Below are 44,063 nucleotides of genomic sequence, written 5' to 3' on the forward strand. Positions count from 1 at the left end.
CCTGGATCCGGCTCGGCAGTCGCTCGTCGCCTTCCTCGAGGCGGCTTATCTCTCCCCCGGCTTGCTCCGCGGCCTCGACGACGCGGCCGCCCTCGAGCATGTCCGCTCCGCGAGCCCCGAGTACTGGCAGGAGCTCCTGCAGACCGCCTGGGACGGCGGCGAGCGCCATGTCTACTGCTTCGCCCTCGCAGACGGCTTCCGCAGCGTCGGCCGACCGGCGCTGTCCATGGACTGGTTCCGTGCTGATCAGCAGGGCGCGCCGGCGCTCCTGCTGGGCGGCACCATCGCCTGGTCGGTGCTGGACACCGCCACCCACGCCGTGGGCGTAGTCGCCTACCGGGTGGGCATCGTCGCGACCCTCCACACCGGCACCACCACAGACTCAGACGCAGACGCAGACACAGGCACAGGCACAGGCACAGGCACAGACGCAGCTGTCGGCTCGGTCGCCACCGCCGCTCTCCGCGCCACCATCCATGGCCTGGACGCGTGCGCCGTCGGCGACGCCGGCGGGCTGGTCGTCCCCGCACTCGCGGACACCGTGGAGCAGCGCGCCGCGCAGCGGGCCACGATGGACACCGTGATCGCCGCCCCACGGCTCCTCGAGGAGGATCTGCTGGATCCGTCCTCGGCGCCGCTGACCGGGGACGGCGCGACGAACGTGGCCTGCGCCTGAGCGACGAACGTGGCCTGCGCCTGAGCGTCGGGCCGGGGTGATCGCTCAGACGGACCGACGCAGCCAGCCGCGCACCAGGTCACGGCCCCGCCGCAGCACGCCGGGCGGAGGGCTCGCGAGCCGATCCCGCAGGTCGTCCAGGGCGGGCGATTCGTGCGTGATGTGGTGGGCTCCGTCGCGGAGCGCGGGGTGAGTGGCCACATCCTGCGGGGAGACCTCCAGCCCGCTGTCGACGTTCACCCGATGGTGCCCGTCCCCGTCGATGAGCACGACGAGGCTGTCGATCGGCCGTGCCGGATCGGCGGCGATGTCCTCGCGCAGCCGACGGATCGCCGTCTCCAGCCGGGCCGCGTCCTCGAGGTCGCCGTGCACGGAGGCCCGCAGCGAGAAGGTCACGAGGTTGCCGCCCACGTCGGTGACCGCATCGATCACCTCGTGCACCCCGACCTCGCGCCCGTCCTCGCGGAGGGTCAGCTGCTGGAGCACGATCCGCAGGGTCCCCGCAGAGGTGTGGGCGACCAGCAGGTCACGGATCTCGGGGATGGCCGGCGAGCTGCCGCCCCGGACCGCCCGGCCATCAAGGGACTGGCCATCAAGGGACTGGCCATCAAGGGGCTGGCCATCGAGGGGCTGGCCGTCGAGGGGCTGGCCGTCGAGGGGCTGGTCGCCGCGGGTCATGGGATCAGATTAGCGGGCGTTCACGGGCTTCTTCGCCGCTGCGGTGTCCGTCCCCTCTGGATCCGTCCCGTCTGGATCCGCCCCCTCTGCTTCCGTCCCCTCTGCTTCCGTCCCGGCATCCTCTTCCTCTGCTGTCCCGGGCACAGCTGTCCTCGGCACAGCTGTCCTCGACCCTGATGTCTCCGCCCACTGCGACCAGCCGGCGTAGCTGCCCTCGAGCTCGACGATGTCGTAGCCTGCACGGCGCAGCGCGGAGGAGACCACCCCGGCACGCAGGCCGGACTGGCAGTACACGACGATCCGGCCGTCCGCGGGGAGCTCATCGAGCTTCCACAGGGCCCGGCCGCCGTGGAGCTGCTGTGAGCCGGGAACGGCCCCGCCGGCGTGCTCGTCGCGGCCGCGCACGTCGAGGAGCAGATCGTGCCGGTGACCGTCGAGGTCCGCCGGCGAGACGGTCTCGGGGACGAAGCCGGGCAGGTCGCCGAGCGCGGTGATGTACCCGTCCACGGCGTCGATCCCGACGCGCAGCAGGTTGTCGCGCAGCTCCTGCGCCTGGCCGTGGTCCCGGGCCAGCAGGATCACCGAGGTGTCCTCCCGCTCGGGGTCGAAGGTCCAGGCCGCGTAGGTGGAGCGACTGGCCGTCGCGGGCACCGCGAGGGCGCCGACCACGGCGCCGCTGCGGACCTCCTCGAGGCTGCGGGTGTCCAGCAGCACCGCCGTCCCGGCGGCGAGAGCGGAGGCGGCGTCGGCCGGATCGAGCTCGGGCAGCGGCTCGACGGCCCCGCGCACGGCGGGCCCGTCACGATTCTGCCGCTTCATCCGCGCGAAGTAGGCGTGCGCCTCGGGCTGGCCGTCCAGCAGCCGGCCGACGAACCCGGCCTCATCGCCCGCCGTGACGAACGGCGCCCACCAGGCGAAGCGCTTCTCGTAGCCGACGCTCGTGGACGGCACCGCACCGAGCGACTTCCCGCAGGCGGAGCCGGCGCCGTGGCCGGGGAACACCTGGAGGTGGTCCGGCAGCGTGACGAAGCGGTCCCGCAGCGAGGCGAACATGGCCCGGGCGGAATCCTCGCGGGTGTCCTCGCCCCCGGCGACCTCGTCGAGCAGGTCGGGCCGGCCCAGGTCCCCGGCGAAGATGAAGTCGCCCGAGAGGAGATACCCGGGTTCGTCGGCGACGTTCCCGTCGGTGACCAGGAAGCTCAGGTGCTCCGGGGTGTGTCCGGGGGTGTGCAGCGCCCGCAGCCGCACCTCGCCGACGGCGATCTCGTCGCCGTCGTGGAGCAGCTGGGCGTGGTAGTCGTAGGACCAGTCCGCGCCGCCGTGCCCGGAGACATGGATCGTGGCGCCCGTGGCCGCGGCGAGCTCCCGGGTGCCCGAGAGGTAGTCCGCGTGGATGTGGGTCTCGGTGACGTCGGTGATGCTCAGACCGTGCTTGGCCGCGAGGTCCAGATATCCCTGCACGTCGCGGCGGGGGTCGACGACGATCGCGCGGCCGGCGTCGGTCGAGGCGATCAGATAGCTCGCCTGGGCGAGGTCGGTCTCGAAGAATCGTTCGAGAAGCATGATGTGCCTTCCGCTCGACGATGCCGACAGCGCGGGCCGACGGCCTTCCTCCGATTATCGTCCCAGGTGGTGATGAACGCGAGTGGTCAGGACGGCGAATGGTCAGGACGGCGAGTGGTCAGGACGCCAGGTGCTCAGGGAGGCGGGGCGACTGCGGGGCGTCCAGTCCGTCGGCGGCCGACGCATCTCCCGCCGCACGCCGGGCATCCCGTCGCACCCCCTGTCGTGCCCGTCGTCGGGCCTGCTCCGCCACGACCAGCACGATCAGCGCTCCCGCCGTCAGGGCGGCCCCGACCCACAGCGGGGAGGTGTAGCCGCCGCCGGCGGTGATCGCGAGACCGCCGAGCCAGGCGCCGAGGGCGTTGCCCACGTTGAACGCGGCGATGTTGGCACCGGAGGCCAGGGTGGGGGCCTCACCCGCGTCCCCCATGATCCGCATCTGCAGCGCCGGGACGGTGGCGAACCCGAAGGCCCCCATCGCCATCAGCAGCAGCACGGTGGCGATCTGCGAGCCCGCGAGCAGGGCGAACGCGATCATGACCACCAGCAGCGCCGACAGCACCACGACGAGGGTGCGGGGCACGGAGCGGTCCGCCGCCCGCCCGCCGAGGAGGTTGCCGGCGAACATCCCCAGCCCGAAGAGGATCAGCAGGCCCGGCACCCAGCTCGAGGCGAAGCCGGAGACCCCGGTCAGGGTGAAGGCGATGTACGTGAAGGCGCCGAACATGCCGCCGAAGCCGAGCACGGTGACGGCGAGCGAGAACCAGACCTGCCGGTTGCGGAAGGCCGTGACCTCGTGGCGGAGCCCGGGGGCGTCCTGGTCGACGGGGCGGTCCGGCAGCAGCACGAGCATGCCGATCAGCGCGAGGACACCGATCGCGGTGATGGCCCAGAAGGTGGAGCGCCAGCCGAGCTGCTGGCCGAGCAGGGTGCCCAGCGGCACGCCGAGCACGTTGGCGGTGGTGAGCCCTCCGAACATGAGGGCGATCGCCCCGGCCTGCTTGGACCTCTCGACGAGGGACGCGGCGACGACCGCCCCGATCCCGAAGAAGGCGCCGTGGGTGAGTGCGGAGAGGATCCGGCCCAGCAGGAGCAGTTCGTAGCTGGGCGCGAGGGCGGAGACCAGGTTGCCGGCGATGAACAGGATCATGAGACCGGACAGGACGTGCTTGCGGTTCAGGCGGTTCACGAGTGCCGTGAGGCCCAGCGCGCCGACCGCCACGGAGAGCGCGTAGCCGGAGATGAGCATGCCGGCGGCGGCTTCGCTGACCTGGAGGTCCTGGGCGACCTCGGGCAGCAGGCCGGCGATGACGAATTCGGTGAGGCCGATCCCGAAGCCTCCGAGGGCGAGGGCGAGCAGTGCGAGGGGCATCGCGTTCCTTTCGTGGCGGTCGGACGGCAGGGTCGCGGGGCGCCGAACATCCGGAGGAGAAGTGGGGGGACGTGAGAGGACATGTCGTCGCGCACGCCGTCATGCCGCGTGTGCAACTATGTGGTGACGAGAGGACAGTAGTTGCATGCGCGGGCTATTGCAAGAGCGTCTATCCTGAGGAGGTCGTTCCATCGCTCACGCGCCGCAGAACTCACCCACCAGGAGGCCCCATGGGCATCGCCGATGACTCCCTCGAGATCCGCGCCCGGGGCTGGCGCACGCTCGCCTCGCTGCACGGCCTGATCGAGACCCGCCTGGAGAAGGCGCTCGGCGAGGGGCACACCCTGTCGGTCGTCGAGTTCACCGTGCTGGATGCCCTCAGCCGCCAGCACGGCTGGCACATGCGGATGAGCCAGCTCGCGAGGGCCGCCGCGCTCTCGGCCAGTGCGGCGACGCGCCTGGTCAACCGCCTGGAGGAGCGCGGCCTGCTCACCCGGGTGCTGTGCGCGGACGACCGCCGTGGCATCTACACCGAGCTCACTCCCGCAGGCGTCGAGCTGCTCGAGCAGGCGCGCCCCACCTACGACCGCATCCTCGAGGAGACGCTCCAGGAGGCTCGCGGGATCCCGGAGCTCTCACCCCTGGTCGAGGCGCTCGATCGGCTGCCGATGGGCGTGACCGCCGACGCGTGACCGCGAGCGGGATCCGCCGCGTTGCTCAGACGCTCGCGCGCAGACCCAGACCGGCGCGGACGGCCTCGATCTGCGAGCGGCGCGCCACCTGTCCCGCCGGACCCGAGGAGAGCACTGCGGGGTCATGGCCCACGCCGGCCACCTCGAGGTACTCGACCTCGCCTCCGGCCGCGGCGATCCCCTCGTGCAGACGACGGGAGTCCGTCACGAGCGGGTCGTGGCTGCCGGTGACCAGGTGCACCGGCGGCAGTCCGCCGAGGTCCCCCAGCAGCGGGCTGATGCGCGGGTCGTCCGCCGGGACCGTGCCGGCGTAGAGGCGCGCCGCGGTGCCGTGGTCGCTGGCCTCCTCGACGTGGGCGGCGAGGTCCGCCCACGGGGATTCGAGCATCAGCAGGGCGGGGATGTCACCCCCGGTCTGGGCGAGGGTCCGGGCGACGGCGAGCGCGAGGCCGCCGCCGGCGCTGTCCCCGGAGAGCACCCAGCGTCCGGGACGCAGCCGGCTCTCCTCCGCCATCGCGTCGAGGGCGTGCAGGACGTCCTCGACCGCGGCCGGGAAGGGGTGCCGCGGGGGCATCCGGTAATGGACCATCGCGGTGGCCGCGCCGCTGCGCCGACCGACCTCCTCGAGCCAGCCCCAGTGGTTCGGGCTCTCTCCGCGCACATAGCCGCCACCGTGCAGGTGGACGATCGTGGCGGTTGCTGCGAGGGGCGCATCGATCCAGGTCACCGGGACCTGCCCCGGCCGCCGACGCTCCACGCGAGCAGAGGTCGCGAGGGCACGGGACGGGAGGGACGGTCGCTGGGACGCCAGGATGCGCAGCGTGCTGACGATGCTCATGACGGCATCTTCCCACGGATCGTCGTGCAGATCGGTCCGTCGTGCGCAGCAGGGGCGGGACCTGCGGAGCAGGGGCAGTCAGCCGACGATCTCGTCGTCGACCATCCGCGGCAGCGCCGCCCGGTAGCCCGCGATGGCCAGGACGATGCCGGTCAGGGCGAGGAAGAGCAGCACAGCGGGCACCGAACCGGTCGTGTCCAGCAGGGCGCCGGCGGCGATCGGGCCGATGGCCGCGAACACGTACCCCAGGGGCTGGGCCATCCCGGCCAGGCGAGCGGTCACCCGGGCGGAGCGGGTGCGGGCGGGCAGCAGCGCGATCGCGGTGGGGAAGGCGAAGCCGCCGATCCCCAGGATGCAGGCCCACAGCAGCGGGCTCGCAGCCGGCGCCAGCCAGAAGCCGAGGTAGCCGATCGTGGTGAGCACCCCGAAGCCCGCGACCAACCAGGGCAGCCGACGGAAGCGGGCGATGACCGTGGGCATCACGAGCCCGCCCACGATGCCCCAGCCGGAGATCACCGCGATGATGAGCCCCGCCCGCGTGGGCGTGAGACCGGACGAGGTGAGGATCTGGGGCAGCATCCCGAACTGGGTGTAGGCGTTCATGGACTGCACGCCGAACATGACGGTCAGCGCGATCGCCGTCGGCGAGCGCAGCAGGGACCCCGGGAGATCTCCGCTCGCCGGGGCGGGCGGGAAGTCGTGGCCGGTGCGCGTGAGCACGAACGCCCAGATCACCACGGGGACGACGGCGATCATCCCCCAGAACTGGAGCGAGTCGCGCCACCCGTCGGCCGCCTGACCCGCCAGCGGGACCGCGAACGCGGCCCCCGCGGAGCCGCCGACCGCGAGGGTCACGCTGTACAGCGTCATGAGGCCCACGGTGCGCAGCCCGCCGTGCTGCTTGATCCAGGCGGGCACCACCACGTTGCCGAGCGCGGGCCCGACCAGCACGAGCAGCGACAGGGCGAGGAACATGCCGAAGCTGCTGGCGGCGGGCCGCAGCAGCAGCCCGACGGCCACCAGCACGAACGACGCGACGATGGTGCCGGTCAATCCCAGCCGACGGGAGATCGGGACGGCCAGGAAGCCGAAGATGCCGAAGGCGATGCAGGGCAGCGCAGTGAGCAGGCCCGAGGCGATCGCGCCCTGGCCGAACGCGCCGACGATGTTCTCCATGAGCGGCCCGATGCTGGTCGCCCCGGGGCGCAGGTTCACCGCGATGGCGCCGACGGCGAGCACCGCGAGCACACCTCCCACGGCGGCGGCGCGGGAGGGAGCGGCGGGGGCGGAGGTCGACGGCGGGGTCGACGGCGGGGTCGACGGCGGGGAGGTGCTCACGCTCCCCTTCTACACCGCAGCGCGCCGAAGGGCCATCTGTTGCCCCCGATGTCACGCATCACCTCCTCCCGGCCCCCGATCCCGGGCCCTGCGTGGGGTGCCTCTCGTTCCGGGGCGTCCAGCGACCGAGGGGCGATCCTGGGCGGCCTCGGGAACCCTCCGGGCTCTACCCTGAGACCCGGGACTTCCCCTGCATGCCCTGCTTCCAGAGTGTGCCCGGCCCCTCGATCTTCCCCGCCCCTCTCTTCGCCCGCTGGATCCTCAAGGACGGCCCATGACCACCGCCTCACCCGCGCTCGAGACGCCCCGCACGCATCCCGTGGACCAGGTGCCTCCTCCCGCCCGGCTCGGCGTGCTGTCGATCCAGCACGTGCTCGCCTTCTACGCCGGCGCGGTCATCGTGCCGCTGCTGATCGCCTCGGGACTGGGCCTCACCGCCGAGCAGACCATCCACCTGATCAACGCGGACCTGTTCACCTGCGGCATCGCGACGCTGATCCAGTCGGTCGGCTTCTGGAAGGTGGGCGTGCGCCTGCCGATCATCCAGGGCGTGACCACCACCGCGGTGAGCCCGATCATCGCGATCGGCCTGGCCGCGACCGGTGGCGAGGGCGGCGTCGAGGGTCTGCCGATGATCTACGGCTCGATCATCGTGGCGGGCCTGTTCACCTTTCTGGTCGCCCCGTACTTCGCGAAGATCCTGCGGTTCTTCCCCCCGGTGGTGATCGGCACCGTGCTGACCACGATGGGCATCACGCTGCTGGGGGTCTCCGCCGGGGACATCACCAACTACGCCGAGGGCGTCCCGGCCGGCCGCGACATCGCCTACGCCCTGGGCACGCTGGCGATCATCGTGCTGGTGCAGCGGTTCTTCCGCGGCTTCCTGGGCACGATCGCGGTGCTGCTGGGCCTCGTGATCGGCACCGCCGTCGCCCTGATCCTGGGCGACACCTCCTTCGGCGGCGTCACCGAGGCCTCCGCCTTCGGCGTCACCACGCCGTTCTACTTCGGCATCCCCACCTTCTCGCTCACCGCGATCGTCTCGATGATCATCGTCATGCTGATCACGATGGTGGAGACCACCGGCGACGTCTTCGCCGCGGGAGAGATCGTCGGGAAGCGGATCCGGCCCAAGAACATCTCCGAGGCGATCCGGGCCGACGGTCTCTCGACGCTGCTGGGCGGCGTGCTCAACTCCTTCCCGTACACCTGCTTCGCGCAGAACATCGGCCTGGTGCGCCTGACCCGCGTGAAGTCCCGCTGGGTGGTCGCCGGGGCCGGCGTGATCATGATCGTGCTCGGCGTGCTGCCCAAGGCCGGCGCCGTCGTCGAGGCGATCCCCTCCCCCGTGCTCGGCGGCGCCTCCCTCGCCCTGTTCGCCTCGGTGGCCCTCGTCGGCGTCCAGACCCTGTCCAAGGTGGACCTCACCGACAACCGCAACTCGGTCATCGTGGGCACCTCGCTGGGTCTGGCGATGCGGGTCAGCTTCAAGCCCGACATCGCCGGCGTGTTCCCCGCCTGGGCCCAGGTGTTCGTCTCCTCGGGCGTGACCGTCGGCGCGATCACCGCGATCGTCCTCAACGTGCTGTTCTTCCACCTCGGCGGCCAGCACGGCTCCAAGGTCACCACCACCGCCGACGGCGAGCGCATCGGCATCTCGGAGGTGGGCGAGATGGATCGCGAGACCTTCGTGTCCACCTTCGGATCGCTGTTCAACGGGGCGACCTGGCCGCTCGAGCAGGCCTGGGAGTCGCGTCCCTTCGCCGACGCCCCCGCCCTGCGCGCCGCGATCGAGGACGCGGTGCTCGGAGCGGACCGCGCCGAGCAGGACGCGCTCGTGGCGAACTACCCCGACATGGCCACCCTGGTGACCGCCGACGAGGAGCAGGCCGGCGCGATCAGCCAGGACGTGGGCTCCTTCGCACTGGAGAACCTGTCGGACGAGGACATCCTCGCGGTGCGCGACCTCTCCGCCCGCTACGCGGAGAAGTTCGACATGCCCTTCGTGGCCTTCCTGGGCCGCACCGACACCTTCGCGAAGGTCATCGCCGACGGGGTGCGCCGCCTGGACCACTCCCTCGAGCACGAACGTCGCGTGGCGCTGACCGAGGTCGCCGAGATCGCCGGGGACCGCTTCGTGATCATGATGGCCGACGCCAACCCCATCGGCTCGGCCTGGATCCGCAAGTTCGAGTCCCTGGAGTAGGTCCGCGCTCCCTCACCCCCAGCGGCACTCGACCCTCCACCCGCACCCATCTCTCACCGTGAGCGGGGCAAAGTTGGGGGAATCGCCGGGCTATTCCCCCAACTTTGCCCCGCTGACCCCCGAACGTGCTGGCCGGACGGTGGCGGGACCATGGCCCCTCCCCTCTGCCGGAGGTCGGGGCTACGGTGGACAGCGAGCGCCCTTCGCGACAGCGCTGGGCGACCGCCGATCGAAGGAGTCACCATGCCCCGCACCGTCACCTCCACCGCCTCCACCGCCTGGAAGGGCGATCTGATCTCGGGCTCCGGGACCACCACCCTGGAGACCTCGAAGCTGGGCACCCTCGATCTCAGCTGGAAGGCCCGCGCCGAGGAGTCCGCGCAGGGCACCACCTCCCCCGAGGAGCTGCTCGGCGCCGCGCACGCCGCGTGCTACTCGATGCAGTTCTCGAACATGCTCGCCGAGAACGACACCCCGCCCACCTCGGTCGACACCACCGCCGACGTCAGCTTCAACATCGGCGAGGGCGGCATCACCGGCATCGCGCTCAGCGTCACGGCGAGCATCGACGGGATCGACGACGCCGACTTCCAGCGCCTCGCCGAGGAGGCCAAGAGCAGCTGCCCGGTCTCCAAGGCCCTGGCGGGCGTGGACATCACCCTGACCGCCACGCTGAGCTGATCTCGCTCTGCTGATCCAGCCCGGCTGATCCCTTCCGGACGGGTTACCGTCGGAGGATGAAGCCGATCCCTCGCCATTGGGCGTCCGTCCGCGAGACCCGGACCCTCGCGGACGGACGCGAGCTCGACCTCACCGTCCACGGCTCCTCGGACGAGTCACCGCAGGACGCCGAGCGGGACGCCCGCGACCGTCTGGAGACGCTCGTGGCCTCCGGCGGCCCGGGACGCTGGAACGATCCCGACCGCGAGTACTACCCCGACCGTCGGCTCCCCGAGGAGCTGCTGGACGAGCTCCACGGCCCGGACGGCGAGCTGATCGCCGCGATCACCCGCAACCGGTACGGCGCCGCCGTGCTCAACACCGATGCGGTGCTGATCACCGACATCGACCTCATCGAGCCCTCCTCGCTGGACCGCGCCCAGGATCCGAAGGGCAGCTTCCTGTCCCGTCTGTTCGGCAACGCCCCCGAGCCGCTGCCCGCGGAGCAGATCGATCCGGATGCCTTCGGACTGCAGGGCCTCCACCGGCGCGGCGACCATCATGCCCGCACGCTGGCCCTGATCGAGACCTTCCGCGCGCAGCATCCGCAGCTCGGCGTGCGCACCTACCGCACCCGCAACGGTTTCCGACTCCTGGTCACGGGCAGCGGCCTCGCCCCACGCAGCGACGGCGCCCGGGAGTTCATGAAGCAGGTGGGCAGCGACGAGCTCTACATGATCCTGTGCCGCGTCCACGACACCTACCGCGCCCGCCTCACCCCGAAGCCCTGGCGGATCGACGTGGACCGCTTCGAGTCCCTCGGCACCCGTCTGACGGATGACCAGGAGCATCAGGCGTGGGTGGAGCGCTATCGCGCGGCGTCCCAGGACGTCGCCGTGTGCCGCCTGCTGGACGTGTCCGGCCCGGCGCCGTCGACCGTGGAGCAGCAGATCATCGACATGCATGACCGCGCGGTGCGCCCCGAGTCGGGACTGCGCCTGGCGTAAGGGCACCTGGCGTAAGGGCACCCGCCGGACGGTGGTCCCCACCTTCACTCTCACCCTCACCCTCGCCCTGGCCCTGGCCCTGGCGTTCAGCCTCGCACTCGCACTCGCCCAGCCGGAGTGACGAAGTGGGGGGATAGAACGCTCCATTCCCCCCACTTCGTCACACTGGCGGCGCAGCGGCGTCGCGTTGGCGGCGCAGCGGCGTCGCGTTGGCGGCGCAGCGGCGTCGCGTTGGCGGCGCAGCGGCGTCGCGTTGGCGGCGCCTCCGCACCCCCTCAGTGCTCGACGGTGGCCTTCTCGGAGCCAGCCCCGGTCATGGAGCGGACCTCCATCTCGGCCTGCTTGAGCTCGTTGGTCTCCGAGGAGGTCACCGAGCCCAGCCACCCGAGGAAGAAGCCCAGCGGCACCGAGACGAGCGCGGGGTTCGTCAGCGGGAACCAGGCGAAGTCCGCACCCGGGATCATCGCCGTCTCGCTGCCGGAGACCACCGGGGAGAAGGTGATGAGGAACAGGGCGCTGAACAGGCCGCCGTAGATGCTCCACAGGGAGCCGCGGGTGTTGAACCTCTTCCAGTACAGCGAGTACAGGATCGAGGGCAGGTTCGCGCTCGCGGCGATCGCGAAGGCGAGCGAGACCAGGAAGGCCACGTTCTGCTCGGCGGCGAGGATGCCGCCGACGATCGAGACCGCGCCGATCACCACGGCGGTGCGTCGGGCGACGGCGACCTCCTTCTTCTGGTCGGCCTGGCCGTGCTTGATCACGCCGTTGTAGATGTCGTGCGCGAAGGACGCCGACGCGGTGATCGTCAGGCCCGCCACCACGGCGAGGATCGTCGCGAAGGCGACGGCGGAGATGATGGCCATCAGCACGGTGCCACCCACGGCGTAGGCGAGCGCGGGGGCCGCGGAGTTCGAGCCGCCGGGCAGTTCGCCGATGACGTCCACGCCCACCATGTACGCGGCGCCGAAGCCGAGCACCAGGGTGCACAGGTAGAAGAACCCGATCAGGGCGATCGCCCAGACCACCGAGCGTCGGGCCTCCTGCGCGGTAGGCACCGTGTAGAAGCGCATCAGCACGTGCGGCAGCCCGGCGGCGCCGAACACGAGCGCGATCGCGAGGGAGACGAAGCCGAGCTTGGAGGAGCCCGAGGTGCCGTACTGCAGCATCGGCTCGAGGATCGCCGCGCCGTCCGGATGGGCGTCGACCGCATGGCCCAGCACCGCGGAGAGGTTGAAGCCGTTCAGGGCGAGGATCCACACGGTGGTGACGGCGACGGCGGTGATCAGCAGGACCGCCTTGATGATCTGCACCCAGGTGGTGCCCTTCATCCCGCCGATCATCACGTACGCGATCATCACGAAGCCCACCACGGCGATCACGAGCGACTGGCCCACCCGCCCCTCGATGCCGATGAGCAGGGACACCAGCGCCCCGGCGCCGGCCATCTGGGCGAGCAGGTAGAAGAAGGTGACGGCGAGGGTGGAGGTCGCCGCGGCGGTGCGCACGGGACGCTGCCGCATGCGGAAGCTCAGCACGTCCGCCATCGTGTACTTGCCGGTGTTGCGCAGGGGCTCCGCCACCAGCAGCAGGGCGACCAGCCAGGCCACGAGGAAGCCCACGGAGTACAGCAGGCCGTCGTAGCCGTACAGGGCCACGGAGCCCACGATGCCGAGGAACGACGCGGCGGAGAGGTAGTCGCCGGCGATGGCGATACCGTTCTGACGGCCGGAGAAGCTGCGGCCGCCGTGGTAGAAGTCGCTGGCCTTGGTGGTGGTCCGCGAGACGCGGATGACGACCACCAGGGTCACCACCACGAAGACCAGGAAGATCGCGATGTTCAGGACCGGATTGCCGAATTCCATCAGAGGGTCCCCTCGAGCTCGTCACGGATCCGGCTGGAGACCGGATCGAGGTTCTTGTTCGCGTGGCGGATGTACAACCAGGTGATCAGGAAGGTCATGGCGAACTGGCTGAACCCGAGGATGATCCCGAGGTTCAGGTTGCCGATCACCTGGATCGACATGAAGCCCTCGGCGTAGGTCGACAGCAGCACGTACGCGAGGTACCAGACCAGGAAGGCGATGGTCATCGGGATCGCGAAGCCGCGGAAGCTGCGCCGCAGGCCGATGAACTCCTCGGACTGCTGGACCGCGAGGAACTGCTCGGGGCTGGGGGCGGCGGCGGGTTCGACAGGATCGGGGACGGGGTCGACGGGATCCGGGGCGGGTCCGGAAGGTCCCTGGGGAGGGGAGGTCACGGGCACAACTCCTTCGTTCTGCTCTGGGCCCGGGCTGGTCGGATCTGAACAGGTCAGGGGGAATCCCGGGCTCCCGCAGACCGTAGCAGTCGTGATGGCCATCACAGGCGAATTGGCCGCGGCGCGTGGCAGCGGGCGGACCTCCTGGTCGGGCACTCGACCCGTCGGGGGCCTGCGCCGCCCCTTCTTGCTACGTTGGCGCGATGGCCACTCCCGCGCTCCCCCAGTTCGGCGCCGATGACGGCTTCGTGCACGTGCGCGGCGCGCGCCTGCACAATCTGCGCGACGTCGGCGTCGACCTGCCGCGCGGCCGCCTCGTCGCGTTCACCGGCATCTCCGGCTCCGGGAAGTCCTCCCTCGCCTTCGGCACGATCCATGGCGAGTCCCAGCGCCGCTACCTCGAGTCGGTCGCGCCCTTCGCCCGTCGGCTGATCGGCAGCGCCGTGGGCCCGCGCGTGGAGTCCGTGACCGGGATGCCGCCGACGGTCGCCCTCGAGCAGCGCACCACCGTCGGCGGAGCCCGCTCCACCGTCGGCACCACCACGAGCCTCTCCAACGCGATCCGCCTGCTGTACTCACGGGCCGGGGAGCATCCGGCCGATGTCCTCGAGCGGGGCCCCGCACCCCACAGCAGCCTCCACGGAGGCCGTCTGACCTCGGACTTCTTCTCCCCGAACACGCCCGACGGCGCCTGCCCGCGGTGCCATGGCGCGGGCGTGCTGCGGGAGCCGACGGAGTCCTCGATGGTCCCCGATGACTCGCTCTCGATCGCCGACGGCGCGATCGCCGCGTGGCCCGGGGCGTGGCTGGGCAAGAACTTCCGCGACATCCTCGCCACCCTCGACGTCGACATCCACGCCCCTTGGCGCGAGCTGCCGGAGGCGACCCGCGACTGGATCCTCCACACCGAGGAGCAGCCGGTGGTCACCGTCGAACCGGTGCGGGAGCCCGGTCAGTCCCACGGCACCTACCGTGGCCAGTGGCGCAGCGTCGAGCGGTACCTGCGCGACACCGTCTCCAGCTCCGCCGCGGAGTCCTCGCGCCGACGGGCGCTGACGCATTTCGAGGTGTCGATCTGCCCGCTGTGCGAGGGGCACCGACTGGGGCCCGACGCCCTGCGCGTCACGTACGTCGGCCTGCCGATCTGGCAGCTCACGCAGCTGCCGCTGGATGATCTCCTGACCAGCCTGGACACACGGTTCGAGGCGCTGCCCGAGGGTGAGGGCTCCCCCGAGGACGAGGCGGAGCGGATCCTCCTGCCCACCGTGCTGCCGGTGCTGCGCACCATCGTGGGCCTCGGGCTCGGGCACCTGGCCCTGGATCGTCCGGCGCGCACCCTCTCCACCGGCGAGCTGCAGCGGCTGCGGCTCGCGGCGCAGCTCCGCTCGGGCCTGTTCGGCGTCGCCTACGTGCTCGACGAGCCGTCGGCCGGACTGCACCCGAGCGAGAAGGACGTGCTGCGCCATCTGCTGGATGCGTTCCTCGCCGAGGGGAACTCGGTGCTGCTGGTCGAGCACGACATGACGCTCGTGGCCGACGCCGACTGGGTGATCGACGTGGGCCCCGGGGCAGGGAACGACGGCGGCGAGGTGCTGTACTCCGGCGTGGTCGAGGGACTCCCCGAGGCGGAGGAGTCCGTGACCGCGCGCTACCTCGACCCGGGGCCGCTGGCGCTGCGAGGGCCCGACGACGTGCGCGCGGCGCGCGGTCGGCTCGAGATCGACGCCCTGACCACCCGCACCCTGCACGATGTCGACCTGCGCCTCCCGCTCGGCACGTTCACGTCGGTCACGGGCGTCTCCGGCGCCGGCAAGTCCACGCTGGTCACGCACTGTCTGGGCACGATCCTCGGCGAGCGCGTGCGCACCACGGTGGCCGACGACCCCGACCCGTCGGCCGACGCCGCCGCGGACGATCTCGGAGCGGCTCTCGCGGCGGGTTCCGGGGCAGATTCCGCGGCAGGTCCCGGGGCAGGTACCGGGGCGGCTCTCGGGGCCGACGCCGTGTCCCTCGAGCAGGTGCGCCACGGCGAGGTCCGCGGCGCCGAGGGCATCGACCGCCTGGTGCACATCACACAGAAGCCCATCGGCCGCACGCCGCGCTCGTGCCTGGCGACCTACACCGGGTTCTTCGACCGGGTGCGGCGCCTCTTCGCGGACACGCCCGAGGCCCGGCGGCGCGGCTGGGGCGTGGGCCGCTTCTCCTACAACGTCGCGGAGGGCCGCTGCCCCGAGTGCAGCGGCACGGGACAGATCGAGGTGGAGCTGGTGTTCCTGCCCGGCTCGTACGCCACCTGCCCGCTCTGCCACGGCCGACGCTACGCCGACGAGACCCTCGAGGTGCGCTGGGAGGGCCTGACCATCGCCGAGGTGCTCGAGCTGTCCGTCGCCCGCGCCCGCGAGGTGTTCGCCGGGGACCCCCGCATCACCCGGGCCCTGGATGCCCTCGCCGCGATCGGGCTCGGCTATCTCACCCTCGGCCAGAGCGCCACGGAGCTCTCCGGCGGCGAGGCGCAGCGGATCAAGCTCGCCACCGAGCTGCAGCGCGCCGTGCGCGGGCACAGCGTGTACCTGCTGGACGAGCCCACGTCGGGCCTGCATCCGGCCGACGTGGACCTGCTGGTGAGCGAGCTGAACCGGCTCGTCGACGCCGGGCAGAGCGTGGTGGTGGTCGAGCACGACCAGCGCGTGATCGCCCAGAGCGACCATGTGATCGACATGGGTCCCGGCGCCGGGGACAAGGGCGGGCGGATCATCGCCCAGGGCGCCCCGGCGGAGATCCTCGAAGCCCCCGACAGCGCGACCGGAGCCGAGCTGCGGAAGGTCGCCCACCCCGAGCACGCCTGATCACCCCCGCACCAAGCACCAAGCACCAAGCACCAAGCACCAAGCACCAAGCCAGCGGATCCCCTCACCAGCGGATCCCCATGCCAGCGGGCCCCCTCACCGGCGAATCCCCATGCCAGCGGATCCCCTCGCCGCACCCTCCCAGCGAACCTGTGCCCACACTCTGCGGGCACCGGCCGTCGTCTGTCGCACCCCTCTGATGGACTGACATCGACGATCAGAGTCGACGTCCTTTGGAGAGTGCCATGACCACCAGCCCGCCGCCCCCGAGCGCTCGAGGACCTCAGGGTCCCGATACCTCTGAGAGTCCCGAGAGCCCCACGAGTCCCTCGAGTCCCGCGTGTCCAGGGAGTCCAGAGAGTCCCGCGAGCCCCTCGACGGTTCCGCCGGGCACGCCGGTTGCTCCGGCCCGGCTGACGCGCATCGATGCCGAGGAGCTCGGGACCCGGATCCAGCAGCAGGCGGCGGTGATCGCCGAGGCCACGTGCGAGCTGCTCCTGATGGTCGGCGAGTTCGACGCCCGCGACGGGCTCGACTGGTTCGGCGGCCTGAAGTCCACGGCGCACTGGCTGTCCTGGTCCTGCTCGATGTCACCGGGAACCGCTCGCGAACACGTCCGCGTGGCCCGCGCGCTGCCGACGATGCCGCTGACCGTCGCCGAGTTCCGTGCCGGTCGCCTCTCCTACTCGAAGGTCCGCGAGATCACCCGCGTCGCGGACCGCATCGACGAGGCGCTCCTCGTGGACTTCGCCCGTTCCATGACCGCGTCGCAGCTCGCCAGCACCATCGCCTCCTTCCGCGCGATCGACGGCAGCCGACTCAGCCAGGACGCTGTGCGCCAGGCCCGCTGGCAGATCCGCGACGACGGGATGGTCGAGATCCGCGCCCTGCTCCCTGCCGAGATGGGCGCCGAGGTGATCACCGCCCTCGACCTCGCTCTGGACCGTGACGGGACCCAGCCGCCGGCCGTCGATCCCGACGCCGTCGGTCCCGGGGCCGACGAGCCCGGGGCCAACGCACCGTCGCGCGACGGCTCGAGGAGCCGCCCCACCCCACGAGTCGTCTCCCGTGCGGATCAGCTCACGGAGGCGGAGGCCGAGCAGCGCGCTGCCGAGGTCACCACGGACCCGACGCTCGATCAGCGCAAGGCCGATGCCCTGCTGCAGCTCGCCCGCACCTTCCTCGATGCTGAGCCCGATGACCGGTCCGGCGAGGACCGCCACCTGGTGGTCGTCCAGGTCAGCGCGGAGTCGCTCACCCAGAACGTTCCCGCGGGAACGCCTTCCGCCGCGCCGCCGCTCACCGTTCTCCCCCGCACGGATGAGGCGGAAGCCACCGAGGGCACCACCGCCGACGCACCGTCTCCGACCGTTCCCGCGGGAACGCCCGAGCTCTGCACGGCGCTCGGGGCAGGCCCACTGGAGTCACGCACCGCCGAGCGCCTCGCCTGCACCGGCAAAGTCGCGATCGCCATCACCGATGCCGGGGGCGAGATCCTTCATCTGGGCAGGTCACGGCGTTTGGCATCGCGGGCTCAGCGTCGCGCACTGCGTCTGCGGGACCGCACCTGCAGCTTTCCGGGCTGTCACCAGTCCCAGCACCTCGACGCTCACCATGTGGTCCCGTGGTCCGAGGGCGGACCCACCGACATCGACGGTCTGGCGCTGCTGTGCCGCCGCCATCACGTGATGGTCCACGAAGGAGGCCTGCGACTGATGCCCGAATCCCCCACCAGCGGAGCACTGGGTCGGCGCTTCACCGTGGTCGACGTCGAGGGACGCCCTGTCCAAGCCCGCTGGCCCGCCATGCTCGAGCACCTCTCGACCCGGCGCGTGCCCGCCGCGAACAGCTCCGCTGACACCGCCAGCATCGCCAGCACAGACGCCGGTTCCAGTAGCGGCACGGACGGCATCCGTCCAGACCCGGAGCGCATCGCTGCGACCACCGGAGGGGAAGGGTTCCGCCTCGCGGACTGCGTGGCTGCGCTGTGTGACAACGCCGTGGAGCTCGCCGCCTGACGATCCACCAGCAACGTCGCCGGACGGTTCAGGAGGTCAAGAGTTCAGCAGCTCAGCCGCTGAAGCCGCCCCCGCCGTGCGCCATGTCCTTGAAGCGGGAGTAGTGGCCCTCGAAGGCGACGGGGATCGTCTTGGTGGCGCCGTTACGGTGCTTGGCGATGATGAGATCCGCCTCGCCGGCGCGGGCGGACTCCTTCTCGTAGTAGTCCTCGCGGTGGATCAGGAGGATGAGGTCGGCGTCCTGCTCGATCGAGCCGGACTCACGCAGGTCGCTCATCATCGGGGTCTTGTCGGTGCGCTGCTCGCTGCCACGGTTCAGCTGCGAGATCGCGATGACCGGCACCTGGATCTCCTTGGCCAGCAGCTTCAGCGCACGGGAGAACTCCGAGACCTCCTGCTGGCGGGACTCGACCTTCTTGCCCGAGCTCATCAGCTGCAGGTAGTCGATGACCACGAGCGAGAGGTCGTGCTTCTGCTTCAGGCGCCGGCACTTCGCACGGATCTCCATCAGCGACATGTTCGCCGAGTCGTCCATGAACAGGGGCGCGTCGGCGATGCGGCTCATGGCGCGGGCCATCGCCTGCCAGTCGCGGTCATCCATCGAGCCGTCACGCATGCGGTTCATCGGCACCTGTGCCTCGGCGCTGAGCAGACGCATCGTGATCTCGGTCTTGTCCATCTCCAGGGAGAAGATGACGCTGGCCTTGCCGTTGTGGATCGAGGCCGAGCGCAGCACGTCCATGCCGAGGGTCGTCTTACCCATGGCGGGACGGCCGGCGAAGATGATCATCTGGCCGCCGTGGAGGCCCTGGGTGAGATCGTCGAACTCCGCGAAGCCGGTGGGGACGCCGGTGACCTGACCACCGCGGTTCTGGGTGGCCTCGATCGTGTTGAGGGTCTCGTCGATGACCTCGCCCAGCGGCAGGAAGTCCTCGGAGGCGCCGCGCTCGGTGACCGCGTACACCTGCGCCTGGGCCTCGTTGATGGCCTCGTCGACCTCGCCGCCGTCGGCCGCGTAGCCGAGCTGGACGATGCGGGTCCCGGCCTCCACCAGACGACGCAGCTGCGCGCGCTCGACGACGATCTCGGCGTAGAACCCGGCGTTCGCCGCGGTGGGGACCATGTCGATGAGGTCCGCGAGATAGGCGCCGCCGCCCACCCGCGCGAGCTCGCCGCGCTTGGAGAGCTCATCGGAGACGGTCACCAGGTCAGCGGGCTCCCCGCGGCCGTACAGGTCGATGATCGCCTCGAAGATCATCTCGTGCGCGGGGCGGTAGAAGTCGTTGCCCTGCAGGGTCTCCACGACGTCCGCGATCGCGTCCTTGGACAGCATCATGCCGCCCAGCACGCCGCGCTCCGCGGGGAGATCCTGGGGCGGGGTGCGCTCCAGGGCGCGATCGGGTCCAGCTTCGAAGGCCTCGGTAGATGTCACCGCTCCAGTGTAGGAACCTCGGCTGACCGTCGGGACGTGATCCTTGTCCGGGGTGGGGACGACGCTGCGGTGTGGAGGAAAGAACTGCACGGTCGCAGAGGGTTGGGCGGGCGGTGCGGACTCGGCGGCGAAAGGACTGGTGGCGGAATGGACGGCCGACGGGCGGTGCGGGCGGCAGGGCAGGAAGGCTCCGCTGTCGGCCCTCGTCCCTAGAGTGGCGCGATGCCCCAGAACGCTGCCCAGAGCAACCCCGAGAACACTCTCCAGAACACCCACCAGAGCACTCCCCCGCCGGCCATCGCCCTGCTCGCCTCGGTCTCGATCGACTGCCCCCGACCCGATGACCTGGTCCCCTTCTACAGCGCGCTGCTCGGCCTCGAGGAGGCCTTCGCCGCCGAGGACCGCAGCGTGGTCTGCCTGGCCGGCGCCGGCCCGATGATCACGCTGATGCAGGCCGACGAGTACGTCGCGCCGCAATGGCCGCACGGCCCGCAGCGAGCGCAGCTGCACCTGGATCTGGCCGCCGAGGATCTCGCGGTCGCGGTCACCGCGGCGCTCGGGATCGGGGCGAGGGAGGCCGAGGTGCAGCCCGAGCCGACGGCTTGGCGGGTGATGCTCGATCCCGTCGGCCATCCGTTCTGCCTGAGCGCGGTGCGGCCGGACTGAGCACGTCGTCGTCGGCGTCGCGCGGCGTCGTTCACGCAGCCGCCGGAACGGGCGGCTCCACCTGCGGTCGCAGCCTGCCGAGCGTGCGATGCCAGCGATTGGCAGGCAGGGTCGGGTCGAGCAGGGCCATTCCTGTCGCGAACTTCGAGATCCGCTGCGGACGGTGATGTGCGCGCCACAGGAAGCGGTCGATCGCGCCCGGGCTGAGCGCGGATTTGGTCTCCAGCACCAGGAGGTCCTCGAGCCGATACTGCTGCAGCGCGGTCCCGCGCCAGGTCAGCGCGCGGTCGAGGGTCACACGCGACCCTTCGGAGCCGTGCAGGAGGGTCGTGCGGTGATAGGCGGTCTCCATGACCGGCAGCAGGGCCTGGGTCGGGGGTTCGACGCCGGCATCGCGCAGCCGCGCCCGCACGTAGTCGAGGGAGGATCCGGTCAGCTCCTCGCCGCCGGGCAGGGGCTGGTCCTCGCCGCGGAGCATCGGGACCTGTTCGCGGATCTTCTCGGTGTCCCCGCGTCCGGTCCGGGTCTTCACCTCCAGAAAGGCGGTCCCGGAATCGACGTACTCGCGTCGGCGCACCTTGAAGCGTCGTCGCCGCTTGGTCGCTGCCGTGCGGTAGGCGTCCAGGTCCGGGGTGTCGTAGTACAGCGATCGGTAGGCGAAGCTGCGGCCGCCGGCGATCTCGAGCACGTGGAGGTCCTCGGCCATCGCCTCGAGGAGGTCGACGGCGACCGAGGCCGGGACCAGTTATTTCCGGTCGACCCGAGTCATCAGCGAGGCCTGCTCCTCCATGGCCCCGAGGTCGATCCCGGGCAGAGTCGCGCACGCCGTCGTGAGACGGGCCGGAGCGTCCGTGCCGCCGATGTCCGACACAGCGGTCACCGGCCCGCTCCGTCGACGACGCGGGCCATGTCCTTCCTGGGGCGACGGAAGCGGACGTCCACGGTGGTGGTGTCGTTGACGAGGTCCAGCCGGCTCACCGTGACCGCATGGATCTGGGCGTCCAGCAGCTCGGCCAGGTGGGCGCGCAGCTCGGCAGGGTCGGCGATCGCACGGTCCACCACGATCTCCTGACGGTGGTGACCGCCCAGCAGCGAGGGATGGTCGATCACGGCCATCGTCAGCACGACCAGCACCATGAACAGCAGGGACAGCGGCAGCGGCGCGGCGTCGAGCCCTCCGAGGAGCCCGAGCGCGAGCATCGCGAAGTAGTAGGCGATCTCGTGCTGGGCGAGCTCGTCGGACCGCAGCCGGATGATCGACAGCACGCCGAACAGTCCGAGGCCCACCCCGGCGCCCACATCGGAGTCGGCGAGCACCGCGGAGACCGAGAGGACTCCCACGTTGATCCCCATGAAGGCGACGACGAGATCGCGGCGATAGTGCCGGCGCCAGTACAGGCCGAAGGTGAGGATGACGGCGGCGACCAGGTCGGCGACGATCAGCAGGAAGATATCGGGGTTCACGGCGATCTCCTCGAGGCGGACCATGCAACGGTCCATCGGGATGGGTCGCTCGCTATCTGCTGGGGTGTCCGCATCGGAGCGACGTGGGCAAGGGATGGCTGCAGCCCGGGAGGCCCTGCTGGATCGCCTGGTGCGACAGAGTCCGGATCGGGCGCTGAGCGCCACGATAGGAGGCGGCCGGCCGTTCGTCACAGCCTATGTAGGGCACCTCTCCACGGGCCGACGGGCTCAGTCGCTCAGCGGCATGCCGAGGGCGTAGGCGGCCTGGGCGAGGTGCTGGATGGCGTCGTCGACGACGCTGATCAGGCGGGCGCCGCGCGTGACCGGCGGATCCCACTCCTCGTCGATCACGTCGGACAGCTCGGCCTCGGTGAGCCGATCGAGGTAGGCGACCACTGCGTCGAGCGTCGCCTCGAGGTACTCCAGCAGCAGGTCCGCGTCGTCGACGAGGATGCGTCGGGCCTGTTCCGGGGTGTGGCCGTAGCCGACGCCGTCCCCCTCGGTGCCGAGGTCGAAGCGCCCCTTGAAATCCTGTGCGGTCCACAGCTGCTCCTCGCCGGTGAGGCTGGCGAGCTGCACGTCGATCTCGCGGCCGGAGTGCCACAGCAACCAGGCCACGGAGTTGTCGTGGCCGCCGGGTCGGGCGTTCAGGGTCACGGGGTTGAGGTCCGGGCGCAGCCGCTCGGCGGCGTCGCGAGGGCGGGAGGTGAGGTCACGGAGAAGATCGAGAGAGTCCATGGGCCTGACGCTACGCCGTCCGGGTCCGCAGAAGGCCGGTACGCCAGCACTCCGGTACGCCGGTAGGACGGGGCGCAGGTACGCCGGCAGCAAGCACGGACCGGGAGCCCGGCTCAGTCGTCGGTGATGACGACGTCGGCCTGCTCGGGGTGCCGCTGCAGCCAGCTCTCGATGAAAGGGCAGATCACGAGCACGCCCAGGCCGCTCGCGCGCGCTTCGGCGAGGGTGGTGCGCACCAGGACCGAGGCCACGCCCTCGCCACGATGCGCGGGATCGGTGACGGTGTGGATCAGCTCGATGCGCGAGCGGGTGCGCTCGTAGATCATGATGCCGACGACGGCACCGCTGCGGACCGCCTCATAGCGACCTGCGACGGCATTGTCGCGCACGGCGATGCTCTCGTCGGGACCGTGACGGTGGTCCTCGGGGTCCGGGGTGTGGTCGTCGGGGTCGGTGGCCATGAGGCGCGCCCTTCTGCTCGCCGGTGGGTCCCACCGTACGGCAGGCAGGGAGACGCGCACAGGGCGGGCCCGATCCGCGATGCGGTCAGCCGCCGGCAGGGCCATCTGTCGGCGTGGTCAGCCGTCTGCGCGGAGCACCCGGAGATCGCCCTTGCCGGTCTTCGCCTCGATCTCGAGCGTGCGCTCGGCGGATCCCGCCCCGTCGGCGGGGTCGAGCGCCACGTTCCGCTCGCCGAGCCCGGTCGCGAGCTCGACCCGGGTCGCGGTCCCGGGGACGACGCAGACCGTCACGTCGCCCACGCCGCTGCGCGCCGTGATCCGACCGGAGGCGGCACGCCGCACCACGATGTCACCGACGCTCGTGGTCACCGACACCTCGCCGGAGGTCCGGGCCAGGTCGATGTCGCCCGCCCCGGTGGTGACGCTCACGGCGCCGGCCACGGGCGCGAGGATCACGTCCCCGGTCCCGGTGGTCGCCGTGACGGCGCCCTCCGCGGAGCCCACCGCGACGTCCCCGGCTCCGGTGGTGGCGATGAGATCGCCGGGAGTGGGGCCGACGGCGATGTCGCCGGATCCGGTGTTCAGCCTGGTCTCCTGCGCCGCACCGCGGTCGAGGGCGATGTCGCCGGCCCCGGTGCGGGCCTCGAGCCGACCCAGCTGCCCGCTGACGGCGACGTCGCCGGCCCCGTCGTGCAGGACGATACGCGACCCGGTGGGGACCGTGACGATCAGATCGAGCTGCCCCCGGAAGCCTCCGAGACCGTGCAGCGCGCCCCGGAGGCCGTCGAGGAGCTGGTCGGCCCACGACCCGTCGGACCATGCACCGGAGGTGAAGAGCCCGCCGGCCCGACGCGACTCGTCGGACGGGGCCTCGACGGTGAGGCGGGTCCCTTCGAAGTCGATGCGCATGTGCTCCACCAGCTCACGGCCGGCCTGGTCGAGGGGGCGGAGTTCGACGCGGACGGCGTCACCGTCCTCGGCGCGGACCACGACGTCACCGCGCAGGTTCCGGAGGGTGGCGTCGATCGGACCGGACGCGGTGAACTCATGGACGGTCGGACGGGATTCAGGAGTGGGTTGGGGATCCGGTGCCGGACGGGGGTCCGGGGCCGGGCGGGGGTCGGGGGTCGAGTACTGAGGCATGGACATAGCGGGCTCCTGGAGGTCAGAGGAACCAGCCGCTGGTGCGGCCGGTGCGGGAGTAGGGCGACGACGGATCGGACGCACGGTCCGCGCCGTCGAGGTGGGAGGTCAGCGCCCGGATCAGGAAGGCGTTGAGGCTCAGCTGCTGCTGCGCGGCGGCGTCCTCGAGCCGTGCCTTGAGCTGCTGGGGAGGGCGGAAGGTGACGCGGGCGGCGCCGCCGTCAGCCCCGGGCTCGCCGGAGGGATCGTCCGCGGCGGGCGCCGGCGGGGCGGGCGGTGCCGGTGGGGCCGACGGCGGGAGCGGCATCGCAGGCGGCACCACCTCGACCTCCAGCCGCTCGCCCCGGAGGGCGAGCTCGACGCGACCCGGGGCGATGCCGGCGGAGACGTCGGCGGCGACCTGCGAGACCGCGTCCTGCAGGGCGAGACGGAGCGCGGGCTCGAGGGAGACGGACAGCAGGTGCGCCGCCCGACGAGTGCTGTCGTCACCGATGGCGGCGCTCGCCGCGAGCTGCTCCTGCACGGTGCGGGTGAGTGTTCTCAGGTCCATGCGACCAGAGTGACGCCACAATGACGCCATGTCAAGGAATTACTGACGCCACGCTGCTGTCACCGGGTCTCGTGCGGCCATGCTCGTGCGACCATGCAGGACGTGACTGATGAAACCGCCGACCATCTGCCCGCCCGCACCGACGCCGCAGCCTCCGCCTCCGCTGCTGCTGCCGCTGCGGCCGGCGGGCCCGGCGCATCAGAGGGAAGCGGTGGATCAGACGGAGCCAGCAGAGCTGGCGGCGCTGATGGGTCTGGCGGATCTGGCGGAAGCACCGTTGACCAGGCAGGCCGGACGGATCAGGCCGAGCGCACCGCGTTCTCCCGCGCCGCCGACGCCCTGCAGCGCCACCGCGAGCCCTCCGAGATCTGGGGCGACGAGCGCGAGGCCGTGAGCATCGCCCTGCACTGGGCGGCCGCCCGCACCACCGTCGCCTCGGACCCCAAGACCACCGCCCGCAGCGCCGCCGAGCTGCACGAGGCGGCGGGCGAGACGATCACCGCCGGCGGCATCGGCGCACAGCGCGCCATGGACCTGTTCGACGAGGTGCTGCTGCCGGCCACGCGCGCCTCCGAGGATCCGATGAATCTCGCCTACATCCCTGCGGCGCCCACCCGGGCCGCCGTCGCCTTCGACACCGTGGTCTCCGCCGCGAACGTGTTCGGCGGGATCTGGGAGAACGGCGCCGGGGCGATCTTCGCCGAGAACCAGGTGCTGCGCTGGCTGAGCGACCTGCTGGGCTGGCCGGCCGATTCCGCGGGGGTGTTCGTCTCCGGCGGCACCACCGGCAACCTCTCGGCGCTCGCGACCGCGCGGGACCACGCCCTGCGCACGCGGGGGCATCGGCCCGAGGGCGGCTGGGCTCTGGCCTGCGCGTCGACCGCGCACTCCTCGATCGCCTCCGCCGCACGGCTGCTGGACATGGACCTGGTGACGGTGCCGATCGACGACCGCGGTCACCTCACCGGCGAGGTCCTGGAGAGCACGCTGAGCGCCGACCCGCGGATCTGCGCCGTCGTCGTCTCCGGGGGCACCACCAACGCCGGGATCGTCGACGACATCGCCTCGGTGGTCGAGGTCGCGCACCGCCACGACGTGTGGGTGCACGTGGACGGCGCCTACGGCGGCGCGGCCCTCGCGGCCCCCAGCGCGCGGGAGCGCTTCGCGGGCATCGACCAGGCCGACTCGTTCATCGTGGACCCGCACAAGTGGCTGTTCGCGCCGTACGACTGCTGCGCGCTGCTGTATCGCGATGCGCGCCCGGCGGCCGCCGCGCACTCCCAGCACGCCGCCTATCTCGACTCGATCGACCGCGGCGAGTCCAATCCGGCGGACCTCGCGGCGCACCTGTCCCGCCGTACCCGCGGGCTGCCCCTGTGGTACTCGCTGGCCACGCACGGCACCGACGCCTACCGGGACGCGGTCGAGCGCTGCCTGACCTCCGCGCGCACGGTCGCGAGGGCGATCGCCACGACCGAGCACCTCGAGCTGCTGCTCGAGCCGGAGCTGTCCGTGGTGGTGTTCCGCCGTCCCGGCTGGGCTCCTGAGGCGTATCGCCGCTGGTCGCAGCGGCTGGCGAAGGACGGGACGATCCTCTGCGTGCCCACGGCCTTCCGCGGCGAGATCGCCCTGCGGCTCGCCTTCGTGAACCCCTCGACGGATCCGCAGGCCGTGATCGACGTGCTGCGCACGACGATGCTCGAGTCCGACGGGAGCTGAGCCGCCAGCGGGCAGGGCCAACGGGGTGGGCCCGACGGGGTGGGCCCGACGGGGTGGGGCTGACGGGAGCTGAGCCCGTTCAGGCCTCGTCGAGCTGCGCGATGAGCGCCTCGGCGCGGGTGACGTCGTCGGCCATCCCGAGGTGCTCCCAGCCGTCGCGGGCGCGGCGGGCGGCGCGCAGAGCGGCGGTCCGCTTCCCGCGATCGGCGAGCATCTGGGCGTGGCGGTCGTCGATGTACGCCGCCCAGTAGCGGGCCCGTGCGTCGTGCCCGGCGGGGACCTCGTCGAGGATCTGCAGGGCCTCGCGACGTCGGCGGTCGCAGTCGGCGGGCGTCGCCCCCTCCTCCTGCCGCCGCAGCGCCTCCCCGGCCGCGAGGAACCGCGCCACGCGGGCGTCGACCCGGTGGTCCCAGAGCAGCTCGGGCGGCAGCAGGGGCCGTCCGCCCTCGGGGCGGGCGCGATGCTCGATCGCCGCAGCGGCCTCGTGGACCAGCGCGGTGCGGCCGAGGTCCAGGGCCCGGCGCAGCACGAGCGCCTGGGCGCTGAGCTCCGTGCTCACGAACTGGGCGCGCTCGGGACGGGCGGTGGCGAGGTCATCAGCCAGCCACCGGGCCTCGGCGGCGAGCAGGCCCAGCTCGTGCAGCGCTGCGGGACGATCGCCGGTGCGCTCGTGGATGCTGGCGGCGAGCCGCGCCGCCTCCAGGCTGGAGCGGTGGTCGCGGTTCTCCTGGGCGATGCGTCGGGCGCGCTCCAGCGGCACCCGGGCGGCGTCGTAGCGCTCGGCCTGCACACGCTGGGCGGCGACCGCGAGCAGCGGGCCGGTGCGCAGCGACTCCCGCTGCACGGTGCGCTGGAGGGAGGCGAGCCTCCCGGCGGTGAGGGACGCGTGGTCGATCGCGCCTGCCGCCATGAACGCCTGCAGCAGGTGCGTGATCAGGCCGACGCGCAACGTCGGGTCGTCGACCTCATGGAGCGCGTCGAGGGCGTCCAGGGCGTGCCGAGCCGCCTGCAGCGGGCGCTCGACGCTCAGGGTGCGCGCGAGGACCGTGCGGGCGGCGGTCGCGAGGCGCAGAGGGTCCGGCAGGGATCCTCCGGCGTCGGCGTCGGCCTGTTCGATCCGTTCGAGCGCGTCGAGCGCCTGGGAGGTGGCGGCGGTCCGGTCCCCCATCAGCTCGAGGGCCTGCGCGAGGCTGACCCGGAGCTGTGTCCCGGGGTCGCCGGGCAGCTGCTCGCGCACCGCGGGGACCACGTCGAGGGCTGCGCGCAGCTGGGCCACGGCGCGACGCGGGTCGACCTCCGCACCGCGAATCTCCCCGGGGCCGGGAAGGGCGGTCCGGGCCAGGCCGCGCACGAGGGTCATCATCTCCGGGCGGGGCCGGATCTGCTCACCGCGCCGTCGGCCGTGCGGAACCGACGCGCTGCGGCTGGTGGATGCTGTCCGGCCCTGCCGCGGACCGCGGTCCAGGAGTTCCGCGACGAGGGCCCCGGCGAGCTCGCGGTGGCCGGATCGCTTCAGGATCGTCACGAGGTCGGAGGTGTCGCGGTCGATCTGCTCGCGCTCCGCCGTCAACACCGCGCCGCGCAGGGCGGCACCGAGCAGGGCGAGCCGATGCGCCGGATCGGCCGGGCGATCGCGGAACACCTCGGCGAGGCGGCGGGCGTCGCCATACCGCTCGGCATGGATGAGATCGCTCACGCGAGCAGCCGCGGTCAGCACATCGCGCGGGTAGGGCAGAGGGAGCTCCGGAGGCCGCAACGCACCGCGCAAGTCGTGCAATTCCGGCAATTCGCCCAGTTCGGGGCGTTCCTCCGAGTCCGGGAGGGAGGAAGCGCCGGAAATGGTCACGGCAGAGAACCTACCAACCCGCGCCTGGGCGACACAGCGGATCACGTCGACCCATGCACCGATCAGATCCACTCCATACACTGTTCACCGGCCCTGCGGGCGTGGACACATCGTCCCCGCCACGGTCACGGGTCGAGGAGAGGTGGAGCGTGGTCATCGGTTCGGCAGTGGGCACAGGACGACGTGCCGCTCCCGAGACAGCTCCCGGGATCCCCCAGGCCGGCCCGTTCGCCGGCCATCTGCATCTCGACGAGACCATCTCCCCGGTGGTGCGCACCGACTTCGATGTCGCCGCCTACGCGAAGCGCGGCACCGACCGGATCGTCGTGGACCCCTCACAGCGCGCGGCCGACGGCCCTCTGGCGGCCGAGCTGCGCGCCACGCTCGGCGTGCTGCACCGCCTCGAGGCGTCCGCCCTGGCCGAGTCCCGGGCGATGCTCGCGACCTCCACGGGGAACGAGGCCCGGATCACCGCCTTCTTCGCGACCTGGCTCGTGGAGCGGTTCTGGCAGTCCCGCGCGTTGCGCGACGTGCTCGCCGGCGACCGCCCCGCGGACGTCGCGGAGAGTGCTGCTACCGCTGATCCTGCTGCTGCCTCTGGTACCGCCGATACCGCCGATACCGCCGAGCAGCGCTCCGCACTGCATCCGCTGCACGCCCTGCGGCGCGTCCACGTGGACCGGGTGCAGCCGTTGCTCTCCCCGCTGTGGGGGATCGTCACCGGCGAGGGCGTCACCGCCGGGCACATGGCCCGCATGGCGATCCAGGAGGCGTCCCTGCAGGCCGCGCTCGTCGCGGTGTCGCGGCAGCTGGACGGTGAGGCGAAGCGGGTCGTCGACCTCGTCGCACAGCGGCACGACGCCGCCGTCGGGTTCTTCACCGCGGAGGCGATCACCCGCATCACCCGTTCCCGCGGCGAGGCGGTCAGCGCTCGCGCCGTGCTTGCCCTGTCCTCCCCGCTGCACGGCGGGGGTCTGGCCGACGCCCAGCTGCGCACCGCCCTGCGGGTGATCGGTGCCGACGCCCGCGACCGCGCCTCCCTGCGGCGAGCCCGGTTCGAGATCACGCGGCTGCTGCCCGGCCCGGACCTCTCGGGCCGTCTCCCCTTCCCCCGTCCCCTGAAGGGAGCGTGACATGGCCTTCGACCTCGACCACTTCGCCGAGACCTCGATCCCCGTCAAGTACGAGGATCTCGACTTCGACGCCTTCGAGTCCCAGCCGCTGGACGAGCAGACCCTGCGCTCGCTGCGCTACATGTGCGACGTCGAGTTCCACACCTCCTGCTTCCTGCGGGACATGCTCGTCACCCCCTCGCACCGCGAGGAGGACACCGGCGGCTTCATGACCATGTGGAACCGCGAGGAGTTCTGGCACGGCGAGGCCCTGTCGCTGGTGCTCGCCCGGCACGGGATCGTCGTGGACTACGACGAGCTCAAGGCCAAGCGGGTCAAGCTGGGCTGGAGCAACGCCCTGGGTCCGCTCAAGCAGTCCGTGATGAGCAACCTCGCCGGCACCGACTTCGTCGCGGTGCACATGGTGTGGGGCGCGGCCAACGAGCTCTCCGCCGTGGCGGCCTACCGTCGGCTCTCCGCACTCACCGACCATCCGGCGCTGTCCCCGCTGCTCAAGCGGATCGCGCAGCAGGAGACCCGGCACGTGGCGTTCTACACCACCCAGGGCCGTGACCGCCTCGAGGCCTCCGCCACCGCACAGAAGATCGTGCGCCTGGTGATGTCCCGCGCCTGGAAGCCCGTGGGCAGCGGCATGATGGACGAATCCGAGGTCAAACACGTGATGGGTCACCTCTTCGGCGGCCAGCCGCGCGAGCTCGACAAGCTCGACAAGCGCGTCCAGAAGCTGCCGGGCCTGGGCGACCTCACGATCTTCCGCAACGCCTTCGCGCGCCTCGGCATCGCCTGACACACAGGCCGCCCGGCGAGTGACCTGAGGGCGGATCCCGCCTAGGGTCGGGCCATGACCCCACTCCCCCGCACGCTCCAGCGCCCCGGCGCCGCCCTGCGCTATGCCGATTCCGGGGGCGACGGGCCGCCGGTGGTCCTCAGCCATGGCGCCGGGATGGACCACCGATCCTTCGACCCGCAGGTCCCGCCCCTGATCCGCGCCGGGTACCGGGTCATCACCTGGGACCTGCGCGGCCACGGCGACTCGCTGCTGGCCCGCCCCGTGCGGTTCACGGCGGCCGATGCCCTCGCCGATCTCGAGGCGCTGCTGGGCGAGCTGCGCCTCGACTCCCCCGTGCTGGTGGGGCATTCGCTGGGCGGCGGGCTCTCCCAGGCGTTCGTGCGCGAGCATCCGACGCGCACCGCAGGACTGGTGGTGCTCGATGCGACGTGGAACGCGGGGCCGCTGACCCGGCTCGAGAGCGTCACGCTGCCGCTCGCGGCGCCGCTCTTCACCCTGATCCCGGCGTGGCGGATGCCGCGGCTGATGGCGAAGGCCTCCGCCGTCACCCCCGCGGCGATCGCCGCGACCGAGAAGGCCTTCGCCGCCATGCCGAAACGGCGCTTCATCGACGTGTGGAGGGCGACGGTCTCGCTCGTCGACCCCGATCCTCGCTATCGCACCCCGGTGCCGCTGGGGCTGATCCGCGGGGAGCGGGATGCCACGGGCAACATCGCCACCGCCATGCCGCGGTGGGCGCGAGCCGAGGGCGTGGCGGAGAACGTGATCCCGGGGGCCGGCCACGTCGTCACGCTCGATGCCCCCGAGGCGACCAGCGCTGCGCTGCTCGAGGTGCTCGCGGGGATGCTGCCCGCGCAGCGATGATCCTCCGCTGACATCCCCCGCTGACCAGGCCCGGCCGCCAAGCCCGGCCGTGCGTCGCAGGGCTCAGCGGTCCGCAGGCTCCACCGCGTCGGCCGAAGCTCCTGGATCACCGACGTCGACCGGACCCGCCCGATCAGCGGCCCCGCGCGCGGCGACGAGGCGACCGCTCCAGAGGACCCCACCGACCACCAGCGCGCCGCCGATGATCTCGAGCAGGTGGGGACTCTCGCCCAGGACCAGCCAGGCCGCGGTGATCCCTACGACGGGCACGAGCATCGAGAAGGGGGCGACGACGCCGGCGGGATGCTTCGTCATGAGCCACACCCAGATCCCCGATCCGACGATCGTGCCGAAGACGATCGTGTAGGCGAGGCCGATCCACGCGGGCACCGCCTGCGCCGTCAGGGAACCGGCCAGCGAGTCGGTGATGCGGCGGGGTCCCTCGAGGAGGAGGGAGAGGGCGAGCATCGGGATGGGTGGCACGATGGCCATCCACATCGTCAGCTCCAACGGCCTGGGTGGTGCGGCGAGGCGGCTCGAGATGTTCCCGATCGCCCAGCCGAACGCCCCGAGGACCACGAGCCAGAACGGCCACCAGGCCCCGGTTCCCCCGCGCGAGATGCCCACGAGGACGAGGCCCGCCACCGCGACGCCGATGCCCAGCGCGCGCCGCGCGGTCATCCGTTCGCGGAGCAGGACTGCACCGAGCAGCACTGTGAAGGGGGCCGACGCCTGGAGCACGAGCGAGGCCAGGCCCGTCGGGAAACCGGCCGCCATCCCGGAGTACAGACCGAGGAACTGCAGGGTCCCGAACCCGAGCCCGTACCCGACGAGCCAGCGCAGCGGCACCTGTGGGCGAGGGACGAAGAGCAGCGCCGGCAGAGCCATGAGCGTGAACCGCAGCGCGACGAGGAACAGCGGCGGGAACTGCTCGAGGGAGGCGTGGATCGCGAGGAAGTTCAGGCCCCAGAAGATCGCGACCAGGCAGGCGAGGGCGGCGTGGGAACGGGGCATGCAGCAAGTATCGGCGCCCCCGGACGTCAGGACCAGCGACGGGTCATGAGGTCACGATGCAGGTTTCCATCGTGGTGGTCCGGCACGCTCGCCGCGGTCGCGGCGGGGAGGGATGATGCCGACGTTGCCTCCCCGCAGTGGGTGGGATCCGCCGCGGCCGTGTCCCGCCTGGACGGAAACCTGAAACCGCACTAAATTAGGACAATGCGACACAAATCGACCATCCGCCGATCGGGGAACGGCCCGCTCTCGATCGCGATGGTGGGCACTCGAGGAGTGCCGGCCGCCTACGGAGGCTTCGAGACCGCCGTGGAGGAGATCGGGCGACGACTCGTCGACAAGGGACACGACGTATCGGTCTATACCCGCGGCTCACAGGACCGGGGACATGAGTACCTGGGGATGCGCACCATCCATCTTCCGGCGATCCCGCAGAAGCAGCTCGAGACGCTCAGCCACACAGGGCTGTCGACCCTCCATGCCATCACGCGCCATCGACCCGACGTCGCGTTCGTGTTCAATGCCGCGAACTCACCGTTCCTGCCGCTTCTGAGGGCTCGGCGGATCCCCACTGCGCTGCACATGGACGGCCTCGAGTGGCGGCGCTCGAAGTGGGGCCGACGCGGGAAGGCGTACTACCGCTGGGCCGAGGAGTTCGGGGTGCGCCAGGGCGACGCCCTGATCGCCGACGCCCCTGGCATCGCCGACTACTACCGCCACCAGTTCGGCGTCCCGACCGAGATGATCCGCTACGGGGCCCCGCTCCTCGACGAAGCACCGACGGGCGGCGTGCGAGCCCTCGGGCTGCAGCCCGACGGTTACCACCTCGTGGTCGCCCGGTTCGAGCCCGAGAATCATGTCCTGGACATCGTCCAGGGCTATCGCGACAGCGACGCCACCCTGCCACTCGCCGTGGTGGGGTCGGCGCCGTACAGCGCCGGGTACACACAAGAGATCGCCGAGATCGCCGAGCCCGATCCGCGGATCCGGCTGCTCGGTGCGATCTACGACCAGGACCTGCTCGACGCGCTGTACGTCCACGCCTTCACCTACGTGCACGGGCACTCCGTGGGCGGCACGAACCCCTCCCTGCTGCGCGCGATCGGCGCCGGCACCCCGGTGATCGCCTACGACGTCGGCTTCAACCGAGACGTCCTGAACGACGAGGGCTGGTTCTTCACCGGGGCAGAGAACATAGCGGCCCAGATCGCCCTCACCGAAGCAGATCCACAGGCGGTAGCTGCCCGCGGAGGCGCGAACCGCGAGCACGCCGCCGCGGCGTTCAGCTGGGACGACGTCGCCTCCTCGTACGAGGAGCTCGCCCGTCGCCTCGCCCGGGGCGAATCGGTCCATCCCCTGGCGCGCAGAGCGCGACGACGCGACGAGGAGTGGTCAGGATGAGCAGTCACAGGCCCACGGTGCTGGCCGTCCATCCCGGAGCGGAGCTTTTCGGCTCGGACCGGATGTTCCTCGAGAGCGTCATCGGGCTGCGGGAGGCCGGAAGCACCGTGGTCGCGGCCCTCCCCTCGGACGGGCCGCTGGTCGACGAGCTGGTGAAAGCCGGAGCGGTCGTGAGGATCGTGCCGATGTTCGTGCTGCGCAAGAAGCTCATGAAGCCGCGCGGCTGGCCGCTGCTTCTCCGCTCGGCTCTGAGCGGGTTGATCAGCGGATGGCGGCTGATCAGTCAGGTGCGCCCTGACGCGGTGTACGTCTCCACGATCATCATCCCGCAATGGCCGTTGCTCGCTCGCCTGCGGCGCACGAAGGCCATCAGCCACGTGCACGAAGCCGAGGCTGCGGGGAGCCGGCTCCTCAACATGGCGTTGTACCTGCCTCACCTAGCCTCGGCAAGCACTCTGGTGAACAGCCGCTTCAGCCTGGAGACGATCCGTGGTGCGCTGGCCCCACTCGCCCGCCGCTCAAGCGTCATCTATAACGGCGTCGCCTCCCCCGACTCGCCGGAGCCACCGCGCGAACGGCTCGAGGGAGCGCTGCGGATCCTGTATCTCGGGCGTCTCTCGCCACGCAAGGGACCGGACCTCGTGATCGACGCCGCCGTTCGCCTGCGAGACCAGGGCCGACCCGCCACCGTCACCCTGCTCGGCACTGCTTTCGAGGGCTACGAATGGTATGAGCAGCAGCTCCGCGACCAGGCGTCCGCGAGCGGCGTCGACGTCGAGTTCGCCGGGTTCCACGAGAGCATCTGGCCCTTCCTCGCCGCGTCGGACGTGCTGATCGTCCCGTCCCGTATGGAAGAGCCGTTCGGGAACACAGCGGTCGAAGGGGTGCTCGCACAGAGGCCCGTCATAGCCAGCGACAGCGGGGGGCTGCGGGAAGCGGCCGGCGGCTACCGCACCGCGCGGCTCGCCGGTCCGGACGACGCCACGGACATCGCCTGGGAAATGGCGTCGATCGCCGATGACTGGAAGAACGTCGTGGGTGCAGTCGGGACTGCCCGCGAGGAGGCGCTCCGGCGCCACGCCCCCGAGCAGTACCGCGCAGGCATCGCAGAGGTCGTCCTCGAGCGACGAGCCGCACACGCCGTCCGTTCTCCGTGAGCCGCGGTCCCCTTGACCGGTCGAGGCCCAGCAGATCCTGTAGTGCATCAGATGAGGAGACATGACCGCATTGAAGAACGATCCGCCGCGCATCCTGGTGCTGTGGGCGGAGGAATCCTCGCCGAATCTCGGGGTCGCCGTCCTGGCCAGGGGTTCGCACGATCTCCTGCGGCAGGCCTTCCCGGACGCGGAGTTCACGTTCGCGAACTACGGCGCACGCCCTCAGCAGGTCCCGTGGGGGCGACCGCGATCGCTGGTGCGCGAAAGGGTGCTCCCTCGCTACGGAATGCAGGAGTTCTTCCGGAGTTTCGACCTCGTCTGGGATACCCGTTCTGGCGACAGCTTCGCGGACATCTACGGGCTGGGTCGCCACGTGACGATGAGCATGGTCCATGAGTTCGCCCGACAAGGCGGCGCACGGGTCGCCATGGCGCCTCAGACCATCGGCCCGTTCACCACACGTCGAGGCCGTGCCCTGGCCAAGCGGACGCTCTCCCGCTCCGATTTCGTGTTCTCCCGCGATCCCGTGAGCACCGAGGCAGCCACCTCGTTGGGGCGCAGTCCGGACCTCACCTCGGCCGATCTGGTCTTCGCCATCGACCAGCCCACTCCTGGAACCTCCCGGGACGTGCTGCTCAATGTCAGCGGGCTGCTGTGGAACGAGAACCCGCACGTCGACGCCGTCGGCTATCGCCGAGTGTTGCGCGAGGTGCTCGACCGCCTTCGCAGCGACGGCCGCGAAGTGACGCTGCTCGCCCACGTCCTGGACACGCCGAACCCTGACAACGACGTCCCCGCGGTGCGAGCTCTCGCCCAGGAGGCCGGAGGCGACCTGGAGATCGTCGTGCCGACGGATCTCGACTCAGTCCGGGAGGCGATCGCCGGTGCGAATGCTTTGATCGGTTCTCGGATGCACGCGTGCTTGAACGCGCTGTCCATGGGGGTGCCCGCGGTGCCTCTCGCCTACTCACGGAAGTTCGCCCCGTTGCTGGACTCGGTGGGGTGGAGCGTAGGTTTCGATCTCCGAACCGACGACCTCGCGACTATGCCGGGCAAGGTCGCAGAGGCCACAGGGCTCCTCGACCCTGCTCAAGCCCGGGCGTCGGCCGCTGCGGGCAGGAAGAGCCTGGATCCGATCATCGACATCTTGCGGGCCGCACCGTGATGGCCACGTCGACTCGCCCCCCGTCCACCGACGGCCGGCCCGGCAGCCTAGGCTCCACAGCGGCACGCGGCGCGCTCACCATGCTCACCGGACAGGGCATGCGCATCCTGTTGCAATTCGCGGGCCTGGTGGTCTTGGCACGTCTGCTCTCTCCCCACGACTACGGACTCCTTGCGATCGTCGTCGTGTTCATCGGCGTCGGGGAGATCTTCCGCGATTTCGGGCTGTCGTCCGCTGCGGTTCGAGCGCCGGAGCTCACGTCCGAGCAGGGCACCAACCTGTTCTGGATCAATACCGGAATCGGCATCGTCCTGGGCGGAGCGCTCTTTGCCGTCGCGACGCCTCTGGCTGCGGTGTACGGCCAAGGCGAGGTTCGTCCGATCGCTCAGGCGATGGCCATCATCTTCGTGCTGAACGGACTGGCGACGCAGTTCCGCGCTCATCTCATGCGCGGACTCCGATTCCGCTGGCTCGCGACCGTGGATGTCCTGGCCGCCGCGCTCGCTCTCGGAGTCGCGATTGGGGGCGCCCTCCTCGGGCTGCAGTACTGGGCGCTCGTCGCACAACAGATCACCCAAGCACTGGTGATCCTTCTCGGTGCTGTCATCGGCGCACGCTGGCGGCCCGGGAAGCCTCGCCGAGACGTCTCCGTCCGCTCCTTCCTGAGGTTCGGCGCGAACCTCGTGCTGTCCCAAGTCGTGAACTACGGAACGAACAACGTCGATACAGCGCTCGTCGGCTACGCCTACGGCGCTGCACCGCTCGGGCTGTACAACAGGGCTTACCAGCTCGTCGTCACGCCACTCAGCCAGATCCAGTCGCCCGTCACCTCCGTCGCCATCCCGATCCTGTCCAAGATCCAGGACGACCAGAGGAGATTCTCGGCGTACCTTGTGCGGGGTCAGCTTGCCCTGGGATATCCGATCTCACTCGGCCTCGTCACGATCGCCATCGCAGCCGACCCAGTCGTCGAACTGATGCTCGGACAGAAGTGGCTCGCCGCAGTACCTCTACTGCAGCTCTTCGCGCTCGCCGGGATCGCGCGAAACTTGGCGTTCGTCGGGTACTGGGTATATGTCGTACGGGGCTTGAGCGGCTCGCTCTTCCGAGACTCGCTGGTGACCGGCGCAATCCGGGTCCTCTGCGTCGTCATAGGTATCCAGTGGGGGGTTGTCGGCGTCGCAGCCGGCCTGGCTCTCGCCCCATGGCTCGCCTGGCCGATCTCCCTGCTGTGGCTCTCACGTGTCACCACGGTGCCCACCCGAGCTCTGTACACCGGGGCGCTGCGCATCATCGTTGTGGCCGGCCTGTCCGCCGGTACGACACTCGCCATCATGGCTGCGCTGCCCTCGATGCCTGCGCTCCTGTCGATCCTTCTGACAGGCGCCATCGTCCTCGGCACGATCGGTCTGCTCTGCCTGATCCCGAGCATTCGACGAGATGCAAAGGACCTCATCGAGGTCGGCGTCCTCGTGAAGAAGCGGAAGAGCGCGTAGACGATGCCAAGTGTCACTATGCAGCGGCAGGACCGTCTGCTCGCAACAGGGCGGCGCCTTGGATGGATGGATACGGTCCGAGGATCGGCGATCCTCCTCCTGCTCGTCTGGCATGCGAACGCGGTCCCCGAGTTCTTCGGAACGCCGATGCCAGATGTCATCCGCTCGACGAACGCCTTCTTCTTCCCGTACCGGATGCCCACGCTGATGCTGCTGTCGGGCATGCTCCTGACCAGATCTCTGCAGAAGCCCCTTCCGGTGTATTACGCGGGCAAGCTCGCCATGGTGCTGTGGCCCTACCTGGTCTGGGTCATCATCGCCAAGATCGTCTTCCTCGAGCAGCCCGGGGTGCCGTGGTGGCATTGGCACGCCTGGTACGCGACGTCGTATCTGTGGTTCCTGTTCTTCATCGGCGTCTACTACGCGGCGGCGCCGCTCCTGAAGCGCCTCCCTCCCTGGGTCCCCATAGCCCTCGGCGCCGCGGCCGGAGTGCTCTTGGAGCAGGGATCAATGGAACAGCGCATGGGGTACTTCGCCGTCTTCTTCTTCGCCGGCAGCTGGATCGCGAGCTCTCCCGGACTGGTCGACAGGCTCGCCCGCCCTCGAGCAGCGATCCTTCTCGGCGTCCCGGCACTCACGTTCGGTGTCGCGTCGATCATCTGGACGGAATCACTGCACTACTCGGTATGGGGCGCGCCACTGAGCATCGCGGGAGCGCTCGCACTCGTCGCGGCCTTTGCCCGGCCTCGTATCGACGGCCCGCTCACCCGAGGCCTGCAGTTCCTCGGCCGGTCCTCGATCGTCTTCTACGTCAGCCATTTCCCGATCATGGCGATACTCTCGCGATCCTCGCTCGCCGAGGGTAGCTTCCTGCTGCTGGCTTCGCTCAACCTCGCGGCCGCACTCCTGCTCGGCGGTGTGCTCGCCGTGTACAAGTCGATACCCCCGGTGGCCTGGCTCTTCCGAGCGCCGCACTGGATCACCGGTGCTGCCAGTGCGGCCGTCGGCGTCGTGACGACGAGACCCGAAAGCCCCGCGCGTCGGGACAGTGCGGCTGAGGAGCGACGCCCTCAGGTCTCGGAGTAGTACTCCTCACGGTGGCTGCCGGTGCGGGCGCGGTTCAGCACGGTCCCGAGAATCCGTGCACCGCCACTCTCGAGGGTCTTCATGCTGCGCACCAGGTTCGCCCGACGAGTCTTCGACGCGTCGACGGCGAGCACGACCCCGTCGACCACCGGTGCTAGCAGGTTGGCATCGGCGACGCTGAGGACCGGAGGCGTGTCGATGACGATGTAGCTGTAGTCGTCCGACATCGAGGCGATGAGGTCCGCCATCCGCTGCGAGGTGAGCATCTCCGCGGGATTGGGCGGGATCTTCCCCGCAGGGAGGATGTCCAGGCCGGTCCCGCGGATCCGATGCTTGGCGATATCGACGTCGACCTCCTGGAGCAGGACGTTCGTGAGGCCGACGGAACCGTCGATCCCTGCGTACTCGTGAGCGCGCGGACGGCGCAGGTCCGCGTCGATGAGCAGCACCGAGTCCTGCTTGCCAGCGAGGGCCATAGCCAGGTTGACCGAGACGGTCGACTTGCCTTCCCCGGGCATGCATGCGGTCACCAGCAGCACCTTGACCCTCGCGTTCACGCTCGCGTAGGTGAGTGCAGAGCGGATACGGAGGAACTCCTCCGCCGTGTGGCTGAGCGGCTGCTGGGCCATCGCGATCGTGCGCCCCGAGAGCAGCGGCGACTTCGAGACGACACCGAGCACCGGATGCCGAGAAGCCTCGGCAAGCGTCTCCTCGTTGCGGATCCGGGTATCGAGCAGAGCGATGAGCAGCGCCGCGGCAGCACCCACGACGCCTCCGAGCAGACCACCGAGCAGGGCGTCCTTCTTCTTGTCCGGCGATGACTGATAGGTCGGCGGAACCGCGTCGTCGTAGATCACCGCGGTGATCGTCGAGGTGCCGTCCGGATTCTTCGGCGCAACGCCCTGCACCTCCTCGATGAGGTGCTCGCCGACCGCGGTGGCGAGCTCAGCCGACTGCTCGGGATCCGGCGTCGTCGCGGTGATCCGCAACGTCACCGTGTCCTGCGGGATCGAGACCTCGAGCTCCTTGCCGAGTTCCTGGGGCGTCGTCTCCAACTCGAGTTCCTCGATCACCGGCTCCAGGACGCTGGACCCCTGCACCAGCTGGGCGAAGGAGAGCATCTGGCTCTGCGTGTACGCGGAGCCCTGGTTGAGGTCCGTCGCCGATATTCCCTGGTTCAGAGCGAAATGGAGCGAGGAGGTCGCCTTGTACAACGGGGTCTGCGACGAGGAGTACCCGAACATCCCTACGGCGCCGATGACGGCCGTGAGCACCACGAGCCACCAGAACTTCCGGGCCGCGGCGATCAGGAATCGCAGGTTCACTCTCGGTTCGTACATTCGCACACCTCTTCATTGCTGATGATCCCACGCATGACTCCCCTAGCCATGGTGAATTCGAGTTCGTTTGTTGCCGTGCCCCACTTCTGTCCGAGACCTTGACTCCACCGCGTCATCCGCTGCGCGGCGCACCGGCCCCCAGCCGATGGCCAGCCCCACGCAGAACCACAGGAACGTGCCGTACTGCGTGATGAGTGCGACGACGACGAGGCTCGGGAGCTGACCGACGACGGCGAGAGCCGCAGGGCTGCGCCCGGCCCGCCGTACCGCCAGGAGCGCGACGCAGGCGATGGTCGCAAGCAGCAGGAGGGTCGGGACGGCGCCGTATCTCAGCAGCATCAGCATCAAGGCGTTGTCGATGGATCGGGCGAAATACCCGAGGTAGAAGTCGCCGGCCACCAAAGAGGTCCAATCCCCGGACGAGCCGAAGGGCTTCACCTGCTGGATCAGCACGAGGAGATCCGTCCGATAGCCAGCGCTGCCGGCGGCTTCCTCGCCGGCAGCGCCGAGGACGCTGTCGACCAACGGGAAGATCACCAGGGCGCCGATCGCGCCCACGGCCGCCACCGTGGCACGGAGTCGGGCGGAGACCCCTGGGAGCAGAAAGATCGAGAGCACCAGGGTGATCAGGAGAGTGATCAGCCCGGCGCGGCTGAACGTCACGACCGTGGCCGAGACGATAAGAGCGATGGACATGACCGCAGGGATCAGACGCCACCGTGCCGCGACCACGAAGGCCGAGGACATCGCCAGAGCCGCCCCCAGCGCGATCGAGTGCCCGAACGCCCCTTCGGCGCGCAGGAACCCGCCCCGCGGCTGCAGGTCGTCCCACGCCGAGTGCAGCGGGTCCGGCCCCGGGATGAGCACGAACGGGTTGAACGAGGTGGCAAACTCGAGCAGGGCCAGCCCCGCAGCGACTGTCGCCGTCAGCGCGATGGTGCGGGTGATCCACATAGTGCTGATGCGGGAGCAGGCGATCCGGCCCCACGCATAGGGGATGACCCATTCGAGCACTGCGGTGAGCATCGAGGGATAGGTGACCCCCCGCAGCAAGAAGAGCCCGATGAGAAGTGCGGTGAAGACCGCCATCCAGCCGTCGGCAGGGCGCAGAGGGACACGTGTCCAGTGCGCGGCGAGGAGCAGGATGGTGAGAGCCGTGATGGCCGACCAGAACACCCCGGCGTTCGCACCGACCCAGATGGGGACGAAGAACAGCACCAAAGTCCACGCGACGAATGCAGCACGAGGCATGGCTCGCAGGAGGAAGGCGGCGACGACCACCGAGGCGAGTGCGCCCAGGGCGAGCAGCGCAGTTGGCGCAACGGTGGTCATACTTGAAGATCCTAGTCGCCAGAGACCACCACAAACTCCTCAAACCGGACGCCGAGCTGATCCACTCCACCCACGTTCTCCGCCACGAGGCCGAGGGCACCCTCCCCTTGCAGGGAGGAGGTGTCATCCGCGGTGGTCAGCTGCCAGTCCTCGGGTTCATCCGCCCCGACCTCCCACAGCTTCGCCGAGATCGTCGTCGGCGACGATCCCGTCACCGACACGCGCAACGTGTACGACGCATCCGGCGAGAAGGCCATGCCGTCCAGCTTCTGCGTCGTCACTACCTTCTCCCCGTTCAGGACGTTCAGCTGCATCGTGCCGTCCGGCAGGATCACTGCACGCACCGAGTACTGCGAGTCCTCTGTCGCTCGGGTGACCACACCGACCTCGCCGTCCACGGCACCCTCCGCAGCATCGACGCGGAAGGTCAGGTCGACAGTGCTCTGGGAGAACGACGTTTCGTCGAGCAGCGCGTCTCCCGATTCTCCGGCTGGGAGATCCAGGGCGGCCGCGCCGTCTGCGACTCCAGCCGACGGGGCGAGTGCCTCGGCGAGGCTCCACGTACCGCCCTGCTCCGCATCGCCCCATCCTGTATCCGAGCTCCGATCGAAATCGTCCTGCACGACCGGGGTCCCGGTGGGCATCGTCGAATCCTCCGTAGGATCCTCGTCAGCCGTTGCCGAAGCCTCGTCCGGGTCAGTCGCGTCAGCCTCCTCAGCCGCGTTATCGGCATCGTCCGCATCAGCCCCGCCGCTCGTTGCCGGGTCCTCGTCGTCGGCGGCCTTCTCCTTCGAGTCCTGGTCGCCGTCAGCGGTGCCCTCCGCATCGGTGCCGCCCGCTTCGTCGTCAGCCTCGGGCGAGTCTCCTGCGTCCTGAGCCTCCTCGGACTCGCCCTCCTGGGCTCCGTCCTCGGAACTGCTCTCCTCGGCCGGGACAGGTTCGGCCTCCGAGGCATTCTCCGACTTCGTCGCCGGTTCCTCGGCAGGCTCGTCGTCCGATGCCGCACCTTCCCCGGCCTTGGCTGGCGTATCACCAGCAGGGCTGGGTTCCGGCCCTGCGTCGGAGCTCCGATCGGGTGCCGACTCGCTGTCTTTATCCGGTACGGCATCCTTCGTCGTAGATTGATCGGCGTCGGGAACGACCTGCTTCTCGATGACCGGTTCCGTCTCGGGAGTCAGCTCCGCGGGCGGAGCGATGGCCGCCTTCCGGGCAACAGGTGCTTGCCCGCCACCATCCTGAAGCCGGTAGTCGTCGACGCTGATCACATTCTGGCCTGTAGCCGAACCCGACCGGTACAGATACACGGCCGAAGAACCCGGCCCCGCCAGTGCCAAAGCACTGGTGTCCGTGGTCTCCAGCTGCCATCCGCTCGGCTCAGCAGATCCCTCGGCCCACACCTTCACCCTGATCGTCGGAGACGAGCCCCCGACCACCTCGGTCCGCAGATGGAACACATCCCCGGCAGCCCATTGCTGACCCGACAAAGGAAGAGTCGCAAGAACCGCATCGTCTCGCTGAACCAACAACCACATCGTCCCGTCGGCGCGATGCCAGACCGCCGAACGATACGCAGACCCATCGTCATACCGGGACTTCAACCCCACATACAACGAGCCTGTCGAAGGTCCGGCAGCAACCGAATAAGTCATCGCCGAACCGCTCTCGGACAACGACGTCCCGCCCAGTACCAGATCCCTCCCGGCACCTGGCGACAACGCCAACCTCCCGGCCCCGTCGTCAACCGACACCGTCCCAGAATTCCAGCCCGTCGATGTCCAGGCACCGCCCACATCCGCCGCACCCCAACCGTTGGAAACCGTTCGCTCGAACGCATCCGATCCCGCGAAAACCTGCTCGGTCACAGTGACTGACTTTGTTGCCGAATGGGTTGCACCGTCGTCATCGGTCACCGTCAACGTGACGGTGTACGCCCCTGCCCCGGCGTACTCATGCGTAGCGGTCGCTCCGGTAGCCGTGGCGCCGTCTCCGAAGTCCCATTCGAAGGACTCGATAGTCCCGTCCGGGTCTGAGGAGGTCGAGCCGTCCACTGCGAGCGACAGCCCGGACGGTGTGGAGACGAAGCTCGCTGTCGGTGCACTGTTCGCCGGGGGAACGCCGTTCTCCCCGCGGTCCTGAAGCCGGTAGTCGTCGACGCTGATCACATTCTGGCCTGTAGCCGAACCCGACCGGTACAGATACACGGCCGAGGACCCCGGACCTGTCAACGCCGAAGCACTGGAATCTGTGGTCTCCAGCTGCCAACCGCTCGGCTCAGCCAGACCATCAGCCCACACCTTCACCCGGATCGTCGGGGACGACTCCCCGACCACCTCGGTGCGCAGATGGAACGTATCGCCCGCAGCCCATTGCTGGCCGGTCAACGGCAGCGTCGCAATAACCGCATCATCACGCTGAACCAGCAGCCACATCGTGCCATCAGCCCGGTGCCAGACCGCCGAGCGATACGCATGCCCATCGTCATACCGCGACTTCAGACCCACATACAGCGAACCCGTCGACGGGCCGGCAGCAACCGAATAGGTCATCTCCGAAGCACTCTCGGAGAACGACGTCCCACCCAGCACCAGATCCCTCCCGGCGCCCGGCGACAGCGCCAGCTTCCCAGCACCGTCACCAACCGACACCGTCGCAGAGTTCCATCCCGTCGAGGTCCACGCACCACCCACATCGGCCGCACCCCACCCCGTGGACACCGTCCGCTCGAACGCATCCGACCCCGCGAAGACCTCCTCGGTCACCGAGATCGACTGCGTCGTGCTGTGAGTGGAGCCGAGGCTGTCGGTCACGCTCAGTGTGATCTCGTAGTTCCCGTCGTCCGCGTAGACGTGGGTGGCGTTCTCCCCGTCCGATGTCGCCGTCCCATCGCCCCAGTCCCACTTGTAGGCGAGGCTCGCGCCGTCCGTCGCGGCGGAGCCGCCGGCGTCCACCGCGACCGTGCGTGCGGAGCTCGAGACGTCGAACTGTGCCGTCGGATCGGCATGCACGACACTGACCTGCTTCGTGATCTCCGAAGTTCCGGCCTGATCGTCGGTCACCGTGAGGGTCACGGTGTAGTCCCCGGCCTCGGCATAGGCGTGGGAGACGATCTGCCCGG

General features: G+C 70.4%; 37 protein-coding genes. 17 read left to right on the forward strand and 20 right to left on the reverse strand.

Going from position 1 to position 44,063, the window contains the following annotated elements:
* A partial coding sequence (locus ACT3UL_RS17760; RefSeq protein ID WP_444579675.1) for a hypothetical protein occupies positions 1–676 on the forward strand: 676 nt, incomplete at its 5' end.
* 45 nt (positions 677–721) lie between these two features.
* Here the strand turns inward: ACT3UL_RS17760 and ACT3UL_RS17765 are convergent.
* The 3 genes from ACT3UL_RS17765 to ACT3UL_RS17775 all read right to left on the reverse strand — a co-directional run bounded on the left by ACT3UL_RS17765 (position 722) and on the right by ACT3UL_RS17775 (position 4,289).
* Positions 722–1,354, reverse strand: coding sequence for a hypothetical protein (locus ACT3UL_RS17765; protein ID WP_444579676.1), 633 nt, complete (start codon positions 1,352–1,354; stop codon positions 722–724).
* A gap of 9 nt (positions 1,355–1,363) precedes the next feature.
* Positions 1,364–2,917, reverse strand: coding sequence for an MBL fold metallo-hydrolase (locus ACT3UL_RS17770; protein ID WP_444579677.1), 1,554 nt, complete (start codon positions 2,915–2,917; stop codon positions 1,364–1,366).
* 118 nt (positions 2,918–3,035) lie between these two features.
* Entirely contained in the window at positions 3,036–4,289 is a 1,254-nt protein-coding gene (locus tag ACT3UL_RS17775; protein ID WP_444579678.1) for an MFS transporter, read from the reverse strand.
* A 230-nt stretch (positions 4,290–4,519) separates the two neighbouring features.
* Between ACT3UL_RS17775 and ACT3UL_RS17780 the strand changes: the two genes are divergently transcribed.
* The gene (locus ACT3UL_RS17780; protein ID WP_444579679.1) at positions 4,520–4,981 is read left to right on the forward strand and encodes a MarR family winged helix-turn-helix transcriptional regulator; all 462 of its coding nucleotides are present in this window, start codon (positions 4,520–4,522) and stop codon (positions 4,979–4,981) included.
* 25 nt (positions 4,982–5,006) lie between these two features.
* Here the strand turns inward: ACT3UL_RS17780 and ACT3UL_RS17785 are convergent, their stop codons facing one another.
* Together ACT3UL_RS17785 and ACT3UL_RS17790 are read right to left on the reverse strand one after the other, a co-directional pair.
* Positions 5,007–5,819: an alpha/beta hydrolase gene (locus tag ACT3UL_RS17785; protein ID WP_444579680.1), complete on the reverse strand. Its 813-nt coding sequence runs from the start codon at positions 5,817–5,819 to the stop codon at positions 5,007–5,009.
* Positions 5,820–5,897: 78 nt separating this feature from the next.
* Positions 5,898–7,157, reverse strand: coding sequence for an MFS transporter (locus tag ACT3UL_RS17790; RefSeq protein WP_444579681.1), 1,260 nt, complete (start codon positions 7,155–7,157; stop codon positions 5,898–5,900).
* Between the two features lie 274 nt (positions 7,158–7,431).
* Here ACT3UL_RS17790 and ACT3UL_RS17795 point away from each other — a divergent pair, with 274 nt between their 5' ends.
* The 3 genes from ACT3UL_RS17795 (at position 7,432) to ACT3UL_RS17805 (ending at position 11,030) form a co-directional block, all read left to right on the forward strand.
* A complete protein-coding gene (locus tag ACT3UL_RS17795) occupies positions 7,432–9,363 on the forward strand; it encodes a solute carrier family 23 protein (RefSeq protein WP_444579682.1) in 1,932 nt (643 codons plus the stop codon).
* Between the two features lie 243 nt (positions 9,364–9,606).
* The gene (locus ACT3UL_RS17800) at positions 9,607–10,044 is read left to right on the forward strand and encodes an OsmC family peroxiredoxin (protein WP_444579683.1); all 438 of its coding nucleotides are present in this window, start codon (positions 9,607–9,609) and stop codon (positions 10,042–10,044) included.
* 56 nt (positions 10,045–10,100) lie between these two features.
* Positions 10,101–11,030 (forward strand): hypothetical protein, encoded by a 930-nt coding sequence (locus tag ACT3UL_RS17805; RefSeq protein ID WP_444579684.1) that lies wholly within the window; start codon positions 10,101–10,103, stop codon positions 11,028–11,030.
* Between the two features lie 275 nt (positions 11,031–11,305).
* On the opposite strand, the gene ACT3UL_RS17810 is transcribed toward ACT3UL_RS17805, so the two are convergent.
* Both ACT3UL_RS17810 and ACT3UL_RS17815 read right to left on the reverse strand, forming a co-directional pair.
* On the reverse strand, positions 11,306–12,892 hold the full coding sequence (locus tag ACT3UL_RS17810; protein WP_444579685.1) for a solute symporter family protein: 1,587 nt from the start codon (positions 12,890–12,892) through the stop codon (positions 11,306–11,308).
* Complete coding sequence (locus tag ACT3UL_RS17815; RefSeq protein ID WP_444579686.1) at positions 12,892–13,287, reverse strand: DUF485 domain-containing protein; 396 nt, start codon at positions 13,285–13,287, stop codon at positions 12,892–12,894. Before ACT3UL_RS17815 ends, ACT3UL_RS17810 begins: the two co-directional genes overlap by 1 nt.
* A gap of 203 nt (positions 13,288–13,490) precedes the next feature.
* Here ACT3UL_RS17815 and ACT3UL_RS17820 point away from each other — a divergent pair, with 203 nt between their 5' ends.
* Both ACT3UL_RS17820 and ACT3UL_RS17825 read left to right on the forward strand, forming a co-directional pair.
* Positions 13,491–16,133: an excinuclease ABC subunit A gene (locus tag ACT3UL_RS17820; protein ID WP_444579687.1), complete on the forward strand. Its 2,643-nt coding sequence runs from the start codon at positions 13,491–13,493 to the stop codon at positions 16,131–16,133.
* A 245-nt stretch (positions 16,134–16,378) separates the two neighbouring features.
* Positions 16,379–18,151: a DUF222 domain-containing protein gene (locus tag ACT3UL_RS17825; protein ID WP_444579688.1), complete on the forward strand. Its 1,773-nt coding sequence runs from the start codon at positions 16,379–16,381 to the stop codon at positions 18,149–18,151.
* Between the two features lie 52 nt (positions 18,152–18,203).
* Here the strand turns inward: ACT3UL_RS17825 and dnaB are convergent, their stop codons facing one another.
* Positions 18,204–19,583 carry a replicative DNA helicase gene (gene dnaB / locus ACT3UL_RS17830; RefSeq protein WP_444579689.1) on the reverse strand — a complete coding sequence of 460 codons (1,380 nt, stop codon included), beginning with the start codon at positions 19,581–19,583 and terminating at the stop codon, positions 18,204–18,206.
* Between the two features lie 222 nt (positions 19,584–19,805).
* Here dnaB and ACT3UL_RS17835 point away from each other — a divergent pair, with 222 nt between their 5' ends.
* Complete coding sequence (locus ACT3UL_RS17835; protein WP_444579690.1) at positions 19,806–20,249, forward strand: VOC family protein; 444 nt, start codon at positions 19,806–19,808, stop codon at positions 20,247–20,249.
* A gap of 31 nt (positions 20,250–20,280) precedes the next feature.
* Here the strand turns inward: ACT3UL_RS17835 and ACT3UL_RS17840 are convergent, their stop codons facing one another.
* The 7 genes from ACT3UL_RS17840 to ACT3UL_RS17870 form a co-directional block, all read right to left on the reverse strand.
* A complete protein-coding gene (locus ACT3UL_RS17840; RefSeq protein ID WP_444579719.1) occupies positions 20,281–20,994 on the reverse strand; it encodes a polyphosphate polymerase domain-containing protein in 714 nt (237 codons plus the stop codon).
* The gene (locus ACT3UL_RS17845) at positions 20,995–21,129 is read right to left on the reverse strand and encodes a hypothetical protein (RefSeq protein WP_444579691.1); all 135 of its coding nucleotides are present in this window, start codon (positions 21,127–21,129) and stop codon (positions 20,995–20,997) included.
* Positions 21,126–21,737, reverse strand: a complete 612-nt coding sequence (locus tag ACT3UL_RS17850; protein WP_444579692.1) for a DUF4956 domain-containing protein — start codon at positions 21,735–21,737, stop codon at positions 21,126–21,128. Before ACT3UL_RS17850 ends, ACT3UL_RS17845 begins: the two co-directional genes overlap by 4 nt.
* 204 nt (positions 21,738–21,941) lie before the next feature.
* Positions 21,942–22,451, reverse strand: a complete 510-nt coding sequence (locus ACT3UL_RS17855; protein WP_444579694.1) for a mycothiol transferase — start codon at positions 22,449–22,451, stop codon at positions 21,942–21,944.
* 113 nt (positions 22,452–22,564) lie between these two features.
* Complete coding sequence (locus tag ACT3UL_RS17860) at positions 22,565–22,912, reverse strand: GNAT family N-acetyltransferase (RefSeq protein WP_444579695.1); 348 nt, start codon at positions 22,910–22,912, stop codon at positions 22,565–22,567.
* Between the two features lie 117 nt (positions 22,913–23,029).
* Positions 23,030–24,061 (reverse strand): DUF4097 family beta strand repeat-containing protein, encoded by a 1,032-nt coding sequence (locus tag ACT3UL_RS17865; protein ID WP_444579697.1) that lies wholly within the window; start codon positions 24,059–24,061, stop codon positions 23,030–23,032.
* Positions 24,062–24,077: 16 nt separating this feature from the next.
* Positions 24,078–24,605, reverse strand: a complete 528-nt coding sequence (locus tag ACT3UL_RS17870; RefSeq protein ID WP_444579699.1) for a hypothetical protein — start codon at positions 24,603–24,605, stop codon at positions 24,078–24,080.
* A gap of 102 nt (positions 24,606–24,707) precedes the next feature.
* On the opposite strand from ACT3UL_RS17870, the gene ACT3UL_RS17875 reads away from it, so the two are divergent.
* A complete protein-coding gene (locus ACT3UL_RS17875) occupies positions 24,708–26,324 on the forward strand; it encodes a pyridoxal phosphate-dependent decarboxylase family protein (RefSeq protein ID WP_444579700.1) in 1,617 nt (538 codons plus the stop codon).
* Positions 26,325–26,403: 79 nt separating this feature from the next.
* Here ACT3UL_RS17875 and ACT3UL_RS17880 read toward each other — a convergent pair whose 3' ends face one another.
* Complete coding sequence (locus tag ACT3UL_RS17880; protein ID WP_444579702.1) at positions 26,404–28,020, reverse strand: hypothetical protein; 1,617 nt, start codon at positions 28,018–28,020, stop codon at positions 26,404–26,406.
* A 299-nt stretch (positions 28,021–28,319) separates the two neighbouring features.
* Here ACT3UL_RS17880 and ACT3UL_RS17885 point away from each other — a divergent pair, with 299 nt between their 5' ends.
* The 3 genes from ACT3UL_RS17885 to ACT3UL_RS17895 are packed head-to-tail and all read left to right on the forward strand — an operon-like array spanning position 28,320 to position 30,957.
* Positions 28,320–29,303 (forward strand): hypothetical protein, encoded by a 984-nt coding sequence (locus ACT3UL_RS17885; RefSeq protein ID WP_444579703.1) that lies wholly within the window; start codon positions 28,320–28,322, stop codon positions 29,301–29,303.
* Position 29,304: 1 nt separating this feature from the next.
* Positions 29,305–30,090, forward strand: coding sequence for a ferritin-like domain-containing protein (locus ACT3UL_RS17890; RefSeq protein ID WP_444579704.1), 786 nt, complete (start codon positions 29,305–29,307; stop codon positions 30,088–30,090).
* Between the two features lie 54 nt (positions 30,091–30,144).
* Complete coding sequence (locus tag ACT3UL_RS17895; RefSeq protein WP_444579705.1) at positions 30,145–30,957, forward strand: alpha/beta fold hydrolase; 813 nt, start codon at positions 30,145–30,147, stop codon at positions 30,955–30,957.
* A gap of 63 nt (positions 30,958–31,020) precedes the next feature.
* On the opposite strand, the gene ACT3UL_RS17900 is transcribed toward ACT3UL_RS17895, so the two are convergent.
* Complete coding sequence (locus ACT3UL_RS17900; protein ID WP_444579707.1) at positions 31,021–31,971, reverse strand: EamA family transporter; 951 nt, start codon at positions 31,969–31,971, stop codon at positions 31,021–31,023.
* A gap of 204 nt (positions 31,972–32,175) precedes the next feature.
* On the opposite strand from ACT3UL_RS17900, the gene ACT3UL_RS17905 reads away from it, so the two are divergent.
* From ACT3UL_RS17905 to ACT3UL_RS17925, 5 genes are all read left to right on the forward strand, one after another.
* Entirely contained in the window at positions 32,176–33,372 is a 1,197-nt protein-coding gene (locus tag ACT3UL_RS17905; RefSeq protein ID WP_444579708.1) for a glycosyltransferase, read from the forward strand.
* Positions 33,369–34,529 carry a glycosyltransferase gene (locus ACT3UL_RS17910; RefSeq protein WP_444579710.1) on the forward strand — a complete coding sequence of 387 codons (1,161 nt, stop codon included), beginning with the start codon at positions 33,369–33,371 and terminating at the stop codon, positions 34,527–34,529. The genes ACT3UL_RS17905 and ACT3UL_RS17910 overlap by 4 nt, the downstream gene beginning before the upstream one ends.
* A gap of 61 nt (positions 34,530–34,590) precedes the next feature.
* Entirely contained in the window at positions 34,591–35,694 is a 1,104-nt protein-coding gene (locus ACT3UL_RS17915; protein ID WP_444579712.1) for a polysaccharide pyruvyl transferase family protein, read from the forward strand.
* Positions 35,694–37,190 (forward strand): lipopolysaccharide biosynthesis protein, encoded by a 1,497-nt coding sequence (locus tag ACT3UL_RS17920; protein WP_444579713.1) that lies wholly within the window; start codon positions 35,694–35,696, stop codon positions 37,188–37,190. The genes ACT3UL_RS17915 and ACT3UL_RS17920 overlap by 1 nt, the downstream gene beginning before the upstream one ends.
* A 66-nt stretch (positions 37,191–37,256) precedes the next feature.
* Complete coding sequence (locus tag ACT3UL_RS17925; protein WP_444579714.1) at positions 37,257–38,276, forward strand: acyltransferase family protein; 1,020 nt, start codon at positions 37,257–37,259, stop codon at positions 38,274–38,276.
* Here the strand turns inward: ACT3UL_RS17925 and ACT3UL_RS17930 are convergent.
* The 3 genes from ACT3UL_RS17930 to ACT3UL_RS17940 form a co-directional block, all read right to left on the reverse strand.
* Entirely contained in the window at positions 38,261–39,616 is a 1,356-nt protein-coding gene (locus ACT3UL_RS17930) for a polysaccharide biosynthesis tyrosine autokinase (protein WP_444579716.1), read from the reverse strand. The two genes, ACT3UL_RS17925 and ACT3UL_RS17930, sit on opposite strands and share 16 nt — an antisense overlap.
* A gap of 42 nt (positions 39,617–39,658) precedes the next feature.
* Entirely contained in the window at positions 39,659–40,948 is a 1,290-nt protein-coding gene (locus ACT3UL_RS17935) for a hypothetical protein (protein WP_444579717.1), read from the reverse strand.
* A gap of 11 nt (positions 40,949–40,959) precedes the next feature.
* Positions 40,960–44,063: PKD domain-containing protein (locus tag ACT3UL_RS17940; protein ID WP_444579718.1), on the reverse strand; the 3,104-nt coding region annotated here is incomplete at its 5' end.

Origin of the sequence: Brachybacterium sp. 107 (assembly GCF_052379725.1) — a bacterium.
Classification (GTDB): Bacteria; Actinomycetota; Actinomycetes; order Actinomycetales; family Dermabacteraceae; genus Brachybacterium.

Excerpts from the sequence above, each read along its gene's own strand:
- ACT3UL_RS17765 (WP_444579676.1), bottom strand. The coding sequence starts at position 1,354 with ATGACCCGCGGCGACCAGCCCCTCGACGGCCAGCCCCTCGACGGCCAG.
- ACT3UL_RS17770 (WP_444579677.1), bottom strand. The coding sequence starts at position 2,917 with ATGCTTCTCGAACGATTCTTCGAGACCGACCTCGCCCAGGCGAGCTAT.
- ACT3UL_RS17775 (WP_444579678.1), bottom strand. The coding sequence starts at position 4,289 with ATGCCCCTCGCACTGCTCGCCCTCGCCCTCGGAGGCTTCGGGATCGGC.
- ACT3UL_RS17780 (WP_444579679.1), top strand. The coding sequence starts at position 4,520 with ATGGGCATCGCCGATGACTCCCTCGAGATCCGCGCCCGGGGCTGGCGC.
- ACT3UL_RS17785 (WP_444579680.1), bottom strand. The coding sequence starts at position 5,819 with ATGAGCATCGTCAGCACGCTGCGCATCCTGGCGTCCCAGCGACCGTCC.
- ACT3UL_RS17795 (WP_444579682.1), top strand. The coding sequence starts at position 7,432 with ATGACCACCGCCTCACCCGCGCTCGAGACGCCCCGCACGCATCCCGTG.
- ACT3UL_RS17800 (WP_444579683.1), top strand. The coding sequence starts at position 9,607 with ATGCCCCGCACCGTCACCTCCACCGCCTCCACCGCCTGGAAGGGCGAT.
- ACT3UL_RS17805 (WP_444579684.1), top strand. The coding sequence starts at position 10,101 with ATGAAGCCGATCCCTCGCCATTGGGCGTCCGTCCGCGAGACCCGGACC.
- ACT3UL_RS17810 (WP_444579685.1), bottom strand. The coding sequence starts at position 12,892 with ATGGAATTCGGCAATCCGGTCCTGAACATCGCGATCTTCCTGGTCTTC.
- ACT3UL_RS17820 (WP_444579687.1), top strand. The coding sequence starts at position 13,491 with ATGGCCACTCCCGCGCTCCCCCAGTTCGGCGCCGATGACGGCTTCGTG.
- ACT3UL_RS17825 (WP_444579688.1), top strand. The coding sequence starts at position 16,379 with ATGACCACCAGCCCGCCGCCCCCGAGCGCTCGAGGACCTCAGGGTCCC.
- ACT3UL_RS17835 (WP_444579690.1), top strand. The coding sequence starts at position 19,806 with ATGCCCCAGAACGCTGCCCAGAGCAACCCCGAGAACACTCTCCAGAAC.
- ACT3UL_RS17850 (WP_444579692.1), bottom strand. The coding sequence starts at position 21,737 with ATGGTCCGCCTCGAGGAGATCGCCGTGAACCCCGATATCTTCCTGCTG.
- ACT3UL_RS17855 (WP_444579694.1), bottom strand. The coding sequence starts at position 22,451 with ATGGACTCTCTCGATCTTCTCCGTGACCTCACCTCCCGCCCTCGCGAC.
- ACT3UL_RS17860 (WP_444579695.1), bottom strand. The coding sequence starts at position 22,912 with ATGGCCACCGACCCCGACGACCACACCCCGGACCCCGAGGACCACCGT.
- ACT3UL_RS17865 (WP_444579697.1), bottom strand. The coding sequence starts at position 24,061 with ATGTCCATGCCTCAGTACTCGACCCCCGACCCCCGCCCGGCCCCGGAC.
- ACT3UL_RS17870 (WP_444579699.1), bottom strand. The coding sequence starts at position 24,605 with ATGGACCTGAGAACACTCACCCGCACCGTGCAGGAGCAGCTCGCGGCG.
- ACT3UL_RS17890 (WP_444579704.1), top strand. The coding sequence starts at position 29,305 with ATGGCCTTCGACCTCGACCACTTCGCCGAGACCTCGATCCCCGTCAAG.
- ACT3UL_RS17895 (WP_444579705.1), top strand. The coding sequence starts at position 30,145 with ATGACCCCACTCCCCCGCACGCTCCAGCGCCCCGGCGCCGCCCTGCGC.
- ACT3UL_RS17900 (WP_444579707.1), bottom strand. The coding sequence starts at position 31,971 with ATGCCCCGTTCCCACGCCGCCCTCGCCTGCCTGGTCGCGATCTTCTGG.
- ACT3UL_RS17905 (WP_444579708.1), top strand. The coding sequence starts at position 32,176 with ATGCGACACAAATCGACCATCCGCCGATCGGGGAACGGCCCGCTCTCG.
- ACT3UL_RS17910 (WP_444579710.1), top strand. The coding sequence starts at position 33,369 with ATGAGCAGTCACAGGCCCACGGTGCTGGCCGTCCATCCCGGAGCGGAG.
- ACT3UL_RS17915 (WP_444579712.1), top strand. The coding sequence starts at position 34,591 with ATGACCGCATTGAAGAACGATCCGCCGCGCATCCTGGTGCTGTGGGCG.
- ACT3UL_RS17920 (WP_444579713.1), top strand. The coding sequence starts at position 35,694 with ATGGCCACGTCGACTCGCCCCCCGTCCACCGACGGCCGGCCCGGCAGC.
- ACT3UL_RS17925 (WP_444579714.1), top strand. The coding sequence starts at position 37,257 with ATGGATACGGTCCGAGGATCGGCGATCCTCCTCCTGCTCGTCTGGCAT.
- ACT3UL_RS17930 (WP_444579716.1), bottom strand. The coding sequence starts at position 39,616 with ATGTACGAACCGAGAGTGAACCTGCGATTCCTGATCGCCGCGGCCCGG.
- ACT3UL_RS17935 (WP_444579717.1), bottom strand. The coding sequence starts at position 40,948 with ATGACCACCGTTGCGCCAACTGCGCTGCTCGCCCTGGGCGCACTCGCC.